Here is a 42,257-nt window from a genome sequence, read left to right as displayed (position 1 = left end):
GACGATCTCTCCGGAGTTGCCCACCCCACCGTCGGCGATGACGTGCACGTAGCGGCCGCCGGACTCGTCCAGATAGTCGCGGCGAGCAGCGGCCACGTCCGCGATCGACGTGGCCATCGGGGCGTCGATGCCCAGGGTCGTGCGGGTCCGGTGAGCCGAGCCGCCGCCGAAGCCGACGAGGACCCCGGCGGCACCGGTGCGCATGAGGTGCAGAGCAGCCGTGTAGGTGCCGGCCCCGCCGACCACGACGGGCACGTCGAGCTCGTAGATGAAGCGCTTGAGGTTCAGCGGCTCCTGCTGGCTGGACACGTGCTCGGCCGACACCGTGGTACCCCGGATGACGAACAGGTCCACGCCGGCGTCGACCACTGCCCGCCAGTACTGCTGGGTGCGCTGCGGTGACAGCGCACCGGCGACGGTCACGTCGGCGTCGCGGATCTCCTGCAGCCGCTGGGCGATGAGCTCGGGCCGGATCGGCGCGGCGTAGAGCTCTCGCATCCGCTGGGTGCAGTCCTCGGGCTCGAGCTCGGCGATCTCGCTGAGCTGGGAGCTCGGGTCCTCATACCGAGTCCACAGACCCTCCAGGTCCAGCACGCCCAGCCCACCGAGGCGACCCATCTCGATCGCGGTCGACGGGGCCATGACGGAGTCCATCGGCGCCGCCATCAGGGGCAGGTCGAAGTGGTAGGCGTCGATCTGCCAGGAGATCGAGACCTCCTCCGGGTCGCGAGTGCGCCGGGAGGGCACGATGGCGATGTCGTCGAAGGAGTATGCGCGGCGACCCCGCTTACCCTTGCCGATCTCGATCTCAGTCACCGGGCAAGGGTACAAGCCGGTGGCCCGCGTGCCGGCCGCCTCGCAACGCCGGCGAACCGGGCCTGGCCGCCTACCGCGCGACGTAGTTCGGCGCCTCCACCGTCATCTGGATGTCGTGCGGGTGGGACTCGGTCAGACCGGCGGCGGTGATCCGCACGAAGGTGCCGCGCTGCTGCAGCTGAGGCACCGTCCGCGCGCCGACGTAGAACATGGACTGGCGCAGACCTCCGATGAGCTGGTAGGCCACGGCGGCCAGCGGGCCGCGGTAGGGCACCTGACCCTCGATGCCCTCCGGGATCACCTTGTCGTCGTCTCCGACGTCGCCTTGGAAGTACCGGTCCTTGGAGTAGGAGACCCCACGGCCCCGCGACTGCATGGCCCCCAGGCTTCCCATCCCCCGGTAGGACTTGAACTGCTTGCCGTTGATGAAGACCAGGTCGCCGGGTGACTCCTCGCAGCCGGCGAGCAGGGAACCGAGCATCACGGTGTCGGCTCCGGCCACGATGGCCTTGGCGATGTCCCCGGAGTACTGCAGCCCACCGTCGCCGATGACCGGGACGCCCGCCGGGCCCGCAGCACGGTGCGCCTCGTGGATGGCCGTCACCTGCGGCACACCCACCCCGGCCACCACGCGGGTGGTGCAGATCGAGCCGGGTCCCACGCCGACCTTCACTGCGTCGGCCCCGGCGTCGATGAGGGCCTGAGCACCGGCACGGGTGGCCACGTTCCCGCCCACGACGTCCACGCCGGCGGCGGCCGGCTCGGCCTTGAGCCGCGCGATCATGTCGGTCACCCCGCGCGCGTGACCGTTGGCCGTGTCCACGACCAGCAGGTCCACGCCGGCGTCGACGAGGGCCATCGCCCGCTGCCAGGAGTCACCGAAGAAGCCCACGGCGGCTCCCACGCGCAACCGTCCCTCCGCGTCCTTGGTGGCGTCGGGAAACTGCTCGGTCTTGGTGAAGTCCTTGACGGTGAACAGTCCCTGCAGCAGGCCGCGCTCGTCGACGATCGGCAGCTTCTCGATCTTGTGCGTGGCCAGCAGGTGCAGCGCGTCGTCCTTGCCGATGCCTACCGGGCCGGTGACCAGTCCGGTCGAGGTCATCACCTCGGCCACGGAGCGGCCGTAGTCGGACTCGAAGCGGATGTCGCGGTTGGTGATGATGCCGATCAACGCGCCGGCGTCGTCCACCACGGGCAGACCGGAGATGTGGAAACGGCCGCACAAGGTGTCCATCTCCGCCAACGTCGCCTCCGGCCCGATGGTCACCGGGTCGTTGACCATGCCGTTCTCCGAGCGCTTGACCCGGTCGACATGGGCCGCCTGGTCCTCGACGGCGAGGTTGCGGTGCAGGATTCCCAGCCCTCCCTGGCGCGCCATCGCGATCGCCATCCGTGCCTCGGTCACCGTGTCCATCGCCGCCGAGAGCAGCGGCATGCGCACCGTGATGTTGCGGCTCAGCCGGCTCGCGGTGTCCGCCTCGCTGGGCACCACATCGGTCTCCCCGGGCAGGAGCAGCACGTCGTCGAAGGTCAACCCCACCTCAGCCAGCGCGGAGGGTGCTTCGGGAGAGCCGGGGCCTGAGGTCATGGCGGCAAGTCTAGGCCGGGCCGGTGTTTCGTTCGTCCCGCCGGTGGGTACTGGAGGGGTGGAGGCGAGGTAGCACCCACCACCAGGAGGATTCCGTGACCGACACCGCAAGACAGCCAGGGCCGACGGCAGAGCTATGGGAATGGCAGTACGTCGGGCTGTGCCGGACCGTCAGCCCCGAGGTGTTCTTTCACCCCGAGGGCGAGCGAGGCCCGGCGCGGCGGCGACGTGACGAGCGCGCCAAGGCCGTATGTCGTTCCTGTCCGGTGCTGGACCAGTGCCGTGAGCACGCGCTGCGCGCCCGCGAGCCCTACGGCGTCTGGGGCGCGATGACCGAGGGAGAACGCGAGGCGTTCATCGCCCGCAGCGCCTGAGCCGACGCTTCGCGCCCGGGCCACGCACTGCCCGGAGCCTCGTGGCGCCTCGCGTGCTCACCACGCACACCGGCCCGGACCCCATGACGGGGTCCGGGCCGGTGTGCGTGCTCGGGTGGGTCAGTGACTGTGACCGTGGCCGGCCGGCGCCTCTTCCTCCTCGGGACGGTCGACCACCAGGGTGTCGGTGGTCAACACCATGGAGGCGATGGAGGCCGCGTTCCGCAACGCGGAGCGCGTCACCTTGACCGGGTCGATGACCCCGGCGGCGAACAGGTCCCCGTAGTCTCCGGTAGCGGCGTCCAGGCCGTGGCCCGGCTCGAGCTCGGCTACCTTCGCGGTGGCGACGTAGCCTTGCATCCCGGCGTTCTCGGCAATCCAGCGAAGGGGCTCCACGGCGGCCTTGCGCACGATGGCCGCGCCCACCGCCTCGTCACCGGAGAGCTCCAGCTCATCCAATGCGGCCGCGGCGTGCACCAGCGCGGAACCACCACCAGCGACGATGCCCTCCTCGATGGCCGCCCGCGTTGCCGACACGGCGTCCTCGATCCGGTGCTTCTTCTCCTTCAGCTCCACCTCGGTGTGGGCACCGACCTTGATGACGCAGACGCCTCCGGAGAGCTTGGCCACCCGCTCCTGCAGCTTCTCGCGGTCCCAGTCCGAGTCGGTCGCTGCCATCTCCGTGCTGAGCTGGGCGACCCGGGCGCCCACCTCGTCGGCCGAGCCGCCGCCGTCGACGATGGTCGCGTTGTCCTTGGTCAGCACGACGCGACGCGCGGAGCCGAGCACCTCCGGGCCGACCTGGTCCAGCTTGAGGCCGACCTCCTCGGTCACGACCTGACCGCCGGTGAGGATGGCCATGTCCTGCATCATCGCCTTGCGCCGGTCACCGAAGCCGGGCGCCTTGACCGCAGCGGCGTTGAGCGTGCCGCGGATCTTGTTCAGCACCAGTGCCGAGAGCGCTTCGCCCTCGACGTCCTCGGCGACGATGAGCAGCGGCTTGCTCTGCTGCGCGACCTTGTCCAGCAGGGGCAGCAGGTCGGCAACGGCGGAGATCTTGCCCTGGTGCAGCAGCACGTAGGCGTCCTCCAGGACGGTCTCCATCCGGTCGCTGTCGGTCACGAAGTACGGCGAGAGGTAGCCCTTGTCGAACTGCATCCCCTCGGTGAACTCCAGGTCCATCGCGGTCGTGGACGACTCCTCCACGGTGATCACGCCGTCCTTGCCCACCTTGTCGAAGGCGTCGGCGATGAGGTCGCCGATCATCGAGTCCTGGGCGGACAGGCTGGCGACCTGAGCGATCTCGTCGCGGCCGTCGACCTCACGCGCGGTCTGCAGCAGACGGTCGGAGAACACGGTGACGGCCTGGTCGACACCCCGCTTCAGCGCCGCCGGGGCGGCTCCGGCCGCGACGTTGCGCAGCCCTTCCTTGACCATGGCCTGCGCCAGCACCGTGGCGGTGGTGGTCCCGTCGCCGGCGACGTCGTTGGTCTTGGTGGCGACCTCCTTGGCCAGCTGGGCGCCCATGTTCTCGTAGGGGTCGTCCAGCTCGACCTCGCGGGCGATCGTGACCCCGTCGTTGGTGATGGTGGGGGCACCCCACTTCTTGTCGAGCACGACATTGCGCCCTCGGGGTCCGAGGGTGACTTTGACGGCGTTGGCCAGAGCGTCGACGCCACGCTCCAGGGCCTTGCGCGCGTCGTCGTTGAACTGCAGTTGCTTTGCCATGAACGGCGGCCTTTCTCAGTATGCGGGTACGGCGGGGATCGTCATCGGCTGCGCCGGCGCGGAGTGCGAGCAGGTGCAGAGGGAACGACGCCCCGGCGACCCCGCTGGGGTGCGGGGTCGACGGGGCATCAGAGGTGGTCAGTCGCCGACGACGGCGAGCACGTCACGCGCGGAGAGGATGAGGTACTCCTCACCGGAGTACTTGACCTCGGTCCCGCCGTACTTGCTGTAGATCACACGGTTACCGACGGCCACGTCCATGGGGACGCGGTTGCCGTTGTCGTCGATGCGCCCGGGGCCGACCGCCAGGACCTCGCCCTCCTGGGGCTTCTCCTTCGCGGTGTCCGGGATGACCAGGCCAGATGCCGTGGTCTGCTCGGCCTCGACGGCCTGCACAACGATCCTGTCTTCGAGCGGCTTGATGGAAACCGACACGTCGGTCATTCCTTTCGTCGTGGTCGACTGGGTGAGTCAACTGCTGGGGGACTCGCAGCCTCGGGTGGGATCGCCGTCGCGGGGGTCGACTCCACCCAAGTCTTGGCACTTTCGTGCCGCGAGTGCTAATCAGAATCTAGGTCGCCGCTTGGCACTCGGTCAAGCCGAGTGCCAACCGGAGCCGGGCCGGGTCCAGCGTGTCCGCTCAGAGCAGCGGTTGCAGCGGCCGCAGAACCCGCTCCGCGAGCCGATGGCGCAGCGTCCGGTCCGCCCACTCCCGGGCCGTCATCTCCCGGCAGTTGCGCAGGTCCTGGGCGAAGACCTCCTCCATGACCGCCGCCTGTCCCTCGTCCACCACCTCGAGGTTGACCTCGTAGTTGCCCCGCATCGACAACCGGTCGATGTTCGCCGTCCCGACGGTGCTCCACTGCCCGTCCGCGGTCGCCGTCTTGGCGTGGACCATCGCGTCCTGGTACAGGAAGAGCCGGACACCACCGGCCAGCAGGTCGGTGACATAGCTGCGCGCCACGATGTCGGCCACGATGTGGTTGGAACGCTGGGGCGTGATCACCCGGACGTCGACCCCGCGTGCGGCCGCAGTGAGCAGGCCCTGCAGGATCTCCCGGTCGGGGATGAAGTAGGCCTGGGTGATGTACAGATGGTGGCTGGCCCGGTCGATGGCCTCCAGGTAGACGTTGCGCACCGGGAAGACCATCCGGGACGGCTCGTTGCGCGCCGCCCGCACCGGGTAGTTCCAGCGCGGCGCGCCCCCGTCCGGGAGCTGCGGCTGCCGTTTTCCACAGTGGCGGTTCCAGAAGTCGACGAAGGTGTTGCTCAGCTCCCAGACCGTGTCACCCTCTACCCGCACGTGGGTGTCGCGCCACTGCGTCGCGTACTGCGAGCCGATGTTGTAGCCGCCGACGAACCCGACCTCGTCGTCCACCACGAGCACCTTGCGGTGGTCCCGGCCGGTGCGCCGGGCATCCAGCCTCCATCCCCCACGCACCGTGGGGAACTGCAGCACGTTCACCTCGCGAGGAAAGGTCTTGAACGCAGCCGGGACGACCAGGTTCGCGAAGCCGTCGAAGACGATGAAGACCTGCACCCCGCGCTGCGCGGCGGCGACGACCGCATCCTTGAAGCGCTGACCGACCTCGTCGCCCTTCCAGATGTAGCTCGCAAGGTAGATGTGCTCGGTCGCCCCCTCGATAGCGCGCAACATCGCCTCGTACAGGTACTCCCCGTAGACGTAGGTGGTGATGGTGTTGCCCTCCAGCTCGGCTGCGAGCGGAGGAGCCTCGGGCGCGTTGTGCACGGTCGTGGTGCGCCGCATCCGCAAGGCGTCGATGCTCGTGATGGCCCCGGCCGCCCCGACCGGCACCGAGCCCGCGATCAGAGCCGCACGCGCGACCCGGCGTGGGAGCCTGCGCACCGAGCGCCGCAGCACCGTGCGCTTCGGGAGGGGAGAGGCCATGGGTTCATTGAACAGGATGCTCCGCGTCGACCGCGGAGTGCACCATGGTGTGGTGGATCTGGCGACCGTGGATGCCCTGTGCAGCCCCCAGGGACGGGAGCTGATGTCCAGCCTGCCACGGCCGTACGACCCGGCGGCCGCGATGCGCCTGACCTCGTCCCTGCGCGCTCGCGGCCACAGCCCGGAGCTGGTCGCCGCCGCCCTGACCCAGTCCGAGCTGCGCACCCGTGGGGAACGCAAGTTCGGAGCCGCCTCGCACGACATGCTGTTCACCCGGGACGGCCTGGAGCAGAGCTCCCGGCCCGCGGTGGCCGAGCTGCACGCGAGCCGCTTCGCGGCGGGGGGCGTGGGCGCCGTGCACGACCTGGGATGTGGCATCGGTGCCGACTCGATGGCCTTCGCCGAGGCCGGTCTGACGGTCGAGGCCGTGGAGTCGGACCCGGTCACGGCTGCCGTCGCCGCTTTCAACCTCGCTGCGGACACGGGACCGCCGGGCGGACGGCAGCGGGGAGTGGACGAGCGCGTGCGGGTACACCACGGTCAGGCGCAGGATCCCCGCTGGCGACGCGAGGCCGAAGCGCGACGTGCCGCCCACCCGGCCGGCGGCACCCCTGTCGGGGTCTGGCTCGATCCCGGACGCCGCACCGGCGGAGTGGCGGATGTCAGCGGCCGCACCCGCCGCGTGCGGGCGCCGGACCAGATGTCTCCTCCGTGGGAGACCGTCCAGGCTCTCGCCCGTGAGTGGCCGGCGGCCGGCGTCAAGCTGGGAGCCGGTCTCGGCGCCGTCCACGCGCCGCCGGAAGGGGCTGAGGCCCACTGGGTCTCTCACGACGGCGAGGCGGTCGAGTGCGTGCTGTGGTGGGGAGCCTTGGCGCGGGAACCGGGCACGAGGAGCGCGCTCGTGCACGCTGAGGGGCAGTGGCACCGGCTACGCGCTTCCGGTGAGACCCTCATGCCGCCACCAGTGAGCTCCCCGAGCCAGGTAGGCCCTGTGCTCTACGAGCTCGACCCCGCCGTGGCGGCGGCGGGCTTGCGGGCCGCCGTGGGCCTGGAGCTGCAGGCACGGACGCTGGGGTCGGCGGCCTACCTCAGCGGCGACCGGGTGGTCCGGACGCCGTGGGCGCGGGCATGGAACGTGCACGAGGTGCTCCCGCTGCGGACCGCGCCCCTGCGTCGGTGGGCCCGACGCGAGGATGTCGGCGCGCTGACCGTCAAGCGTCCCTCACGCCGCGCGTCCGGCGGTGACGTCGTGCCCGATGCCGACGTGCTGCGCCGCCGGGTGGCGCCGGCAGGCTCCCGTGCGGCCACGTTGCTGCTCAGCGACCTGGGCCCCGCCAGTGCCGGGGTGGCGCTGTGGGTCAGCCCGTGCGCCGGACGGGACGAGCGAGCACCGAGCTAGGCGCGGATCTGCTCCACCGGTTGAGAGGAGTCGACGGCCAGGTCGGGCGAGGACGGAGCCCTTCCGGCGGTCACCGCCAGCGACCCCCAGGCCGCCACCATCGCTCCGTTGTCGGTGCACAGCCCTGGCCGCGGGACGCGCAGCCTCAGTCCCACCCGGTCGCACCGAGCCGCCGCGACCTCGCGCAGCCGGCTGTTCGCGGCCACCCCTCCCCCGATGAGCAGGTGGTCCACCCCGGCCTCCCGGCACGCATCCACGGCCTTGGCGGTGAGCACGTCCACCACGGCCTCCTGGAAGCTGGCCGCGACGTCCGCCACCGGAACCGGCTCACCCGACTCCGCCCTGAGTGCCACCCAGCGCGCGACGGCGGTCTTCAGACCCGAGAAGCTGAAGTCGAAACGGTGCCGCTGCAGGTCCCGGGTGCCGGTCAGGGCCCGTGGGAAGTCGATCTCGACGGTGCCCTCCCGGGCCGCGCGGTCGATGTGCGGGCCGCCGGGGAAGGGCAGTCCCAGCACGCGCGCCACCTTGTCGAACGCCTCGCCGGCTGCGTCGTCCATCGTTGCGCCGAGCGAACGGACCTCCTGGGTCACGTCGGGCACGAGGAGCAGGTTCGAGTGACCCCCACTGACCAGGAGCGCCACGACCGGCTCGGGCAGCGGACCGTGGTCGACGACGTCCACGGCCACGTGGGCACTGAGATGGTTGACGCCGTACAGCGGCACCCCCAGCGAGGAGGCCAGTGCCTTGGCGGCAGCGACCCCGACCATGAGGGCACCGGCCAGCCCGGGCCCCGAGGTGACGGCGACCGCATCCACCTGCTCCAGACCGACCCCGGCGTGCTCGCAGGCACGGTCCACCATGGGCACCATCGCCTCGAGGTGAGCACGGGAGGCGACCTCGGGCACGACTCCCCCGAAGCGGGCGTGCTCCTCGACGCTGCTCGCGACGGCGTCGGCCAGCAGCGTGCCGCCGCGCACGATCCCGACCCCGGTCTCGTCGCAGCTGGTCTCGATACCGAGCACGACCGGTTCGGCGCTCACCACATCCGCCTTCGTCATCCCTCAGTCACCCGTCAGCGCCGGGCCGCCGGAGAGCTCGTGGCGTTGGACGATGGCGTCCACGCCTGCGGGCTGATAGTAGCCGCGTCGCACCGATACGGTGCGGTAGCCGTGAGCGGCATACAGGGCGAGCGCTGCCCGGTTGTCCGCACGCACCTCGAGCAGCATCTCCCGTGCCCCTCGGCCGCGTGCGTGCTCGTGCAGCGCACTCAGCAGCTCCCCACCCCGCCCGAGCCCGCGTTGGGCAGGATCCACGCCGATCGTCATCACGTCGGCCGTGTGACCGGCGAGCGTCAGCCCGGCGTACCCCGCGACGACAGGCCGCGGCGAGTCCGGGTCGAGGTCGACCACGAGGTAGTGCCGTCGGGGGCGGGCTGCGAGCTCACCCCACCACATGGCCGGGGACCACGCCGAGTCGGGGTAGAGACGCTCCTCCAGGGCTGTGACCTGGGCCAGGTCCTGCCACCGCATCGGGCGGACGACCGCGCGGGACCCGACGCCGGCCGGGCGGTCCGCCGCCGTCCTCACGAGGACGCCGATACCGGTGCCGGCGCAGCACGCCGCGGCTGGGCGTCCGGGCGTCGCAGGTACAGCGGCTCCGGCGAACGCCGATGCCGAGCCTGCGTGGCCAGCCGCCCGACCGTGCTGGGCTGGACGTCCATCAGGTCCGGCTCGGCCCGGTCGCCGAGCGGCGCCAGCGGGTGCAGGGCCTGGGGGTAGAGCAACGGGCCCCGTCCTGCGCAGGGCAGATCTCGCACCTCTTCCGGGATCGCGTCGGCTCGACCCACGGCGGGCTCGCCGTGCCGGCGCACCCCGTGGGGCCCCACGGTGTACCGGGCCCAGTACACCTCCTGACGGCGCGCGTCGGTGGCCACGAGAATCTCGGTCTCCCCGTTCGCGCCATGACCGCTCAGCCACTCCTGTGCCTGCGCCGCGAGGGCGTCGAGCGAGCAGACTCCGTAGACGGGCACCCGCAGCGCCCTGGCCATCACGCGGGCGGTGACGATGCCCACCCGCAGCCCGGTGAACGGCGCCGGCCCCACCCCTGTCACCACCTCACGCACGTCGCCCGCGGCCCTGCCTGCCTGGGCCAGGGCGCGCTCGACGGCGGGCGCCAGAAGCTCTGCGTGGCGACGGGAGTCGGCCTCGGTGACCTGGCTCAGCACGGTCTCGCCCGACAGACAGGCCGCACCCACGAGCGAGGTGGAGGTATCCATCGCGAGCAGCACCGGCTCAGGTTAACGTGGGCGTACCCAAACGATCATGGAAGGACCACTCATGCTTGCACGCTTGTTCTCCCGCCTCGGCGGCCATGTCCTCGACGTCAGCGCGCACTGCGACCTGCCGTGTGGGGTGTACGACCCGGCGCAGGCTCGGATCGAGGCCGAGTCGGTGAAGATGATCATCCAGAAGGTCAACGACAGCGACGACCCGGATATGAAGGCACGGGGGCTGCTCATCAAGGAGCAGCGCTCCGAGCTCGTCAAGCACCACATCTGGGTGCTGTGGACCGACTACTTCAAGCCGCCGCACTTCGAGCAGCACCCCCAGCTGCACATGCTGGTCAACGAGGCGACGAAGCTGGCCGGGGCCACCGGAACCAAGGGCTCCTGGGACGTCTCCAAGGCGGACGACCTGCTGGCCAAGATCGACGAGATCGCCGAGATCTTCGCCGAGACCAAGAAGGGATGAGGTGGTGGTCCTGACCGTGCGGCTCGCACCTGGGCCGGGCGGTCAGGACCGGGCTTCCGCGCGCGAGCCGAACAGCTCCAGTGACAACAGGTCCTCTCCCGAGATCTGTCCCTCCCGCCGCAGCACCCGGCACAGCTCGCGCAGCACCTGAGGGTCGTAGTCGTAGCCCATGCTCAGGCGGAGCCGTTGCAGGCTGCGCAGCCGCGTCCCGGAGTCCAGCGAGACTCCTACCAGGTCGTCGTAGGCGTTCGCCACGCGCAGGATGCGGCTGGCGATCGGGAAGTCCCCGAGCTCCTCCAGCCGCCAGTAGGGAGTCGCGTGGTGCGCCACCACGGCCGAGACCTTGGCCATCTCCTCGGTGTGCGCCAGCAGCGCCGCCCCGGCCGCCGCGACCCGCCGCTGGTCCAGGGCCGAGGTGTGGGTGGTCGCACCACCCGGGATCCTGCGCTGGAGCGAGAGCTGGCCCAGGTCGTGCAGGAGCGAGGCGTACTCCAGGTCGCGCAGCTCGGGCTCGGACAAGCCCACCTGACGCCCGATGAGGACCGACAGCCGGGCTACCCGGGCCGCGTGACCGGGGTCGGTGAAACCCGCCTGGTCGGTCAGCCTGGACAACGCCCATACGGTCTGCCGTCGGGCGTCGAGCACCTTGGACTGGTGGCGCACCGCGATCATCAACAGCACCAGCGGCACACTGAAGATCGCGACCGCGGCAGGCCCCACCACGCGGGTGGCCAAGGCGGTGGACACGGCAGCACTCACTACGCCGAGGCCCAGGGGGCCCACGGCCTTCAGCTCGTCGGTGAACGCGTGGTAGATCACGGTGTGCTCGTGCGCTGCGCGCTCATAGCTCCACAGCACCATCTGCAGTCCGAGGGCCAGCCCGGCCAGAAGGGCCAGGCCCAGAGCCGGGACCCAGCGCGCGTCGGACCCCCAGTTCACCAGGGCATCGTGCAGGGATGGTCCTCCCGGACGCTGGACCTGCATCAGCGAGGCCACCAGCCCCACGATCAGAGTCCGCAGGGCGATCTCGGCCGCCACCGGCTGGTGACCGTAGCGGACCCACCGCACCACGGCGGCGGCGGCGGCTGCCGCCGCGCCGGCGAGGGCCAGGTAGCCGGGGCTGACCTGCACCTCGGTCCCCCCCGGCAGCACAGCCGTCATGGCCATGGCCAGGCTCACGGTCATCCCGACCGGCTCCACCTTGCGCCCGCTGACGATGGTGATCGGACGGGAGTCGGCCACCACGATCACCAGGACACAGACGGCCAGCCACAGCCCCACCTGGAGCGAGGCCAGGACCGGCCAGGGGTGGTCGAAGACCAGCAGGAGCGCCACGAAGACACCGGTGAAGACCGAGAGCCCCTGCGTGACCCACTGAGAGCCGAACCGAACCCTCATGCTCTGTCCTCGCTCGGCTCGGGCTGCCAGGCCGCATAGGCATCGCTCACCGCGGGATCGTCGTGGTCGTTGACGTCCTTGGCGTCGGCCAGCGTCTCCTCGCTGATTCGGGTGGTCTCCCAGGGGGTCTCGGCCAGCGAGTCGGCCAGCGCCTGTACCACCTCGGGGTCCAGATGGGTACCGGCGCGCTCCCAGCACTCAGCCAGGGCCTGCCGGCCACTGGACTCCGAACGATACGAACGGTTCGTCGTCAAGGAGTCGAACGCGTCCGCCACCGCGATGACCCGCGCGAAGAGGTGGATGTCCGAGCCGGCCAGGCCCGCGGGGTAGCCGAGCCCGTCGAACCGCTCATGATGGTGCAGGATCCCCGGCAGGGCGGGGACGAGGAAGTCGATGTCGGAGAGCATCTGGACTCCCGCCTCGGGGTGCTCCTGGACAGCAGCCAGATACCTCACGTCATGGGCGGTGGTCCCCTTCGGCACCTGGGGCGAGGTCGACACCAGACCGAGATCGTGCAAGAGCGCGGCGAAGTGCAGCGCCGCAGCGTCCTCGCCGGTGATCCCGAGCCGGGTGCCCATCCGGGCGCTGAGATCGGCCACCCGGGCGCTGTGGCCCGAGGAGTAGGGAGTGGCCACCTCCAAGGCCCCCATGAGGGTGCCCACGATCCGAGCGTGACCATGACGCTGCGCGGCGTTGCGGCTGATGGCCCACTGGGTCAGCAGCAAGGGCACGACGATGAGCACCGCGCTGAACGCACCGAGGCCACCGGGGCCCCACAGCACGACCAGCAGAAACGCCACGACGACATGGACAAGATAGCTGGCGCCGATGTCGCGCAGAACGTCCACCGCCGCCGAGACGGCGTTGCCACCGAAGTGCAGGCGCATCATGACTCCGACGAGCAAGGCGTTGACAGCGATCGAGACCAGGTAACCGGCCAGCATGGGCAGCGCCACCTCAGCGAAGATGTTCAGAGGCGTGATGCCATCCGGGACCGGCGCCAGACCCCCGGCGCCCAGGTAGACGGCGGCGCCGGCCCCGGAGACGCAGGCCGTCATGGCCGGGTTGAACAGTCGAACGTCCAGGCTGCCGCGGCGGAAGTCGAGCAGGAAACTCAGGTATCCGACGAGGACGGCGCCCCCCGGGCCCGCCAGCACCGTCGCGGCCGTCAGGACCACGGTGGTGAACGAGACCTCCAAGTGGGCCCCGAAGTCACTTTCGCGCAGGTTGGTGCCCAGCGCGCCGAGCGCCGACAGGACCACCACCGCCTGCCAGTCCACCTGCTTCTGGACGCCGAACCCCCACCAGCCCAGCGCGAGCGCGAGCGCGGATACTGCGCCGATGAACAGGAACAGTCGCCAGGCAGCAGGGGACGAGCTCATCTAGAGCTCGTCCCCGGCTGCGCAGGCGCGAAGTGCGCCGAGCTGTCGGCTACCTCTTAAAACTGAAGATGTTGGCCCAGCGCTTGATGAGCTCCGCCATGATGTTCCTCTCTGGCTATCCGGTCGGTCGACACGATGTCCTCCGTGTGAGGAAATCATCCGGATGCCCTCCCAGGATCACATCAGAAAGGTAAAGCAACGGCGCGATGTAAGCGTTTTCACTCAAATGCGCGGCGTATTTTTACTCTGCGTATGCGCCTTGCTGGGACACGATACGCTGAGCGCAGATGTCTACTCTAGATCATCGGGGTTGTGGACGTGAGCATCGTGTGTGCCGCGTCGCTGCCCACCACAGCCATGGCGCGGCACACCCGGTGCCCGCGTCGACTGTCTCGATCGCACCACCAGAGGAGCCACCATGAGCAAGCGAGCCCGCAAGCGTCGCGACCGGAAGAAGAAGGCCGCCAACCACGGCAAGAAGCCCAACACCTGAGCCCCGAGGGGTCGCCGGCCGCATCAGCGCATCCGGTCACAGCCCGCACGGGCTGTGACCGGATCTAGGAGTCTGCGTCGCGGTTCTCCGTGGTGATGCGCGCGACCACCTGCATGCGCAGGGCGCTCGGTGCTTCCTCGCGCTGGCACGCGCGGCGCACGAGGGACTTGAGCAGCAGATCGCGCTCGTACTCGCGTAGACACGACCCGCACTGGTCCAGATGGGCCTTGATGAGCTCCCGGTCTTCCGGGCCCGCCTCGTTGTCGACGTACTCGAAGAGCCGCAACACGACGGCCGCGCAGTCCGCTGCCCCTGCGGAGGCGGGCACGTGGTGGTACTCGGGGCTGGTCATGAGCGCACCGCCTCCTCGGCGACGAAGCCGCGGTCGACGGCGTAGTCCGTCAGCAGCTCGCGCAGCTGCCGTCTGCCGCGGTGCAACCGGGACATGACGGTCCCGATGGGGGTGTCCATGATCTCGGCAATCTCCTTGTAGGCGAATCCCTCGACGTCGGCCAGGTAGACGGCCAGACGGAAGTCCTCCCCGATCGAGGCCAAAGCACGCGTCACGTCCGAGTCCGGCAGATGGTCCAGTGCCTCGGCCTCCGCGGAGCGCAGCCCGCGAGACGTGTGCTGCTCTGCCCGGGCCAGCTGGTAGTCCTCGACGTCGGAGGAGTCGGACTCCTTGGGCTGGCGTTGCTTCTTGCGGTAGGTGTTGATGTACGTGTTTGTGAGAATCCGGTACATCCATGCCTTGAGATTGGTGCCCGGCCGGTACTGGTGAAAAGCAGCGAATGCCTTGGCGTAGGTTTCCTGCACCAGGTCCTCGGCGTCCGTCGGGTTGCGGGTGGTTCGAAGCGCGGCACTGTACATCTGGTCCAGCAGCGGCATTGCTTCCCGTTCGAAGCGAGCCGCCCGCTCGGCCTCGGTCTCCTGGGTCACGTCGACGGACGCATCCCGGTCGGCCTGGGTCCCGGCGTCGAGGTCCGCGCGCTCGCTCATCAGACCCCAACCTACCCCGTGGCCGACACCATCGGAGGCTGGGGAGGCAAGGACGTCTGCTGTCGCCAGCACAGCATCCTCCTCTGCTCGTCGGGTCCATGACCGGCTCTCCACGACTCAACGCCGATGGCTGGCGTCCGCATTCCCCCACCCGTGTCACCATGCCTGGGTGAGCGCTCCGACATCGGCCGTGAACATGCGGCCGCTCAAACAGTCCTCGAAGCTGCAGAACGTCCTGTACGAGATTCGCGGCCCGGTGGCCGCCCGTGCCGCCGCTCTGGAGGCCTCGGGGCACCGCATCCTGAAGCTGAACATCGGCAACCCGGCAACCTTCGGCTTCGACGCCCCCGACCCGATCCTGCAGGACATGATCGCGGCGTTGCCGCACGCCCAGGGGTACTCCGAGTCCCGGGGCATCCTGTCCGCCCGGCGGGCGATCGTGGCCCGGTACCAGGACGTACCGGGCTTCCCCGCCTTCGACGTCGACTCGGTCTACCTGGGCAACGGCGTCTCCGAGCTGATCATGATCATCACCTCGGCCCTGCTCGACAACGGCGACGAGGTGCTCATCCCGGCCCCGGACTACCCGCTGTGGACCGCTGCGACGAGCCTGGCCGGCGGCACCCCGGTGCACTACCTCGGCGACGAGAACGACGGATGGAACCCGGACCTGGAGGACATCCGGGCCAAGATCACCCCCCGCACCAAGGCCATCGTGGTCATCAACCCGAACAACCCCACCGGCGCGGTCTACCCCCGGGTGGTGCTGGAGGAGATCGCCGACATCGCCCGCGAGCACTCGCTCCTGGTGCTCTCGGACGAGATCTACGACCGCGTGCTCTACGACGACGCCGAGCACCACTCGATGGCCGAGGTCGCCCCGGACCTTCTCGTCCTGACGCTCAACGGCCTGTCCAAGACCTACCGGGTCGCCGGGTACCGCGCCGGCTGGCTGGTGCTCACCGGTCCCACCGCCCACGCCGCCGGTTTCCTGGAGGGGATCGAGCTGCTCGCCTCCACCCGGCTGTGCCCCAACGTGCCGGCCCAGCACGCCATCCAGGCGGCAGTCTCCGGTCACCAGAGCATCCGCGAGCTGACCGCTCCCGGCGGGCGCCTGTCCCAGCAGCGCGACGTCGCGGTGGCGGCTCTCCAGCGGATGGAGGGGGTCAGCTGCGTGAGCCCGCGTGGGGCTCTGTACGTCTTCCCCCGGTTGGACCCTGAGGTGCACCACGTCCGCGACGACGTCCAGCTGTGTCTGGACCTGCTGGAGCAGGAGCACCTTCTGGTGGTGCACGGCAGCGGGTTCAACTGGCCCACTACCGACCACCTGCGCATCGTGACGCTGCCGTGGGCGGGCGAGCTCGACGAGGGGCTCGAGCGGCTCGGCAACTTCCTCAGCAGCTACCGACAGTGAGCGGGGGCCGTTGATGTGCGGGCGGTACGCCGCGAGCGCCCACCCCCACGAGCTCATCGAGATCTTCGAGGTGGACCAGGACGCCAGTGGCGACCCCACGCGGTCCCTGCTCAAAACACCACAGGAACCGCCCGCGGGCCGACCGGACTACAACGTCGCGCCCTCGAAGGCCGCTCCGGTCGTCGTCCAGCGGCCGGCACGCGCGGACCGCGGTGAGTCGCGACAGCTGCGGCTGCTGAGCTGGGGACTCGTCCCGCCGTGGAGCACCGACACCACTGGCAGTGTGCGCATGATCAACGCCCGCGCCGAGACCCTGCTCAGCAAACCTGCCTTCGCCAAGGCAGCCCGTTCGCGCCGCTGCCTGGTCCCGGCCACCGGATGGTACGAGTGGCAGGCCTCGCCGGTGGCGACGGGACGCAACGGCAAGCCACGAAAGCAGCCCTTCTTCCTGACCCGCTCCGACGACACCCCGTTGGCCCTGGCAGGCGTCTACGAGTTCTGGAAGGTCCCGAGCGACGAGGCACCGTCGCATCTGCACGGTACGTCGACCGAGCGCAGCCCCGCGCCGGCGTGGTTGGTCACCTTCGCGATCGTCACCACCGCGGCGGAGGCCGGGTTGGACCGCATCCACAGCCGCCAGCCCGTCGTGCTCGATGAGGACCGTTGGCGTGACTGGCTGGACCCCGGACTCGAGGACGCCGACCACATCGACGGTCTGCTCGGTGCCCCCGCGCCCGGCCGGTTCACCGCCTGGCCGGTCAGCACCGCCGTCAACGCCGTGTCCAACAACAGCTCCGCGTTGATCGAACCCCTTCCGTCGTCCGACCTGGTCGGGGTCCTCGACCCGCAGAGCGGGGAGGTCATCGGCTCACCGTGAGCGATGCGATCGTCCGCGACGTACCGACCAGCCAGGGCCTCGCTCGGCTGCACTGCTTCTCCCCCGGCCCGGCCGGCGCGACAGCGGCAAGCAGTCCGGGGTCGAGGCCTCGCGGCACGGTGCTGCTGGGCCACGGTGCCGGCGGCGGGGTCGACGCGGCGGACCTCGCTGCCTTGACCGCCCTCACGCAGCACGGCTGGGCCGTGGCCCTGCTGGAGCAGCCGTGGCGGGTCGCGGGTCGCCGGATCGCCGTGGCGCCGTCTCGCCTGGACGAGGCCACCGAGCAGATGCTCGGGCTGGTGGGTCGTCTGAGGTGTGCCCCGCGTCCGTGGGTGCTGGGTGGGCGGAGCGCGGGAGCCCGGGTCGCGTGTCGTCTCCGGGGCCACGCCGAGGCACTGTGCCTGATCGCGTTCCCGCTGGCCCCGCCCCCGCGCGGCGGGCGCTCACCCGCACCGCGCACCGACGAGCTCCTCGCCCCCCTCCGGGAGGGCATCCCCACCTTGGTGATGCAGGGCGAGCGCGACCGCTTCGGCGGGCCCACCGCCCTCACCCGTGCCGTCGGCGCGGCCCTCGAGCATCAACGGTCCCGTCCCTGTCCCGACCAGCTCGGCCTGCGGGTACGCGGATACCCCGGCGACCACGGCCCCAGCCGCGACCTGCCTGCCCTCGTGAACGAGGTCGGCGCCTTCCTCGACGCACTACCGTAGTGGCGTCCGCACTTCCCCGTCCGAAAGGTGCCATGGCCACCGCTGGCGCTGACGAACCCGAGCAGCGTGGGCGCGACCACCGCGCTCACCCGTCCACAACACCCTGGGCTGCCCCGCACGCGCGGGGCCCGGCCGGAGGGACGGTCCGGGTGCCGGGCAGCAAGTCCATGACCAACCGGCACCTGGTGCTGGCGGCCCTGGCCCAGGGCGAGAGCATCCTGCGTCGGCCGCTGGTCTCTCGCGACAGTACGCTCATGCGCGCGGCACTGAGCCAGCTGGGCGCCCGGTTCACCGCGGAGGCCGGCGATGCCGAGTGGCACGTCCAGCCCCCGGAACCCATGGCGCCTGCGAGCCGGATCGACGCCGGGCTGGCCGGCACGGTGATGCGGTTCCTGCCCCCCGTCGCGGCAATGGCCCGGGGAGCGACGACCTTCGACGGGGACGCAGAAGCACGCAGCCGCCCCATCCGTCCGTTGCTCGACGCGCTCGCTGAGCTCGGGGTGCATGTGGGCTCCCCCGCGGAGGGACAGCCCACCCATCTACCGTTCACGGTATACGGCAGCGGGACCGTACGAGGGGGCGAGGTCGACATCGACGCCTCTGCGAGCTCCCAGTTCGTCTCCGCTCTGCTGCTGGCCGGCGCCCGGTTCGAGCGGGGGGTCACCCTGCGTCACGTGGGCTCATCGCTGCCGAGCAGGCCCCATATCGAGATGACCCTGCAGGCTTTGGCGAGGTCCGGAGTGGAGGCGGGCGAGACCGCCCCCGGCGTCTGGCGAGTGGAGCCGGGCCCGGTGCGGGCGATCGAGATCGACATCGAGCCGGACCTGTCCTCGGCGGCTCCCTTCCTGGCTTTGGCCGCGCTCACCTCGGGCCGCATCACGGTCGCCGGATGGCCGCGGTCCACCACCCAGGCCGGTGACGCCATGCGATCCATCCTGACCGCCATGGGCGCCCGCTCCCGGCTGACCAGCGATGGGCTCGAGCTCACCGGGCCCCCGCCCGGAGAGCTGCAGGGGGTCGACATCGACCTGCACGACGTCGGCGAGCTGACTCCGGTCGTCGCTGCGCTCGCGGCACAGGCCTCGACCGCTTCGCGGCTGCACGGCGTGGGCCACCTCCGCGGGCACGAGACCGACCGGCTCGAAGCGCTGCGGGCTGAGCTGTCCCGGATGGGCGGACAGGTGCAGGCCACCAGAGACGCCTTGCTGATTGAGCCCGCCCCCCTGCACGGCGCGGTACTGCGGACCTACCACGACCACCGGATGGCCATGGCCGCCGCGGTGCTGGGCGCCGGGGTGCCGGGAGTGCTGGTGGAAGACGTGGCGACCACGGGCAAGACGTTCCCCGACTTCCCGGCCGTCTGGTCCCGGCTGCTGGGCGCAGGGGCGGCCTCGCCGTGACCGGTCGGTACGAGCACTACGAGGACCAGGTCCGAGAGCGGCCGGGTCGGCGCAGCTCACGACCCCGCACCAAGGACCGGCCCGCACACGCCGACGCCGAGGTCGGGATGGTCACGGCCGTCGACCGAGGGCGTTACACCGTGGACATCCACGGCCGGCCTGTGGTGGCCATGCGCGCGCGAGAGGTGGGTCGGCGGCGCATCGTGGTGGGCGACCAGGTGGCAATGGTGGGGGACACCAGCGGCGGCTCCGACTCCCTGGCCCGCATCGTGCGGGTGCAGGAGCGCCGGACCGTCCTGCGCCGCAGTGCCGACGACACGGACCGGGTGGAGCGGGTCATCGTGGCCGGGGCCAGCCAGCTGGCCATCGTGACGGCCCTGGCCGATCCGGAGCCACGACCCCGCATGGTCGACCGGTGCCTGGTGGCCGCGTACGACGCAGGCCTGCAGCCACTCCTGGTCCTGACCAAGGCGGACCTGGCAGACCCCGGCCGGCTGACGGAGCAGTACGCCGACCTCTCGGTACCTTCGGTGGCGCTGGCCGCAGGATCTCATCCCGGTGACCCCGGTGACTCCGGTGACTCCGGCGACCCGGTTGGCCTGGCCGCGCTACGCGACCGCCTGCGGGGGGAGGTCACCGTGTTGGTGGGGCATTCCGGCGTCGGCAAGTCGACCCTGGTGAACGCGCTGGTTCCCTCCGCAGAGCGGGCCACGGGCGTCGTGAACGACGTCACCGGCCGTGGGCGGCACACCTCGACCAGCGCCGTGGCGTTGCCGCTGGGCCACGGCGGTTGGGTGGTGGACACGCCGGGTGTGCGCTCGTTCGGACTGGGTCACATCGACCCCACAACCTTCGTTCATCACTTCGCCGACCTGGCTCCCGGGGCGGCAGGTTGCCCCCGTGGTTGCAGCCACGACGAACCCGACTGCGCCTTGGACGGCTTCGTCGAGTCCGGACAGGCCGGAGCGCATGGCCGCGCCCGGCTCGACTCGCTACGACGCCTGCTGCGCAGCCGGACCGGCGACTGACCCCGGGACCGTCCTGCGGCGGAGCCCCTGTCGCCAGCGGCTACCGTGTGCGCGTGGACAACTTCGCGGACGATCTGCGCCTGGCCCATGTGTTGGGGGACACCGTGGAGCGCTACACCATGCAGATGTTCCACTCCGCCGAGCTCGAGGTCGCGGCCAAATCCGACGGGTCCCTGGTGACCCAGGCCGACGAGCACGTCGAGCAGGCGATGCGGTCTCAGCTGGCCCGGTCCAGGCCCCGGGACGTGGTCCAGGGTGAAGAGCTGCCCACCACCGGCCACGGTGACCGACGGTGGATCATCGACCCGATCGACGGCACCACCAACTACATCCGTGGCGTCCCGATCTGGGCCTCGTTGATCGCCCTGGTGGTACAGGACGAGCCGGTCCTGGGACTGGTGGCGGCCCCGGCACTGCAACGCCGCTGGTGGGCCGCCGCCGGGTCGGGCGCGTGGACCGGCCGGAGCCTGAGCCAGGCTCGACAGATCTGGGTCTCGGACACCTCACGGGTCGAGCACGCCTCCCTCTCTCACGCCGCACTGGACAAGTGGTGGCGCCACCGGCAACGCTCCGGATTCCTGGATCTGGCCCGCGCGTGCTGGCGCACCAGGGGGTACGGGGACTTCTGGACGCACTGCCTGGTCGCCGAAGGCGCCGTGGACATCGGCGTGGACCCCTCACTGGCCCTACACGACATGGCGGCCCTGGCGCCGATCGTCACCGAGGCCGGGGGCAGGTTCAGCGACCTCGACGGGGTGGACGGCCCGTTCGGCGTGGGCGCGGTCTCGAGCAACGGGCTGCTGCACGAGCCCGCGCTGGACGCGTTGCTCGGGCAGGGCTAGGAGGTCGGCACCACCCGGACCGGACCCAGCCGTTCCAGCGCGGTGAGATGACGTTCGGCGTCGCCGACGACGACCGTCGTCCATCCCGGCCCACCGGCCACCTCGTCCCAGGCCGCGGCTGCGGCCTGCCGAGTCAGGGTCCGAGAGGTCTCGACCGTGCCGGTGACGAACTCGGGGCCCAGGTCGTCCAGAGCCAGGCGGACCAGCTCGTTGGCCACGGAGTCGGCTGTGCTGTAGCGGCCCGGGGCGGTCTTGGCCACGAAGTCGGCGGCGTGGCGCACCTCCTGCTCGCTCAGTCCCTCACCGCTCACGTCGAGCACCTCGCGCAACGCGGCCAAGGCCTCGGCTGTGGCCTCGGCCCGCACCGACCCCGACACGTGACACACACCGCCGTCTCGCCGGGGACGGAACCCGGCTCGCATGCCGTAGGTGTAGCCACGCTCCTCGCGCAGCACGGCGTCGATCCGGGACTGCGGCGAACCTCCCAACAAGAAGGCCAGGACCTGGTAGGCGCCCCACCCGTGGGGGGTTCGGCGGGTCGGGCCGGGGCGCCCCAGGTACAAGAAGCTCTGCGCCGAGCCGGGGCGGTCCACCAGGACGGTCGCGGCGGCGTCCTCACCTCGTGCGCCCGACACCGGAACCTCCGAGCGCTCCGATGCCGCAGCAACGGAGCTGGGCCGGGCGGTCCATCCGGCGAGCCCCTCCCCCACGACGCCGACGGGGTCGCTGTCCAGACCCGCCAGGTCCCCGGCCAGCACCAGTACCGCATTCCGCGGCTGCATCACGGAGGCGTAGTAGCCGCGCACGTCCTGCGACCCGATCCTCGCGACGCTCTCCGGCTCGCCACCGGCGAGACGGCTGGCGCGGTCTTCGGGATGGAAGTAGGCACGGGCGAACTCCATCCCCCCGCGCGCTGCCGCATCCGCCCGCGCGTGGTCGATCTCACTGAGCCGAGCCCGCTGCAGCCGAGCCACGACCGCGTCGGGATAGCTCGCCTCGGTGAGGCAGTGCGCCAGGAGCCCGACCGCGGCGCGGAAGTGCGCGGCTGTCACTTCCATCTCGATGACGAGGCCCTGCTCGCCGATCCCAGCGCCAAGAGCGATCCCGTGACTCTCGATGACCTCCGCGAGCTCCTGAGCGCTGTACCGGGAGGTGCCCTCGTCCAAGCCTCGGGTGACCATCCACGCCACGCCCTCCAGCTCACGCGGCTCGGCCGCCAGCGGCGCCGGCAGGCCGACACGGAGCGACAGGACGTGCTGACCGGGCAGGTCGAGGGTGACCAGGTCGGCGCCGCCGTCGAGAGGATGCCGACCATGAGCGGGCAGGCTCCACGGCCGAGCCGGCAAGACCTCCGGTCGCGGTGGGAGCGGGCCCGGCTCCCTCGCCGTCGGCTGGAGGCTGCTCGAGCTCACGCGGCGGCCCCCGCACGCCGATAGGCCAGCACCGCACGCGACTCCGGTCGCAGGTGGCGGCCGGCTACCTCAGCGATCCGAGCAGGGTCGAGCGAGCGGACGCGGGCCAGGTGGGTGTTGAGGTAGTCGGGGTCCTGGTGCGTGAGCATCGCCCGCCCGATGATGTCGGCACGTTCCTCCGCCGAGGCCAGCGCCTCCAGCCATGAGCGTTCGGCCCCCGCCTGGGCGGCGGCGAGCAGGTCCTCGCGCGGAGGCGTCTCGGCCAGCCGCGCGAGCTCGGCGCACAGGGCGTCCTCGACCTCCTCCAGACTGGAGGATGCTTCGACGTCCAGCACCACGTAGGCCAGAGAAGTGCCGCTGACCAGGCCCAGAGCCGCGGCGCCGCAGTCGATGACGACCTCCCGCTCCCGCACCAGGGAGCGGTGCACGGCGGAGGAGGACATGCCGGCCAACAGGTCCAGGGCCATGGCGCAAGCCAGGTAGTCCGGCGAGGTGATCTCGGGCAGCCGGAAGCACACGTAGAGGCGGTCCGTGGGCACCGCCCCGGTCATGGGCCGCCGGCTGGGCTTCGACAACGGCGGCAGCGGCGACGTCCCCGGCGGCCGCTCACGATGGTCGGTCGGTGCCGACCCCGTCGCGAAGTAGCGCTGCGCCCAGTCCACCCCCTCGGAGGGGGTGAGGTCGCCGACCATGGTCAGCACCGTGTGGGAGGGGTCGTAGTGGCGCTCATAGAAGGCTCGGACCGTCTCCAGCGAAGCGGCCTGCAGGTCCTGCATGGAGCCGATGGGGGTGTGCCGATAGGGATGGCCTTCGGGGAAGACCGCCTCGCACATGGCCGCCAGGGCGTCGCCGTAGGGCTGGTTGTCGTAGCGCTGCCGCTTCTCCTCCACGACCACGTCTCGCTGGTTGTCCACGTTGGCTTGCGTCACGGCAGGCAGAAGCCGGGCATGACGGTCGGCCTCGAGCCAGAGCGCGAGCTCGGCGGCGCCGCGTGGCACCGTGTCGAAGTAACACGTCCGGTCGAACGAGGTCGTGGCGTTGCACCGGCCTCCGTGGCTCATCATCAGCGCGAAGTGCTCACCGTCGGCGACCTGCTGCGACCCCTCGAACATGAGGTGTTCGAAGAGGTGCGCCAGCCCGGTCTGCCCAGGTTCCTCGTGCCGCGAACCCACACTCACCCCGATGTTGATGCTCACCTCGGGGACCAGGTGGTCCTCACTGACGAGGACCGTCAAGCCGTTGTCCAGCGTGTGCCGCACCACGGGATAGGGGTCGGTCATGTCCTATCCCTGGTCGGCGGGCTCGTCGACCGTCTCGTCCGCTACAGGTCGCCTGGCCGCTCCCATGGGCCGCATGATGCGGCCCATGGCCTCGGGAAGCCGCCGGTCGTCCTGCTCCATCGCGAGGCGACCGAAGACCTGCTGCTCGGTGATGGTGCGCTGAGCACGGTCACGGCCGACGAAGGTCACCGCCCAGTGCAGCAGGGTCGTCACCTGGGACTTGAAGCCGATGATGTAGAAGAGGTGCACCACCAGCCACATCGTCCAGGCAGTGAAGCCGGTGACCCGTACCGACCCGACCTCGGCGATGGCCCGGAACCGCGCGATGGTGGCCATGTTGCCCTTGTCGAAGTAGGTGAAGGGTCGGCTCTCGGGCTTTCCCTCCACCGCCCGGGCGATCTGAGCGGCCGCGTGTCGGGCCGACTGGATGGCGCCCTGCGCCACTCCGGGCACCTCGTCGTGCGCCACCATGTCACCGACCGCGAAGACCTCGGGATGCCCGGCCAGCGTGAGGTCGTCGTTGACCGGCAACCTGCCGCCCCGGTCGACCTCCAGCCCGACCTGCTCGGCGAGCAGCGCGGCCAGCGGGCTGGCAGTGACCCCGGCCGCCCAGACCTTGGTGACGGCCTCGATCCGGTGGTTCTCGCCGTCGGGGCCCCGGTAGTCGAGGCCCAGCTCGTCGACCTCGTTGACCATCGCCCCGAGGCGTACCTCGACTCCCATCTCCTCCAGCTCGGCCTGGGCCTTGGCCTGCAGTGAGGGGTGGAACGAGCTCAGGACGCAGTCGCCGCCGTCCATCAGGACGATCCTCGCGTCCTGCGGAGCGATGTGACGGAACTCGCGCTCCAGGGTGCGTTTCGACAGCTCCACGAGCTGCCCGGCCATCTCCACGCCTGTGGGGCCGGCGCCGACCACGACGAAGGTCATCAGGCGAGCGGCGTCCTCGTCCTCGCCCCGAGCGGCGGAGATCTCCGCCAGCTCGAAGGCGCCGTAGATCCGGCCGCGCAGCTCCAGCGCGTCGTCGATGTTCTTCATGCCGGGGGCGTCATGCGCGAAGTGGTCGTTGCCGAAGAACGACGTCACCGACCCCGCGGCCACGATCAGGTAGTCGTAGTCGTAGTCGTACTGCAGACCCAGGATCGACACGGACACGGTGCGGGACCCGACGTCGATGCTCCTGACCGTGCCCAGCACCACCTCGGTGTTCTGGTGCGCAGCCAGGATCTCGCGGGTCGCCGGAGCGACCTCGCCCGGGGACAGGATCCCCGTGGCGACCTGGTACAGCAGCGGTTGGAAGAGATGGTGGCTGGTCTTCGCGATCACGGTGACCTCGACCGGCTCGTCGGCCAGGGCCTGGGCCGCGAACAGACCCCCGAAGCCTGATCCGATGATGATGACGCGCGGTCTCCTGGTGGGCTGATCGCTCATGCGCGACACCTTACGGACCCCGACCGCAGCCCGCTCACCCTGGTCCGGACCGGTGTGCCCGCTCCGGCTCGTGTGACACTGGAGGCGGGGAAGAGTGGTCAGCTCCTCCGGGTCGGTACGCCCGGAGGGCATCGAGGGGGTCTGCAGTGATTCTGAGGGGGGCCGGTGTCCCGGGCGCCGCGAGACGACGGGTGCTTGTCGTCGCTCTGCTTCTCGCGACGCTGTCGCTGGGTGGGTGGCCGGCGACGGACGCCGCGGATGCGCACCGGGCGGCTGCCCAGAGCGCCATGGTCACCACCGCCTCGCCGACCCTGCACGCCAAGGGTGGGGGAGGTGCAGCCGCGACGACCCGTAGCTGGACGCCTCCCGTTCGCCCCGTCAACACTCTCGCCTGCACGGTCGAGGAGGAATGCGACTGCGGGCCGCCGCGAGCTCCCGTGGTGGAGCGCGAGGCCGGGGGCAACCGGTACGGGACCGCCGCCGAGCTGGTGCCCCGTTTCCGCAACACGGTGAGCACCGTCTACATCGTGAACGGCAACGCCTTCCCTGACGCGGCCTCAGCGGCCGCGGCCGCAGGTGCCGGAGTGGTCCCCGACCGCTGGCGCGGTCGCGCGTGGGCACCGGCCCCGCTGTTGCTGACGGGGCGCGACAGCCTGCCTGCCCCCACCCGAGCAGCCCTGGAGAGCCTGTCTCTGGAACGCATCGTCATCGTGGGAGGCACCGGCGTCGTCAGCGAGGCCGTGCGCGATGAGCTGGGCCGGTATGCGGACCCGGTCCTGCGAGTCGGTGGGCGAAGCCGGTATGCCGTCTCGGCCCTGCTGGCCGAGCGTTTTCCCGCGGACACCGACACCGTCTATGTCGCCAGTGGCGAGGACGGTTCGCTCGCCGACGCACTGACCGGCGGAGCCTTGGCAGCCCAGGAGGGAGCGCCGGTACTGCTCACCCGCCCCGACCGGGTCGATCCCGCCACCAGGGAGGCACTCGACGTCCTGAACCCGGCGCGCACGGTGGTGCTCGGGGGCCCGAACGCGGTCTCCTCGGAGGTGTACGACCGCATCGGAGCTGATGCACGCCTCGACGGGGACAACCGCTACGGCACCGCGGTCGCGGTCGCGCGCCGGTTCGGCGCAGAGCAGCCCGGTGCCTTCCTCGCTTCCGGCCGTGCCTACGCGGATGCCCTGACCGGTGCCGCCCTGGCCGGATCGCTGCGGCAGCCCCTGCTGCTGTCGGGCTCCGAGCGCATCCCTGATGAGGTCATGGGTGAGCTCGACCGGCTTTCCCCGGCGCGCTTCACCCTGTTGGGAGGGACGGGTCCGTTGAGCCTCGCCGTGGAGGACCAGGCCAACCGACATTACCCGACCTGGATTCGGTAGCGGGGTCGCCTGCGCCCGTGGTCACCGTGCGCTGCGCGAGGTGTCAGGCGCCACTCCGGTCCGCTCCCGGTGCGTGCACCCGGGCCAGCAGCAGGGTCGCCGCTTGCCCTCCAGCAGCTCCTCGCGGGTGCGCACGACTCGTCGCTGCCGTGTGGCCTCCTGCTTGGCCGAGGTGACCCAACAGATGAACTCGTTCCGCGCCAGGGGGGTGATGTCGTTCCAGGCCTCCAGGGTGTCCTCGTCGCCGGCCAGAGCCGCGCACAGGTCACTCGGCAGGTCGTGAACGGGGCCCGTGGCCACCCTGGGCTGCGCCATCCGGCGAGACTACCCGAGGGCAGTGCACCCAGGATCGCGAGCGCACGATGGAAAGTGGTTGCCGCGCGAAGAAGCCCCGGTCCTGTTCAGGACCGGGGCTTGCTCGTGCTTCTGGTGGTAGCGGGGGCGGGATTTGAACCCGCGACCTCCGGGTTATGAGCCCGGCGAGCTACCGAACTGCTCCACCCCGCGTTGGTGCCTTGAGTCTAGGCCAGGGCCGACGGCGCACCAAATCTCGCCGTCGGCCCTCCAGCCGCCAACCCGTGATGGCGGTCAGGGCTCCTGGGTGCCCTGTGCGTTGTCCCCGTCCACTGAGGCCGAGCCACCCTCCGGAGCAGCGTTGACCGCACGCTGGATGGCCTCGTCCAGGCGCTTCTGCGCCTCCGCGTAGGCCGCCAGGTCGTTGTTGCTCAGCGCCTCCTGGCCGTCGGCATAGGCCTCCTCGATATCAGCCAGGGCCGCGTCCAGGTCGCCCTGGTTGCCACCGCCGCCGCCGCTCTGCTGCGTCGGCGAGGCGGTCTGGTTGTCGGAGTCGCCACCACCGCCGGAGTCGCCACCACCGCCGGAGTCGCCACCGCCGCCGGAGTCGCCGCCGGGGTCGATCGGCTCTTCGGACCCGCTGCCCTCGTCGGCAGCGGTGGCCCCGGAGTCACCACCGAAAAGCTCGTCCAGCGCGCCGTCGAGGGTGTCGGACCAGGCGAGGTCGTCGCCGAACGCCACCACGACCAGACGCTGCAACGGGTAGGAGGAACCGCCGGACGCCTGGACGTAGACCGGCTCGACGTAGAGCAGGCCGCCGCCGACCGGCAGGGTCAGCAGGTTGCCGATCTCCACGTCTGACCCTTGCTGCCGGTTCAGGTTCAGGAACTGCGACAGCGTCTGGGTGAACGCCTCCGAGGTCTCGTTCGAGCTGGAGATCTCGTTCTGGAACTGCCCTGGGCCGTTGACCGTGCTGTCCCGGGGAAGCTCGAGCACCCGCACCTGGCCGTACCCCTTGCGTCGCTCACCGTTCTTGCCGCCGGCATCCGCGTCGACGGCCATGTAGCCGACGAGGTTCTGGCGGTCCGAGCCCTCCGGGATGAAGTTGGTGGTCAGCGAGAACGTGGCCTCGTCCTGCCCGGGCATCGCGATGCTGAGGTAGTAGGGGGGCTGGTCGACCTCCTGGTCCTCGATGCTCGGGTCCTCGGAGATCCGCCAGAAGTCCTGCCCACCGAAGAAGGCACCACCGTCCTGCACGTGGTACTGGGTCATGACGTCGCGCTGAACCTTGAACAGGTCCTCCGGGTAGCGCAGGTGCGACATCAGCTCGCCGTCGATGTCGTCCATGGGCGAGACCGTGTTGTCGAAGGCCTGGGACCAGGCCTTGAGCAGGGGGTCGTCCTCCTCCCACGCGTAGAGCTCTACGTCTCCGTTGTAAGCGTCCACGGTGGCCTTGACCGAGTTGCGGATGTAGTTGACCTGACCCCCGCCGATCGCCTGCACGTTGCCCGCCTGGGTCACCAGGGAGTCGGCCGTGGCAGTCTCCAGGCCCTTGAGCTCGGAGTACGGGTAGCGGTCCGAGGTGGTGTATCCGTCGACGATCCACTTGATGCGTCCGTCGACGACGGCGGGGTAGGGGTTGCCGTCCAGGCGCAGCCAGGGGGCCACGCGCTCCACCCGCTCGCGCGGCTGGCGGTCGTGCATGATCCGAGACTCGGAGTTGACGTTCTCGGAGAGCAGGATCTCGGCCTGGCGGTACTTGATGGCGTAGGCGAGCTGCTTGGCGACATTGCCGACCGGCACGCCACCGTTGCCCTCGTAGGTGTTCCGGACCTCGCCGGACTCGCTGTCGCTGTCCGGGCGGTCCAGCTCCTGCGGCGTGGTGCCTTCGGGAGCGCCCACGATGGAGTAGTCCGGTGAGTACTCCCCGTAGTAGATCCGCGGCTGGTACTCGCCGAGGTCGCCGACCGGTGGGATGTTGCGCTCGTAGAAGATCGGCTCACCGGTCTCGGTGCGCTGGTTGCCGAAGGCAGCGACCGCGCCGAAGCCGTGGGTGTAGACGGTGTGGTCGTTGACCCAGTTGCGCTGAGCGTCGTCGACCCCCTCCAGACGCATCTCGCGCAGCGCGATGACCGTGTCCACGGTTTCGCCGTCCACCTCGTAGCGGTCGACGTCCAGCGCTTCGGGGAACTGGTAGTAGCTGCGCACGCCCTGCAGCTGCCGGAACGTCGGGGAGACGACGGTCGGGTCCACGATGCGGATGCCGGGGATCGTGTCGGCGTCGCTGCGCAGCTGCCCCTGGGTCGCCTCGGTCTCCGCGTTGTAGGCAGTGAACTCGGCGTCCTCCAGGCCGTAGGCCTCCAGGGTGGCGTCGATGTTCTTCTGGATGAACGGCTCCTCGAGCTGAGCCTCCGAGGGCCTCACCCGCAGCGACTGGATCAGCGCCGGGTAGGCGCCACCGACCAGCAGGGCCACGACGACCAGGCCCACGAGGCCGATGATCGGGATCCGCCACGTGCGGGTCCAGATGGTGCTGATGAACAGCGCCGCACACAGCACCGCCGCGATCGCGAGCACGCCTCGGGTCGGCAGCACCGCGTTCACGTCGGTGTAGGTCAGGCCGGTGATGCGCTGGTGCTCCGCCGTGGTGAGCTGGTAGCGCTCCAGCCAGTAGGCGACGCCCCGCACGGCGATCAGACCAGCGAACAGCAGCGCGAGGTGGACCCGCGCGGCCGGGGTGGTCCGGTCTCCGGGAGCCTGCAGCTGTATCCCGCCGTAGATGTAGTGCGTCATGAGTGCACCGAGCAGAGCCAGGCCGAGCACCAGGGTGGCGAAGCTCACCAGTGCATCCAGGAACGGCAGGGTGAACACGTAGAAGCCCACGTCGATGCTGAACTGAGCGTCCTCGACTCCGAACGGCTGGCGGTTCAGCCAGAGCAGCACTGTCTCCCACTGCGCCATCGCGGCCGCTCCGGTGAAGGCGCCCAGACCGATGGGGACGCCGACGAAGACCCACTTGCGGACCGGCTCCAGGGCCGCCCGGTAGCGGTCGAGGTTGGCCTGCTCGGGACTGCTCGGAGCATAGATCGGTCGCTGCCGGTAGGCGATGGCCAGAGACGACCACAGCGCCAAGCCGGTGACCGCACCGGCGAGAAGGAACAGACCCACCTGCATACCCAGACGGGTCGTGAGCACCGAGCGGTAGCCCAGGGCGTCGAACCAGAGGAACTCGGTCCAGAGCTGGGCCAGCCAGGTGACCACCGCCAGCACCACGACAACCACCGCGATGGTCGGACCGAGTCGACCCCCGCCAGGTCGACCGCCGGGCCGACGCGGCCCGGACGGAGGCGGCCCTCCGGCGCGCGGGGCGCCCGTCGGACCGGGCATCGAACTCGGGCCCGTCGGGCCGGCGCCCCCGTTGGGACCCGGGCGCTCCTGACCGGACTCGGGGCTGTTGGGGCCCTCGTCGTCGTGGGGCTCGGGCCCCTCCGTCTGGCTCACTAGTGACCTGCTCCTGTGCCGGTGGACTGCTCGCCAGTTGCCGACGTCGGCCAGCACGAGCGCGTGCGCCTAACGTAACCGACGTTCCTGACAGGTTGTGGGGTGGCGACCGAGAAGAGGCCGATGGTGTCGGAGAGGTGAGACACTCAGGCGTGCCTTCCCCATCCTCCCGACCTGGCGCCGCACCTGCGAACCACGACAGGAGCTCGGCGCTGCGCGACGCGGCGGCGGACACCGAACGGCACGTGGCGCGAGGGGGATGGGACCAGCCGATGCGGATGTTCGCCCTCGTGCCCACCGCGCTGCTGGCCGAGCGAGAGCCCTCGATGAGCGAGCAGCTGGCGAGCGCCGACCCCGAGGGTTTCACCTCGGTCGAGCAGGATGGTCTGCCGACCTCCACGAACGTCGAGTCCGTGCTGGCGCGGGTGGCCTGGCCGGCCGAGGTGGCCGGTGTCGCCCTCGCGCTGGAGCGGATGGTGGTGCCGCCGGAAGCCGAGCGTGACCTGCCCTCCGATCCCGACGCGGCGACCGAAGCGCTGTCTGGCCACCCGGGCCGGCGGGACGTCCGGCTGCTGGTGGCGGTGGAGCGGACGGGATCCTCGATCTGCCTGCTCCGTCAGCGCGAGCACGACAGCGACGATGCGGTGGCCGTCGGGGCGGACCTCGCGCCCGGACTGGTGCACGCGCTGTTCAGCACCCTCCAGGACGACTAGCAGGCCGGCAAAGGGGCGTCGGGGTCCTTCCCCACCGCCTCGACCACCTCACGGGCCTCGTCGAAGGTCGCGACCCCTGCCACCTTCAGCCCCTCGGGGACGTGGCCCGCGACCTCGCCACAGTTGCCCGAGGGGGCGAGGAAGTAGTCGGCGCCGGCACGGTCGGCAGCGATCATCTTCTGCTGTATGCCTCCGATCGGCCCGATCTCACCGTCGGAGCTGATCGTGCCCGTACCGGCGAAGTCCCGCCCACCGGTGAGCTCTCCGGGGGTGATGGTGTCGTACACCGCGAGCGTGAACATCAGCCCTGCCGAGGGCCCTCCCACCTTGCCGGCGTTGATGCTCACGTCGTAGGGAAGGTCGAAGTCGGAGGCGGGATAGATCCCGATGATGGTGCGGCTGACCTCGGTGCCGTCCTCCTCGGTGCTGGTCCGACGGGTCGTCGGCACCTCGAGCCGCTGCTGCTCACCGTCCCGTTCGATGGTGAAGTCCGCCGCCCCGCCCGGCTCGACCTCCTGCAGGACCGCCCTCAGGTCGTCCGGGGTCCGGATGCTGGTGTCGCCGACGGCCATGATGCGGTCGTTGACCTTCAGCACACCGTCCGCCGGCGCGTCCTTCAGCACCTGGGCGACCTTGACCTCCTCCGGGACCTTCTCACCGATCGCGCGCAGCGCCACCACTGCTGCCTGCTGCTGGGACCCGGTCATCAGCTCGAGGTTCTGTTCCCGCACCTCGGAGGCAGTGACGTTGTCCGGAAAGACCTCGTGCTCGTCGGCAACACTGGAGCTGGGGTCCAGGGACGCCGTCATCCACTCCCACGCGCTCACCGGGAAGCGTGGACCGCCGTTCAGCGTGATGGTGGTGAAGTCGAGGGTTCCGGAGGTGGGGTACGTCGGCAGCCCCTCGACCTCGACGATCGCAGTACCGTCGATCTCACCGAGGGTGTCGTAGGCCGGGCCGGGGCGGTAGATGACCTTCTCGACGTGGACGAGGTTGAGCACGGCCACCACAGCCACCGCCACGACGACGCTCACCAGAACGAGGGCGGCTCGCCGTGAGATGCCGGTATGCGCGGGGGGGAACAGGGGTTGGGTCATCTAGGCCAGGCCGATCCAGACCGGGTCCCCCGAGTCGAAGTGCTGTCTCTTCCAGATCGGCACCCGCGCCTTGCACTGCTCGATCAGCTGCCGGGCGCCGTCGAAGGCTTCGGCACGATGTTCGGCCGAGACCACGCAGACCACCGCCCGCTCGCCGATCCCCAGCTGGCCGGTGCGGTGCCAAGCCACGACCCCACAGACGCCCGGCTGACCCGCCACCTCGTCGGCGACCTGCTGCAGGACGCGTTCGGCCTCGGGGTGCGCCGAGTAGTCGAGGCGCAGCACACCGCCTCGACCTCCGTCGTGTTCGCGGACCGTCCCGACGAAGACCGCGATGCCGCCGGCCCGCGGGTGGGCGACCAGCTCGAGGGCTGCATCCACCGACAGCGCCTCGGACTGCAGACCCACCCAGGTGTCTTGGCGCGACGAGCTCACCGCTTCATCATGGCCCACGAACCTTGTGACGATCCTGGGAACCGTCACCGCGAGGAGAGGGGCTCACCCTCGCTTGCGGTGGCGCCGCATCAGGGCGGCCGTGGCGGCTACCGCCACCGCGGCGCTGACCGCGCCGGCTGCACCGATGGCCGCCTCCCGACGCTCCACGCGGCGAGCCATCACCGCATGGTGGCCGGAGATCTCGGCCAGCAGGATGCTCAGCGCGGTGGAGTTGTCGTAGGCCGGGTACCACCCGTGGACGGCCAGGCTCTCGGGTGCCACCACCCAGGGGTAGGAGACGTACGCCAGGTCACTCGAGGGCAGCGGCACCACACCCACGCGGTGCAGGCGCTCGGCGGCGCTGTGCGCAGCCGAGGGAGACATCTCCACGCTGCGCATCCCCGAGATCTCCTCCACCTCGGCCTGGCTGAGGTGACCCCACGAGGCCACCGCGACCTGGGCCGGCAGCTCCTCCTTGGCCACGATGGAGACCCCGGTGGCCAGGTCCTCGACGTGGCAGAACTGCCAAGCGGGCTCACGCCCCCGCAGCGTCAGCAGCCGTGGCGCCTCGAAATGGCGCGAGACCATGGTGTCGAGTCCGGGGCCCACGAGAGCCGCCGGACGCACCGAGGTGATCCGTAGGCCCGGATGCACCGAACGCGCCTTCTCGAGCAGCTGCTCCACCTCGACGAGGTCCGCCACGATGCCCTCGGTGTCCCCGGCCCGCAGCGCCGAGTCCTCCTGTAGCGGCACGGGGTTGTCCTCGCGGGCGCCGTAGACCATGGCGCTGGTGATCACGATGAGGTGCTCGACCCCCGAGGCCGCCGCCGCGGTCGTCACCGTCTGCACCTCGCGGATCAAGCGCGAGCGCCGCAGCGCCGGCTGCTCATCGAGGGCGGCGGCGAGGTTGGCCTCGTCGCCCAGGTGCACCACGACGTCCACGTCGCTCAGGGCCGTGACCACCGAGGGTGAGGTGATGTCGGTGAGCCTCCAGTCCACGTCTCCCTGAGTGCCCGCGCGGGTGTCGAGGCCGACGACGCGGTCCCCCGCCGTCGCGAGCTCCCGCACCAGCACGCTGCCCACCGCCGAGGTGGCGCGGGTGACCGCGACACGTTGCGGTCCGAGACTACGCCGAGAGCGCATTGGGCTGGGCTGGGAACTCACGAGCCCCTCCTTGTGGTTTTCTGGAAGAAGGCCATCTTGTCAGCCGCCCAGAGCCGGGCACCACCTCGGGACGCGCCGGACGGCGGCGACCAGCGAAAGGACGAGCAGACGTGACATCCGACCAGGACACCCCCCAGGAGCCCGGGGACGAGGATCCCCTCTCCGCCCTGTTCGGCGGACAGGTGCCGCCCGAGATGCGTGAGGCCCTGCAGTCCATGGGCCTGGACAAGATGGACCCGGCCATGATGCGGCAGATGCAGGCGCAGATCCACGCCATGATGAGCAGCACCGACGAGGGCCCGGTCAACGCCGACCTCAGCCGGGACACCGCGCGTGCCGTCGTCGCCCAGGCCGGAGACACCTCGCTGTCGGCCCGCAATGCCGCTGACGTCGACCAGGTCGTCCAGGTGGCCACCCTGTGGCTGGACGCGGTGACCGACTTCGCTCCTCCCTCCGGCGGCGCCGCAGCCTTGAGCAGGTCGGAGTGGGTCGAGCAGACGCTGCCGGTCTGGCGCACCCTGACCGCCCCTGTCGCCGAGGGGGTGCGCGCGGCGATGACCAGCGCCATGCAACAGCAGATGGGCGAGCTCGGCGAGGCGGAGACCCTGCAGATCCCCGGGATGCCACCAGGGATGAACCCCTCCCAGCTGATGTCGCAGATGGAGCCGATGATGCAGCGGATGAGCTCGGCGATGTTCGGGGCGCAGGTGGGGCAGGCCGTGGGCACTCTGGCCGGCGAGATCGTCAGCGGCACCGAGGTCGGGCTGCCGTTGCTGCCTGCCGAGACGGTGGCTCTCCTGCCCGCCAACGTGGCGGAGTTCGCCGAGGGGCTGGAGGTCGACGCCGGTGAGGTGCACCTCTACCTGGCCGTCCGGGAGGCGGCCCGGGTGCGGCTCTTCGCCGAGGTGGGCTGGCTGGGGCCCCAGCTGCTCACCGCCGTGCAGGAGTATGCCCGGGACATTCGCATCGACACCGAGGCCATCGAGGCTGCCGTCCGTTCCGTCGACCCCAGCGATCCGGCCGCAATGCAGGAGGCGCTCTCAGGCTCGTTGTTCACCCCCGAGCCCAGCCCGGCGCAGAAGGTGGCCCTGACGCGGCTGGAGACCTTCCTGGCCCTGGTCGAAGGGTGGGTCGACCTGGTCTCGGAGCGAGCCTGCGCCGGACACCTTCCGCAGGTCCCCGCTCTCTCCGAGGCGGTGCGCCGGCGGCGTGCCACCGGCGGACCGGCGGAGAAGGTCTTCGCCTCGCTCGTCGGGCTCGAGCTGCGACCGCGGCGGCTGCGGGACGCGGCCAACCTGTGGGCCGCCCTGGAGGACGCCCATGGCCCGGCCGCGCGCGACGGCGCCTGGGCCCACCCGGATCTCGCGCCCGACGCCGCCGACCTCGACGACATCCTCGGCTACGTCGAACGTGCCGGCGGTTCCGGGGACCAGCACCAGCGCACGATGGACGAGGAGCTGGACAAGCTGCTCAGTGACTCCGACCCGACCTGAGGGACGCTCACGACGCGAGTCTCGCTGCGACCCGAAGTCGTCTAGGGTGAGACCGACCCGCAGACCCCGACGACTCCCGTGTGCGAAGGCGCTCGACCATCGCACTCTCGACCACGACATGCTCGATCACGACATGGAGGACAACATGGCAGAAGGCACCGAGACCTACCAGGGCGAGTTCTACTGCGTGAAGTGCAAAGCGAAGCGGGAAGCCGAGGGCCGGGTGGTCGAGACCAACGGCCGGCGGATGGCGAAGGGGACGTGCCCGGTCTGCGGGACCAACCTGAACCGCATCCTGGGCAAGGCCGCCAACGCCTGAGCCTGCGTTCTCTCCACCGCCTCATCGGCTGCCCGGGCGGCCGGTGAGGCGTTTTCACGCCCCTGCCCCACGGCGCGCGCCCTGTGGACAACGCCCGAGTCGGCGGACGGTCGACTGGCACGCTGCCCCCATGCCGCGCCCTCAGCAAGACCTCCCGAGCCGCCGCGTGCGCCTGGCTGCTCACGCGCGACCCTTCCGCCGCGGTCCAGGGCAGGTGCAGTTCGGTCTGGACCCGGCCTGCGGGGTCGTGCTGGACGGGCTGGACGAGGCCGAGGTCGGCTGGCTGCTCACCCTGGAACCGGCCAGGACGTCGAGGTCGGTGCACAACGAGGCCGGTGCCCTGCTCGGCAGCGCCGTGCCGTGGGGCGTCACCGAGGCGCGGGCAGCAGAGCTGGTGCGGCACCTGCGCCGGCACCGTCTGGTGGATGAGCACCACCCTGAGGGGGGACCGAGAGACGACGGTGGGGGGCGCAGCGGGGACTCCCGCGGACGAGTCGGTGCGGGCCGGGTGTGCGTGCTCGGGGTGGGCCGGGCGGCGCAGGCCGTGCGCGAGCATCTGGCCGGGCTCGCCGGGAGCTCCTGGTTGACCGGCCTCGTCGAGGACCCCGCGACGGCCGATGTCGCAGTGCTGGTCATCGGCGAGGTCGTGGGCGCCCGGCACATCATCGCCGGTCCCGCCGACACCCCGCACCTACCCGTCGTCGTCCAAGCGCATCGGGTGGTGGTCGGCCCGCTGGTCGATGGTCGGGCCGGTCCGTGCCTGAGATGTCTGCACCACTATCGCCGAGACCGCGACCACGCCTGGCCTGCGCTGGTGGCGCAGGTGGACGACGCGCTGCAGCAGCCGCGCACCCCCGTCGACATCGACCCACTGCTGTCCGGCGTGACCGCCGGGCTGTGCGCGATGGTGCTCCACGCCTTCCTCGACGGCGGCGCAGCGCCCGAGGGGGTGGCCTGGGAGGTCTCGCTGCCCTGGCCCCGAGTGCTCGCCCGGCGCTGGGCCCGGCACCCCGCCTGCCGACACCACCAGCCAGCCGAACCCCCCTAGGCTGGGCCGAATCGCGGGGCTCACGCCGCCCGCTCGTCCTTGCGGGGCCGCCCTCGGCCGCGTTTGCGGGCCCTCACGGTGCCGTCGAGCACGAGCTCGCCGCCCCACACGCCCCACGGCTCGGCGCGCTGCAGAGCCTGAGACAGACACGCGGCCTTGACCGGACACGGTGTGCACAACGTTTTGGCGGTCTCCACGTCGCAGGGGTGCTCGGCAAACCACAGATCCGGTGGATGCTGCTGGCACGGAAACGGAGTCGGGGAGGACACGGCGTTCCTTTCGAGGACGGTCGCGGCCTCGAAGAAGGCCGCGGGCGGCGATGTCGGTGAGGACAGGCGCTCCGCGGCCGAGGAGAGTCAGGGTGGACCTAGGTCGGTCGCTCCTGCGCTCGTAGCGGTGCGCCGGGGGCACCTGTGGGGACGGAGCCCCGGGACGAACGCGCCTCGCCGACTCCTGTGCTCGGGGCGCCCGTCCGGAGACGAGGACGGGCCGCGGTAGCGCAGGACGCGAGCGCGCGTCCGACGTGGGTCTGCGTGCTGACCATGTCGCGGCCTCCTCTCGATGCGGGCACCCACGAGCGTTAGCCCTCGTGGAACCCTGATGACGTTACGCTCAGCACCCAGCGCGCGCAACGCCTTTTCTGCAGGCCCACCCGGACCGCTCTCGCTTCCACGCCCCGCACACACGGGCCCGCCTCGCCGCCGCTCCCCGCGGCTTAGCGGCTCGCCAGGATGTCGATGACGTCATCGCCGTACAGCTCGAGCTTGCGAGTACCGACACCGGAGATCCGGGCCAGCGCCTCCCGCTGCGCCGGTGCCTGCTCGGCGATCGCGATGAGGGTGGCGTCGGTGAACACCACGAACGCGGGCACGGAGGTCTTCCTGGCGGTCTCGGCACGCCACCGGCGCAACCGTTCGAAAAGGGCCTCGTCGTAGGTCGCGGGACAGGCTGAGCATCGCCCGATCTTGCGTTCGGCGGCGGTGTCCAGGTCGGCCCCGCACGTCCGGCACGTCCGACCGGCGCGGGGTCGCCGTGGAGCAGCCGAGGCGCTTCGCCGGCCGGTGGGGCTCGAGAGCCCCAGAAGCTCGGCCGCCGGGAGCAGGAAACGGCTGACCTTGCGGTGCGCCCGTCCCCCGGCGCTGCGGCTGCCCGCCCAGCTCAGATGCAGCCCGGACCGGGCGCGGGTGATCCCGACGTAGAGCAACCGCTGCTCCTCAGCCACCCGCTGCGGCCCGTCCGCCATGGTGATCGGCAACAGCCCTTCGCTGCATCCGATGAGGAACACGTGCTCCCACTCCAGACCCTTGGCCGCGTGCAGCGAAGCCAGGGTCACGCCGTCGACGGCCGGGGGGTGTTGGTCACCGGCCCGGCGGTCCAGCTCGTTGACCAGCTCGGACATGCTGACCTCCGTACCGTCCTCCGGCCGCTCCTGCGACCGCCCCGGCGGCTGCATGTCTTCGGCCAGATGCACGAGGGCCTGCAACGACTCCCACCGCTCGCGGGCAGCGCCGGCGGCCGGCGGCTGCGTAGTGTGACCCAGCGAGGACAGCACGTCGCGCACCCGCGTGGCCAGGGCCGAGTCGAGCGAGTCACTGCGCACGGCTCCGCGTAGCAGCACCATCGCCTGACGCACCTCTGCCCGGGCGAAGAACCGCTCGGCGCCGCGCACCAGGTAGGGCACGTCCGCCGCGGACAGCGCCGACTCGACCAAGGCGGACTGGGCGTTGGTCCGGTACAGCACCGCGACGCGTCCTGGCGCCGAACCCGAGGCGAGAAGCCCCGCGATGCGCTCCGCGACCCCCTGAGCCTCTGCCTCGTCGTCGGGGTAGGCCGTCAAGCGGGGAGCGGGACCCGGTGGCTGCTGCGACCGCAGGCTGATCGCCGGAGTCGCGCCGGAGCCGACCGGGGCGAGCGCGCTGAGCATCACGTTGGCGAGCCGGATCACCTCAGGTGAGCTGCGGTAGTTGCGCACCAGGGAGACCCTCGAGGCGTCGGCGAAGCGCTCCCGGAAGTTGAGCAGGTATTCCGGCGTGGCACCGGTGAAGGAGTAGATGGTCTGCGCGGGGTCACCCACCACGCACACATCCCTGCGCTCGCCCACCCACAGGTCGAGGAGCCGGTGCTGCAGTGGGTTCACGTCCTGGTACTCGTCCACGACGAAGTGGCGGTACTGCTGGCGCACGGCTGCGGCGATGGGCTCCTGTTCGGCCAGGATGCCCACGGTCAGCAGCAGCACGTCCTCGAAGTCGATCACGTTGCGCTCGTCGGTCACCTCGGCGTACGTCTGCATCAGCCGGGCCATCGCGGTGCCGTCCAGCCCGGCGGGTGAGCGCGACTCCTGGCGGGCGAGGTCGGGGTAGCGCTCGGGGGTGACCATGCCGACCTTGGCCCACTCGATCTCAGCCGCAACGTCGCGCAGCTCGGTCCGCTCCAGCCGAAGTCGCAAGCGGCCGGCGGCCTCGGCCACCACGGGTGCCTTCTGGGCCAGGACCTGGGGAGCCGGGCCGCCCACCGCCTGGGGCCAGAAGAACTGCAGCTGGCGCAGAGCAGCGGCGTGAAAGGTCCGCGCCTGGACGGCACTCACCCCCAGACCCCGGAGCCGCGTGCGCATCTCGCCGGCGGCGCGGGCGGTGAAGGTGAGGGCCAGGACGCGTTGGGGGCTCAGCTCGCCGGAGCCCACTCCGTAGGCGATGCGATGCGTGATCGCTCGGGTCTTGCCGGTGCCGGCTCCGGCCAGCACGACCATCGGCCCCCGCGGCGCAGCGGCAACCTCACGTTGCTCGGAGTCCAGTGTCTCCAGCAGCGCGTCCGGGGAGAGCGGAGCGCTCACGAGCTCTCGTACCCGCGGAAGGCTCCGCTCAGCTCCTCGGGTTGTTCGATCTCGCGGCCGTACCAGCTCTCGATCAGTCGACGCGCGATCGAGACCCGTGGCGGCAGGGCCACGACACCGCAGCGCACCGCATAGGCCAGCTCGCCCCGCGCGAACCAGTGCGCCTCGGCGATCTCCTGCGGGTCCAGGGTCAGGTCGGTCTGGAAGGCCGTGGCCGTGAACCCGATCATGAGCGAGGCCGGGAAGGGCCACGGCTGGTTGCCGCGGTAGGTCACGTTACGCACGGGGACACCCACCTCCTCGGCGACCTCCCTGGACACGGCCGACTCCAGGGACTCCCCCGCCTCGACGAACCCCGCGAGCACGGACAGCCGGCCCTGCGGCCAGTGCGGCCCTCGGGCCAACAGGAGCCGCTCCTCGTCGTCGGTCACGGCCACGATGATGGCCATGTCGGTCCGTGGGTGGTGCTCGGAGCCGTCCTGAGCGCAGACCCTCACCCAGCCACCCTGGGCGCATGAGGTGGGGCTGCCGCACCGCGGGCAGTTCGGGTGCCGTTCGTGCCAGTTGGCCAGAGCCAAGGCGGTGGTCAGGACCCCGGCGTCGGTGTCACCCAGCTGGGCCCCCGCCTCGCGCAGGGTCCGCCACCCCTTGGCGGCGCTTTCCGGTCGGTCGGCCTCGCTCGACGAGCGCACGACGGCGACGTGCTCGCGCTCGCCATCGCGCCCCAGGTAGAGCGCGAGCCTGCCCGTGTCGGCCACGTCGGAGGACCGGGGCACGAGCCGCATCTGCCCGTCGACGCGGCAGGTGCGCATCTTGCCGTCCACGAGGTCGTAGACCCGCGTCGAGGACTGGGCGAGGGCGTAGCGCAGCGGATCGTGGTGTCGCCGGTCAAGCCCGTCGCGGTCCAGGGTCCCCCGGGCCAGCGCCAGGTCCAGCAACGTCTCGTCGACCACGCTCACGCCCCCACTGTAGGCCGCTGCCGTGGGCGTCCCACGCGGCCTCGACGGTGGGCAGCCGACGCCCGGCCTCGCCTGCACCGAATGCCGGCTGCGTCGTCATACGGTGGCTGCGTGACACGTAGTGACCTGGCCCTGGCGGCCATCGCCTGCGCGGCGGTGCCGGGGATGCGTCCGGCCACCGTCCAGGAGGTCCGTCGCGGCACGCACGCCGAGCCCCCCTCGCACCAGAGCGCCATCATCGAGGACGAGACGGGCCGCACCTGGGTCGTCCGTGTGCCGCTGACCGCTGCGGCAGGCGCCGAGCTCGAGCGCAACGAGGCCCTGGTCGGTCAGCTGGGCAAGCACCTGCCCTTCAAGGTGCCCGCCGCGGCCGGCTTCGCGTCGCTGGGCCGCAACATGGGCCGGGCCGCGGTATACCCCCACGTCGAGGGGTCAGCCCTGAACCTGCACCGCGTTCCCGGCGGGCCCGGTCTGGCCAGCGCGGTAGGCCGAGCCGTCGCGGCGGTACACAACATCCCCGTCGAGCTGTTCGAGGAGCACGAGGTCCCGTCGTTCGACGCCGAGGCCCACCGCGAGCGGTGCGTTGCCGAGCTGGACCGTGCCGCGGCCACCGGCCTGGTGCCCACCGGTCTGCTGGCGCGGTGGGAGCAGGCGTTGGACGCGCCGGCCCTATGGAGCTTCGCTGCCACCGCCGTCCACGGATCACTGGACGGCTGGGCGTTCCTCGTCGCCTTCTCGGACGACGACGCCGCGACCGGTCGGGTGGTGGCGCTCACGCACTGGGACAACGCCAGTGTCACCGACCCGGCTCAGGACTTCTCCACCCTCGCCGACCAGCTGACACCGCCGGCGTTGGACTCGGTCCTCGAGAGCTACTCCCTGGCACGCTCCAGCCGGCCGGATGCGTACCTGCTGAACCGGGCCCGACTCGCCGCCGAGATGCGGCTCATCGCCGGGCTCGCCCACGCGTCGGCGAGCGGCGCCGATGACGTGGTGCGCAGCCGCGTCGACGAGCTGCGCAAGCTGGATCGGCTGACCTCCGCCGACAGCTCACTGGTGCCGCAGACATCGGCCGGCAGTGCCGCGACGGTGACCGCCGTGGAACCCTCGGCGTCGCCGGAGCCCCAGCCGACGGAAGCGGCCGAGGAGCCCACCGTCTCGGGTGGGGCCCAGGAGGACGTCACCGTTGCTGGTGTCGACGAGGACGAGGACGACGACGCCCCACAGGACGCCGTCGAAGTGGAGGCCGGCGAGAGCCAGTTCGTCCGGGTGGGTGGAGACGTCGAGGAGGACCCGTCCGACGTGCACGATGCCGACGACCCCCCTGATGAACCGGACGCCGATGACTCCCCGTGGCAGGAGCACGACCAGACCGAGATCCTGCCGACGGTGCGGCCCGACCAGACCCCGTCGGACTCGGCCGGCAAGCCCCGCAGCTGATCCTGGGGGCCGGACCGGCGGCAGCCGCACTCGAGCCTCGGTGGGTTGCGGCTGGACCCGCTCCTGCTCGTCACCTCAGCGCTCGCCGACGCCGTCGAGACCGGCCAGCGCCGTATCAAGCTGGGTCTCGAGCTCTCGAAGGTCCGGGAGCAGCGGGCGAACGGTCTGCCCGGTGCCGGCGTAGAAGAAGGCGGCGTCCACCCGGTCGAGGTCGATACCGGACCAGCGGGCATAGGCCAGCCGGTACACGGCCAGCTGGAGGCGACGGTGGCGCTGTTCGCTGTCCGTGCCCGGTCGGCCGGTCTTCCAGTCGACCACCGTGAAGCCACCGTCGGGGCGGGGGAAGACCGCGTCGATGCGTGCCGAG

General features: G+C 70.9%; 40 protein-coding genes and 1 tRNA gene. 16 read left to right on the top strand and 25 right to left on the bottom strand.

Features of this window, described 5'->3' with window-relative positions:
* On the bottom strand, window positions 1–816 hold an 816-nt coding region (locus VJ976_RS12425; RefSeq protein WP_324100540.1), incomplete at its 3' end, for a GuaB3 family IMP dehydrogenase-related protein.
* Window positions 817–886: 70 nt separating this feature from the next.
* The gene (gene guaB / locus VJ976_RS12420) at window positions 887–2,404 is read right to left on the bottom strand and encodes an IMP dehydrogenase (protein WP_324100539.1); all 1,518 of its coding nucleotides are present in this window, start codon (window positions 2,402–2,404) and stop codon (window positions 887–889) included.
* 95 nt (window positions 2,405–2,499) lie between these two features.
* On the opposite strand from guaB, the gene VJ976_RS12415 reads away from it, so the two are divergent.
* Window positions 2,500–2,778, top strand: coding sequence for a WhiB family transcriptional regulator (locus tag VJ976_RS12415; protein WP_324100538.1), 279 nt, complete (start codon window positions 2,500–2,502; stop codon window positions 2,776–2,778).
* A gap of 120 nt (window positions 2,779–2,898) precedes the next feature.
* Here VJ976_RS12415 and groL read toward each other — a convergent pair whose 3' ends face one another.
* From groL to VJ976_RS12400, 3 genes are all read right to left on the bottom strand, one after another.
* On the bottom strand, window positions 2,899–4,506 hold the full coding sequence (groL, locus tag VJ976_RS12410) for a chaperonin GroEL (protein WP_324100537.1): 1,608 nt from the start codon (window positions 4,504–4,506) through the stop codon (window positions 2,899–2,901).
* A 138-nt stretch (window positions 4,507–4,644) separates the two neighbouring features.
* A complete protein-coding gene (gene groES / locus VJ976_RS12405) occupies window positions 4,645–4,941 on the bottom strand; it encodes a co-chaperone GroES (protein ID WP_324100544.1) in 297 nt (98 codons plus the stop codon).
* A gap of 205 nt (window positions 4,942–5,146) precedes the next feature.
* Complete coding sequence (locus VJ976_RS12400) at window positions 5,147–6,415, bottom strand: phospholipase D-like domain-containing protein (protein WP_324100536.1); 1,269 nt, start codon at window positions 6,413–6,415, stop codon at window positions 5,147–5,149.
* Here VJ976_RS12400 and VJ976_RS12395 point away from each other — a divergent pair.
* Window positions 6,414–7,814 carry a THUMP-like domain-containing protein gene (locus tag VJ976_RS12395; protein ID WP_324100535.1) on the top strand — a complete coding sequence of 467 codons (1,401 nt, stop codon included), beginning with the start codon at window positions 6,414–6,416 and terminating at the stop codon, window positions 7,812–7,814. The genes VJ976_RS12400 and VJ976_RS12395 overlap by 2 nt on opposite strands.
* On the opposite strand, the gene tsaD is transcribed toward VJ976_RS12395, so the two are convergent.
* The 3 genes from tsaD to tsaB are packed head-to-tail and all read right to left on the bottom strand — an operon-like array spanning window position 7,811 to window position 10,101.
* Window positions 7,811–8,872 carry a tRNA (adenosine(37)-N6)-threonylcarbamoyltransferase complex transferase subunit TsaD gene (gene tsaD / locus VJ976_RS12390; RefSeq protein WP_324100534.1) on the bottom strand — a complete coding sequence of 354 codons (1,062 nt, stop codon included), beginning with the start codon at window positions 8,870–8,872 and terminating at the stop codon, window positions 7,811–7,813. The genes VJ976_RS12395 and tsaD overlap by 4 nt on opposite strands.
* A 3-nt stretch (window positions 8,873–8,875) precedes the next feature.
* Window positions 8,876–9,400, bottom strand: coding sequence for a ribosomal protein S18-alanine N-acetyltransferase (rimI, locus tag VJ976_RS12385; RefSeq protein WP_324100533.1), 525 nt, complete (start codon window positions 9,398–9,400; stop codon window positions 8,876–8,878).
* Window positions 9,397–10,101 (bottom strand): tRNA (adenosine(37)-N6)-threonylcarbamoyltransferase complex dimerization subunit type 1 TsaB, encoded by a 705-nt coding sequence (gene tsaB / locus VJ976_RS12380; RefSeq protein WP_324100532.1) that lies wholly within the window; start codon window positions 10,099–10,101, stop codon window positions 9,397–9,399. Before tsaB ends, rimI begins: the two co-directional genes overlap by 4 nt.
* A 61-nt stretch (window positions 10,102–10,162) precedes the next feature.
* Between tsaB and sodN the strand changes: the two genes are divergently transcribed.
* Window positions 10,163–10,564 (top strand): superoxide dismutase, Ni, encoded by a 402-nt coding sequence (gene sodN, locus VJ976_RS12375; protein WP_414693641.1) that lies wholly within the window; start codon window positions 10,163–10,165, stop codon window positions 10,562–10,564.
* A gap of 42 nt (window positions 10,565–10,606) precedes the next feature.
* On the opposite strand, the gene VJ976_RS12370 is transcribed toward sodN, so the two are convergent.
* Both VJ976_RS12370 and VJ976_RS12365 read right to left on the bottom strand, forming a co-directional pair.
* Window positions 10,607–11,962, bottom strand: coding sequence for an HD-GYP domain-containing protein (locus VJ976_RS12370; protein WP_324100530.1), 1,356 nt, complete (start codon window positions 11,960–11,962; stop codon window positions 10,607–10,609).
* Window positions 11,959–13,344, bottom strand: a complete 1,386-nt coding sequence (locus VJ976_RS12365) for an HD-GYP domain-containing protein (protein ID WP_324100529.1) — start codon at window positions 13,342–13,344, stop codon at window positions 11,959–11,961. The genes VJ976_RS12370 and VJ976_RS12365 overlap by 4 nt, the downstream gene beginning before the upstream one ends.
* 418 nt (window positions 13,345–13,762) lie before the next feature.
* On the opposite strand from VJ976_RS12365, the gene VJ976_RS12705 reads away from it, so the two are divergent.
* The gene (locus VJ976_RS12705; protein WP_414693640.1) at window positions 13,763–13,837 is read left to right on the top strand and encodes a 50S ribosomal protein bL37; all 75 of its coding nucleotides are present in this window, start codon (window positions 13,763–13,765) and stop codon (window positions 13,835–13,837) included.
* A 64-nt stretch (window positions 13,838–13,901) separates the two neighbouring features.
* Here the strand turns inward: VJ976_RS12705 and rsrA are convergent, their stop codons facing one another.
* Both rsrA and VJ976_RS12355 read right to left on the bottom strand, forming a co-directional pair.
* Entirely contained in the window at window positions 13,902–14,189 is a 288-nt protein-coding gene (rsrA, locus tag VJ976_RS12360; RefSeq protein WP_324100528.1) for a mycothiol system anti-sigma-R factor, read from the bottom strand.
* Window positions 14,186–14,836 (bottom strand): sigma-70 family RNA polymerase sigma factor, encoded by a 651-nt coding sequence (locus tag VJ976_RS12355; protein WP_324100527.1) that lies wholly within the window; start codon window positions 14,834–14,836, stop codon window positions 14,186–14,188. Before VJ976_RS12355 ends, rsrA begins: the two co-directional genes overlap by 4 nt.
* A gap of 196 nt (window positions 14,837–15,032) precedes the next feature.
* On the opposite strand from VJ976_RS12355, the gene VJ976_RS12350 reads away from it, so the two are divergent.
* The 6 genes from VJ976_RS12350 to VJ976_RS12325 are packed head-to-tail and all read left to right on the top strand — an operon-like array spanning window position 15,033 to window position 21,104.
* Window positions 15,033–16,250, top strand: a complete 1,218-nt coding sequence (locus VJ976_RS12350; protein WP_414693639.1) for a pyridoxal phosphate-dependent aminotransferase — start codon at window positions 15,033–15,035, stop codon at window positions 16,248–16,250.
* Window positions 16,251–16,263: 13 nt separating this feature from the next.
* A complete protein-coding gene (locus VJ976_RS12345; RefSeq protein ID WP_324100526.1) occupies window positions 16,264–17,127 on the top strand; it encodes an SOS response-associated peptidase in 864 nt (287 codons plus the stop codon).
* Window positions 17,124–17,834, top strand: a complete 711-nt coding sequence (locus tag VJ976_RS12340) for an alpha/beta family hydrolase (RefSeq protein ID WP_324100525.1) — start codon at window positions 17,124–17,126, stop codon at window positions 17,832–17,834. The genes VJ976_RS12345 and VJ976_RS12340 overlap by 4 nt, the downstream gene beginning before the upstream one ends.
* A 32-nt stretch (window positions 17,835–17,866) precedes the next feature.
* Window positions 17,867–19,234, top strand: a complete 1,368-nt coding sequence (gene aroA / locus VJ976_RS12335; protein WP_324100524.1) for a 3-phosphoshikimate 1-carboxyvinyltransferase — start codon at window positions 17,867–17,869, stop codon at window positions 19,232–19,234.
* Window positions 19,231–20,262, top strand: a complete 1,032-nt coding sequence (gene rsgA / locus VJ976_RS12330) for a ribosome small subunit-dependent GTPase A (protein ID WP_324100523.1) — start codon at window positions 19,231–19,233, stop codon at window positions 20,260–20,262. Before aroA ends, rsgA begins: the two co-directional genes overlap by 4 nt.
* A 53-nt stretch (window positions 20,263–20,315) precedes the next feature.
* Window positions 20,316–21,104 (top strand): inositol monophosphatase family protein, encoded by a 789-nt coding sequence (locus VJ976_RS12325; protein ID WP_324100522.1) that lies wholly within the window; start codon window positions 20,316–20,318, stop codon window positions 21,102–21,104.
* Here the strand turns inward: VJ976_RS12325 and VJ976_RS12320 are convergent.
* From VJ976_RS12320 to VJ976_RS12310, 3 genes are all read right to left on the bottom strand, one after another.
* Complete coding sequence (locus VJ976_RS12320) at window positions 21,101–22,450, bottom strand: M16 family metallopeptidase (RefSeq protein WP_324100521.1); 1,350 nt, start codon at window positions 22,448–22,450, stop codon at window positions 21,101–21,103. The genes VJ976_RS12325 and VJ976_RS12320 overlap by 4 nt on opposite strands.
* Before the next feature lie 62 nt (window positions 22,451–22,512).
* Window positions 22,513–23,796 carry a pitrilysin family protein gene (locus tag VJ976_RS12315; protein ID WP_324100520.1) on the bottom strand — a complete coding sequence of 428 codons (1,284 nt, stop codon included), beginning with the start codon at window positions 23,794–23,796 and terminating at the stop codon, window positions 22,513–22,515.
* Window positions 23,797–23,799: 3 nt separating this feature from the next.
* A complete protein-coding gene (locus VJ976_RS12310) occupies window positions 23,800–25,224 on the bottom strand; it encodes an NAD(P)/FAD-dependent oxidoreductase (protein ID WP_324100519.1) in 1,425 nt (474 codons plus the stop codon).
* A gap of 191 nt (window positions 25,225–25,415) precedes the next feature.
* Between VJ976_RS12310 and VJ976_RS12305 the strand changes: the two genes are divergently transcribed.
* Window positions 25,416–26,597, top strand: coding sequence for a cell wall-binding repeat-containing protein (locus VJ976_RS12305; protein WP_324100518.1), 1,182 nt, complete (start codon window positions 25,416–25,418; stop codon window positions 26,595–26,597).
* Window positions 26,598–26,618: 21 nt separating this feature from the next.
* Here the strand turns inward: VJ976_RS12305 and VJ976_RS12300 are convergent, their stop codons facing one another.
* From VJ976_RS12300 to VJ976_RS12290, 3 genes are all read right to left on the bottom strand, one after another.
* Window positions 26,619–26,912 (bottom strand): YdeI/OmpD-associated family protein, encoded by a 294-nt coding sequence (locus tag VJ976_RS12300; protein ID WP_324100517.1) that lies wholly within the window; start codon window positions 26,910–26,912, stop codon window positions 26,619–26,621.
* Window positions 26,913–27,027: 115 nt separating this feature from the next.
* Window positions 27,028–27,104 (bottom strand) — tRNA-Met (locus VJ976_RS12295).
* An 81-nt stretch (window positions 27,105–27,185) separates the two neighbouring features.
* A complete protein-coding gene (locus VJ976_RS12290; protein ID WP_414693638.1) occupies window positions 27,186–30,164 on the bottom strand; it encodes a UPF0182 family protein in 2,979 nt (992 codons plus the stop codon).
* A 380-nt stretch (window positions 30,165–30,544) separates the two neighbouring features.
* Here VJ976_RS12290 and VJ976_RS12285 point away from each other — a divergent pair, with 380 nt between their 5' ends.
* Window positions 30,545–31,105 (top strand): PPA1309 family protein, encoded by a 561-nt coding sequence (locus VJ976_RS12285; protein ID WP_324100516.1) that lies wholly within the window; start codon window positions 30,545–30,547, stop codon window positions 31,103–31,105.
* Here VJ976_RS12285 and VJ976_RS12280 read toward each other — a convergent pair.
* From VJ976_RS12280 to VJ976_RS12270, 3 genes are all read right to left on the bottom strand, one after another.
* Entirely contained in the window at window positions 31,102–32,202 is a 1,101-nt protein-coding gene (locus VJ976_RS12280) for a YlbL family protein (protein ID WP_324100515.1), read from the bottom strand. The two genes, VJ976_RS12285 and VJ976_RS12280, sit on opposite strands and share 4 nt — an antisense overlap.
* Window positions 32,203–32,637 (bottom strand): molybdenum cofactor biosynthesis protein MoaE, encoded by a 435-nt coding sequence (locus VJ976_RS12275; protein WP_324100514.1) that lies wholly within the window; start codon window positions 32,635–32,637, stop codon window positions 32,203–32,205.
* Between the two features lie 63 nt (window positions 32,638–32,700).
* The gene (locus tag VJ976_RS12270; RefSeq protein WP_324100513.1) at window positions 32,701–33,801 is read right to left on the bottom strand and encodes an NAD-dependent epimerase/dehydratase family protein; all 1,101 of its coding nucleotides are present in this window, start codon (window positions 33,799–33,801) and stop codon (window positions 32,701–32,703) included.
* A 110-nt stretch (window positions 33,802–33,911) separates the two neighbouring features.
* On the opposite strand from VJ976_RS12270, the gene VJ976_RS12265 reads away from it, so the two are divergent.
* The 3 genes from VJ976_RS12265 (at window position 33,912) to VJ976_RS12255 (ending at window position 36,661) form a co-directional block, all read left to right on the top strand.
* Window positions 33,912–35,294, top strand: a complete 1,383-nt coding sequence (locus VJ976_RS12265) for a zinc-dependent metalloprotease (protein WP_324100512.1) — start codon at window positions 33,912–33,914, stop codon at window positions 35,292–35,294.
* A gap of 145 nt (window positions 35,295–35,439) precedes the next feature.
* A complete protein-coding gene (locus VJ976_RS12260; RefSeq protein WP_324100541.1) occupies window positions 35,440–35,613 on the top strand; it encodes a DUF5679 domain-containing protein in 174 nt (57 codons plus the stop codon).
* A gap of 130 nt (window positions 35,614–35,743) precedes the next feature.
* Complete coding sequence (locus VJ976_RS12255) at window positions 35,744–36,661, top strand: hypothetical protein (RefSeq protein WP_324100511.1); 918 nt, start codon at window positions 35,744–35,746, stop codon at window positions 36,659–36,661.
* A 20-nt stretch (window positions 36,662–36,681) separates the two neighbouring features.
* Here the strand turns inward: VJ976_RS12255 and VJ976_RS12250 are convergent, their stop codons facing one another.
* From VJ976_RS12250 to nudC, 3 genes are all read right to left on the bottom strand, one after another.
* Window positions 36,682–36,930 (bottom strand): WhiB family transcriptional regulator, encoded by a 249-nt coding sequence (locus VJ976_RS12250; protein ID WP_324100510.1) that lies wholly within the window; start codon window positions 36,928–36,930, stop codon window positions 36,682–36,684.
* 446 nt (window positions 36,931–37,376) lie between these two features.
* Complete coding sequence (locus tag VJ976_RS12245; protein WP_324100509.1) at window positions 37,377–39,491, bottom strand: ATP-dependent DNA helicase UvrD2; 2,115 nt, start codon at window positions 39,489–39,491, stop codon at window positions 37,377–37,379.
* Window positions 39,488–40,450, bottom strand: coding sequence for an NAD(+) diphosphatase (gene nudC / locus VJ976_RS12240; RefSeq protein ID WP_324100508.1), 963 nt, complete (start codon window positions 40,448–40,450; stop codon window positions 39,488–39,490). Before nudC ends, VJ976_RS12245 begins: the two co-directional genes overlap by 4 nt.
* A 111-nt stretch (window positions 40,451–40,561) precedes the next feature.
* Here nudC and VJ976_RS12235 point away from each other — a divergent pair, with 111 nt between their 5' ends.
* Window positions 40,562–41,890, top strand: coding sequence for a phosphotransferase (locus VJ976_RS12235; RefSeq protein ID WP_324100507.1), 1,329 nt, complete (start codon window positions 40,562–40,564; stop codon window positions 41,888–41,890).
* Window positions 41,891–41,965: 75 nt separating this feature from the next.
* On the opposite strand, the gene VJ976_RS12230 is transcribed toward VJ976_RS12235, so the two are convergent.
* Window positions 41,966–42,257: PD-(D/E)XK nuclease family protein (locus VJ976_RS12230; protein ID WP_324100506.1), on the bottom strand; the 292-nt coding region annotated here is incomplete at its 5' end.

Origin of the sequence: Ornithinimicrobium sp., from assembly GCF_035267225.1 — a bacterium.
Lineage (GTDB): Bacteria > Actinomycetota > Actinomycetes > Actinomycetales > Dermatophilaceae > Ornithinicoccus.
Note: the sequence above shows the minus strand (reverse complement) of the source record. Positions and strands in the feature narration are given on the sequence as shown.

Excerpts from the sequence above, each read along its gene's own strand:
- VJ976_RS12365 (WP_324100529.1), bottom strand. The coding sequence starts at position 13,344 with ATGAGCTCGTCCCCTGCTGCCTGGCGACTGTTCCTGTTCATCGGCGCA.
- VJ976_RS12260 (WP_324100541.1), top strand. The coding sequence starts at position 35,440 with ATGGCAGAAGGCACCGAGACCTACCAGGGCGAGTTCTACTGCGTGAAG.
- VJ976_RS12400 (WP_324100536.1), bottom strand. The coding sequence starts at position 6,415 with ATGGCCTCTCCCCTCCCGAAGCGCACGGTGCTGCGGCGCTCGGTGCGC.
- VJ976_RS12255 (WP_324100511.1), top strand. The coding sequence starts at position 35,744 with ATGCCGCGCCCTCAGCAAGACCTCCCGAGCCGCCGCGTGCGCCTGGCT.
- VJ976_RS12395 (WP_324100535.1), top strand. The coding sequence starts at position 6,414 with ATGGGTTCATTGAACAGGATGCTCCGCGTCGACCGCGGAGTGCACCAT.
- rsrA (WP_324100528.1), bottom strand. The coding sequence starts at position 14,189 with ATGACCAGCCCCGAGTACCACCACGTGCCCGCCTCCGCAGGGGCAGCG.
- VJ976_RS12300 (WP_324100517.1), bottom strand. The coding sequence starts at position 26,912 with ATGGCGCAGCCCAGGGTGGCCACGGGCCCCGTTCACGACCTGCCGAGT.
- VJ976_RS12315 (WP_324100520.1), bottom strand. The coding sequence starts at position 23,796 with ATGACCGACCCCTATCCCGTGGTGCGGCACACGCTGGACAACGGCTTG.
- VJ976_RS12310 (WP_324100519.1), bottom strand. The coding sequence starts at position 25,224 with ATGAGCGATCAGCCCACCAGGAGACCGCGCGTCATCATCATCGGATCA.
- VJ976_RS12345 (WP_324100526.1), top strand. The coding sequence starts at position 16,264 with ATGTGCGGGCGGTACGCCGCGAGCGCCCACCCCCACGAGCTCATCGAG.
- guaB (WP_324100539.1), bottom strand. The coding sequence starts at position 2,404 with ATGACCTCAGGCCCCGGCTCTCCCGAAGCACCCTCCGCGCTGGCTGAG.
- groL (WP_324100537.1), bottom strand. The coding sequence starts at position 4,506 with ATGGCAAAGCAACTGCAGTTCAACGACGACGCGCGCAAGGCCCTGGAG.
- aroA (WP_324100524.1), top strand. The coding sequence starts at position 17,867 with ATGGCCACCGCTGGCGCTGACGAACCCGAGCAGCGTGGGCGCGACCAC.
- VJ976_RS12280 (WP_324100515.1), bottom strand. The coding sequence starts at position 32,202 with ATGACCCAACCCCTGTTCCCCCCCGCGCATACCGGCATCTCACGGCGA.
- VJ976_RS12355 (WP_324100527.1), bottom strand. The coding sequence starts at position 14,836 with ATGAGCGAGCGCGCGGACCTCGACGCCGGGACCCAGGCCGACCGGGAT.
- VJ976_RS12350 (WP_414693639.1), top strand. The coding sequence starts at position 15,033 with ATGCGGCCGCTCAAACAGTCCTCGAAGCTGCAGAACGTCCTGTACGAG.
- tsaD (WP_324100534.1), bottom strand. The coding sequence starts at position 8,872 with ATGACGAAGGCGGATGTGGTGAGCGCCGAACCGGTCGTGCTCGGTATC.
- VJ976_RS12370 (WP_324100530.1), bottom strand. The coding sequence starts at position 11,962 with ATGAGGGTTCGGTTCGGCTCTCAGTGGGTCACGCAGGGGCTCTCGGTC.